50 protein-coding genes and 1 pseudogene (2 of these 51 running past the window's edge) are annotated in these 57,671 nt (G+C 67.3%); 27 read left to right on the top strand and 24 right to left on the bottom strand.

From position 1 onward, the window contains the following. The 5 genes from AAFP35_RS06405 to AAFP35_RS06385 form a co-directional block, all read left to right on the top strand. A protein-coding gene (locus tag AAFP35_RS06405) for an SGNH/GDSL hydrolase family protein (RefSeq protein WP_419220711.1) crosses the window boundary here: on the top strand, positions 1 to 165 show its 3' portion. Its footprint begins 603 nt before the window's first position; 165 of the gene's 768 nt are visible here — the last part of the coding sequence; the start codon falls outside the window, past its left edge; its stop codon occupies positions 163 to 165. A gap of 68 nt (positions 166 to 233) precedes the next feature. Further along, positions 234 to 734: a PH domain-containing protein gene (locus tag AAFP35_RS06400; RefSeq protein WP_419220710.1), complete on the top strand. Its 501-nt coding sequence runs from the start codon at positions 234 to 236 to the stop codon at positions 732 to 734. Further along, positions 721 to 2,241, top strand: a complete 1,521-nt coding sequence (locus AAFP35_RS06395; protein WP_419220709.1) for a PH domain-containing protein — start codon at positions 721 to 723, stop codon at positions 2,239 to 2,241. The genes AAFP35_RS06400 and AAFP35_RS06395 overlap by 14 nt, the downstream gene beginning before the upstream one ends. Before the next feature lie 88 nt (positions 2,242 to 2,329). Continuing rightward, the gene (locus AAFP35_RS06390; protein WP_419220708.1) at positions 2,330 to 4,141 is read left to right on the top strand and encodes a hydroxysqualene dehydroxylase; all 1,812 of its coding nucleotides are present in this window, start codon (positions 2,330 to 2,332) and stop codon (positions 4,139 to 4,141) included. A 73-nt stretch (positions 4,142 to 4,214) separates the two neighbouring features. Further along, on the top strand, positions 4,215 to 4,817 hold the full coding sequence (locus AAFP35_RS06385) for a TetR/AcrR family transcriptional regulator (protein ID WP_419220707.1): 603 nt from the start codon (positions 4,215 to 4,217) through the stop codon (positions 4,815 to 4,817). Here AAFP35_RS06385 and AAFP35_RS06380 read toward each other — a convergent pair. After that, a complete protein-coding gene (locus AAFP35_RS06380; RefSeq protein ID WP_419220789.1) occupies positions 4,805 to 5,308 on the bottom strand; it encodes an NUDIX domain-containing protein in 504 nt (167 codons plus the stop codon). The two genes, AAFP35_RS06385 and AAFP35_RS06380, sit on opposite strands and share 13 nt — an antisense overlap. A gap of 111 nt (positions 5,309 to 5,419) precedes the next feature. On the opposite strand from AAFP35_RS06380, the gene AAFP35_RS06375 reads away from it, so the two are divergent. The 4 genes from AAFP35_RS06375 to rsgA all read left to right on the top strand — a co-directional run bounded on the left by AAFP35_RS06375 (position 5,420) and on the right by rsgA (position 8,424). Next, a complete protein-coding gene (locus tag AAFP35_RS06375; protein ID WP_419220706.1) occupies positions 5,420 to 5,656 on the top strand; it encodes a hypothetical protein in 237 nt (78 codons plus the stop codon). Positions 5,657 to 5,659: 3 nt separating this feature from the next. After that, a complete protein-coding gene (locus tag AAFP35_RS06370) occupies positions 5,660 to 6,046 on the top strand; it encodes a VOC family protein (protein WP_419220705.1) in 387 nt (128 codons plus the stop codon). 85 nt (positions 6,047 to 6,131) lie between these two features. Next, a complete protein-coding gene (gene aroA / locus AAFP35_RS06365; protein WP_419220704.1) occupies positions 6,132 to 7,400 on the top strand; it encodes a 3-phosphoshikimate 1-carboxyvinyltransferase in 1,269 nt (422 codons plus the stop codon). Between the two features lies 1 nt (position 7,401). Next, positions 7,402 to 8,424, top strand: coding sequence for a ribosome small subunit-dependent GTPase A (rsgA, locus tag AAFP35_RS06360; protein ID WP_419220703.1), 1,023 nt, complete (start codon positions 7,402 to 7,404; stop codon positions 8,422 to 8,424). A 30-nt stretch (positions 8,425 to 8,454) separates the two neighbouring features. Here rsgA and AAFP35_RS06355 read toward each other — a convergent pair whose 3' ends face one another. Both AAFP35_RS06355 and AAFP35_RS06350 read right to left on the bottom strand, forming a co-directional pair. Next, the gene (locus tag AAFP35_RS06355; protein ID WP_419220702.1) at positions 8,455 to 9,192 is read right to left on the bottom strand and encodes a GntR family transcriptional regulator; all 738 of its coding nucleotides are present in this window, start codon (positions 9,190 to 9,192) and stop codon (positions 8,455 to 8,457) included. Between the two features lie 58 nt (positions 9,193 to 9,250). Next, entirely contained in the window at positions 9,251 to 10,270 is a 1,020-nt protein-coding gene (locus AAFP35_RS06350) for a LacI family DNA-binding transcriptional regulator (protein WP_419220701.1), read from the bottom strand. A gap of 136 nt (positions 10,271 to 10,406) precedes the next feature. On the opposite strand from AAFP35_RS06350, the gene AAFP35_RS06345 reads away from it, so the two are divergent. The 5 genes and pseudogenes from AAFP35_RS06345 to AAFP35_RS06325 all read left to right on the top strand — a co-directional run. Then, positions 10,407 to 11,594, top strand: a complete 1,188-nt coding sequence (locus tag AAFP35_RS06345) for a phytanoyl-CoA dioxygenase family protein (protein WP_419220700.1) — start codon at positions 10,407 to 10,409, stop codon at positions 11,592 to 11,594. A 16-nt stretch (positions 11,595 to 11,610) separates the two neighbouring features. Then, positions 11,611 to 12,426, top strand: a complete 816-nt coding sequence (locus AAFP35_RS06340; RefSeq protein ID WP_419220699.1) for an SDR family oxidoreductase — start codon at positions 11,611 to 11,613, stop codon at positions 12,424 to 12,426. After that, a complete protein-coding gene (locus AAFP35_RS06335) occupies positions 12,426 to 13,460 on the top strand; it encodes a Gfo/Idh/MocA family protein (protein WP_419220698.1) in 1,035 nt (344 codons plus the stop codon). Before AAFP35_RS06340 ends, AAFP35_RS06335 begins: the two co-directional genes overlap by 1 nt. Positions 13,461 to 13,471: 11 nt before the next feature. Next, complete coding sequence (locus tag AAFP35_RS06330; RefSeq protein ID WP_419220697.1) at positions 13,472 to 14,359, top strand: TIM barrel protein; 888 nt, start codon at positions 13,472 to 13,474, stop codon at positions 14,357 to 14,359. Beyond that, positions 14,356 to 15,060: pseudogene (locus AAFP35_RS06325) on the top strand (Gfo/Idh/MocA family protein); the annotation flags it as partial. The gene AAFP35_RS06330 and the pseudogene AAFP35_RS06325, both read left to right, overlap by 4 nt. Before the next feature lie 645 nt (positions 15,061 to 15,705). Here the strand turns inward: AAFP35_RS06325 and AAFP35_RS06320 are convergent. From AAFP35_RS06320 to AAFP35_RS06295, 6 genes are all read right to left on the bottom strand, one after another. Beyond that, positions 15,706 to 16,857: a substrate-binding domain-containing protein gene (locus tag AAFP35_RS06320; protein ID WP_419220696.1), complete on the bottom strand. Its 1,152-nt coding sequence runs from the start codon at positions 16,855 to 16,857 to the stop codon at positions 15,706 to 15,708. A 350-nt stretch (positions 16,858 to 17,207) separates the two neighbouring features. Beyond that, entirely contained in the window at positions 17,208 to 18,020 is an 813-nt protein-coding gene (locus tag AAFP35_RS06315; RefSeq protein ID WP_419220695.1) for an ATP-binding cassette domain-containing protein, read from the bottom strand. A 7-nt stretch (positions 18,021 to 18,027) separates the two neighbouring features. Then, positions 18,028 to 19,086 carry an ABC transporter permease gene (locus tag AAFP35_RS06310; protein WP_419220694.1) on the bottom strand — a complete coding sequence of 353 codons (1,059 nt, stop codon included), beginning with the start codon at positions 19,084 to 19,086 and terminating at the stop codon, positions 18,028 to 18,030. A gap of 25 nt (positions 19,087 to 19,111) precedes the next feature. Next, on the bottom strand, positions 19,112 to 20,104 hold the full coding sequence (locus tag AAFP35_RS06305) for a substrate-binding domain-containing protein (RefSeq protein WP_419220788.1): 993 nt from the start codon (positions 20,102 to 20,104) through the stop codon (positions 19,112 to 19,114). A gap of 157 nt (positions 20,105 to 20,261) precedes the next feature. After that, positions 20,262 to 21,656: an MFS transporter gene (locus tag AAFP35_RS06300; RefSeq protein ID WP_419220787.1), complete on the bottom strand. Its 1,395-nt coding sequence runs from the start codon at positions 21,654 to 21,656 to the stop codon at positions 20,262 to 20,264. 17 nt (positions 21,657 to 21,673) lie between these two features. After that, positions 21,674 to 22,900 (bottom strand): Gfo/Idh/MocA family protein, encoded by a 1,227-nt coding sequence (locus tag AAFP35_RS06295; RefSeq protein ID WP_419220693.1) that lies wholly within the window; start codon positions 22,898 to 22,900, stop codon positions 21,674 to 21,676. Between the two features lie 183 nt (positions 22,901 to 23,083). On the opposite strand from AAFP35_RS06295, the gene iolC reads away from it, so the two are divergent. The 7 genes from iolC to AAFP35_RS06260 all read left to right on the top strand — a co-directional run bounded on the left by iolC (position 23,084) and on the right by AAFP35_RS06260 (position 32,707). After that, positions 23,084 to 24,100: a 5-dehydro-2-deoxygluconokinase gene (gene iolC / locus AAFP35_RS06290; protein ID WP_419220786.1), complete on the top strand. Its 1,017-nt coding sequence runs from the start codon at positions 23,084 to 23,086 to the stop codon at positions 24,098 to 24,100. Then, on the top strand, positions 24,093 to 25,028 hold the full coding sequence (locus AAFP35_RS06285; protein WP_419220692.1) for a Cgl0159 family (beta/alpha)8-fold protein: 936 nt from the start codon (positions 24,093 to 24,095) through the stop codon (positions 25,026 to 25,028). Before iolC ends, AAFP35_RS06285 begins: the two co-directional genes overlap by 8 nt. Before the next feature lie 11 nt (positions 25,029 to 25,039). Beyond that, entirely contained in the window at positions 25,040 to 26,002 is a 963-nt protein-coding gene (gene iolB, locus AAFP35_RS06280; protein ID WP_419220691.1) for a 5-deoxy-glucuronate isomerase, read from the top strand. A gap of 153 nt (positions 26,003 to 26,155) precedes the next feature. Then, positions 26,156 to 28,162, top strand: a complete 2,007-nt coding sequence (gene iolD / locus AAFP35_RS06275) for a 3D-(3,5/4)-trihydroxycyclohexane-1,2-dione acylhydrolase (decyclizing) (protein ID WP_419220690.1) — start codon at positions 26,156 to 26,158, stop codon at positions 28,160 to 28,162. Then, positions 28,159 to 29,247: a Gfo/Idh/MocA family protein gene (locus AAFP35_RS06270; RefSeq protein ID WP_419220689.1), complete on the top strand. Its 1,089-nt coding sequence runs from the start codon at positions 28,159 to 28,161 to the stop codon at positions 29,245 to 29,247. Before iolD ends, AAFP35_RS06270 begins: the two co-directional genes overlap by 4 nt. Positions 29,248 to 29,364: 117 nt before the next feature. Further along, positions 29,365 to 30,891 (top strand): CoA-acylating methylmalonate-semialdehyde dehydrogenase, encoded by a 1,527-nt coding sequence (locus AAFP35_RS06265; protein WP_419220688.1) that lies wholly within the window; start codon positions 29,365 to 29,367, stop codon positions 30,889 to 30,891. A gap of 349 nt (positions 30,892 to 31,240) precedes the next feature. After that, entirely contained in the window at positions 31,241 to 32,707 is a 1,467-nt protein-coding gene (locus AAFP35_RS06260; RefSeq protein WP_419220687.1) for a sugar porter family MFS transporter, read from the top strand. 18 nt (positions 32,708 to 32,725) lie between these two features. Here the strand turns inward: AAFP35_RS06260 and AAFP35_RS06255 are convergent, their stop codons facing one another. After that, positions 32,726 to 33,742, bottom strand: coding sequence for a LacI family DNA-binding transcriptional regulator (locus tag AAFP35_RS06255; protein ID WP_419220686.1), 1,017 nt, complete (start codon positions 33,740 to 33,742; stop codon positions 32,726 to 32,728). A gap of 95 nt (positions 33,743 to 33,837) precedes the next feature. On the opposite strand from AAFP35_RS06255, the gene AAFP35_RS06250 reads away from it, so the two are divergent. Continuing rightward, positions 33,838 to 34,935, top strand: a complete 1,098-nt coding sequence (locus AAFP35_RS06250; RefSeq protein ID WP_419220685.1) for a Gfo/Idh/MocA family oxidoreductase — start codon at positions 33,838 to 33,840, stop codon at positions 34,933 to 34,935. Further along, the gene (locus AAFP35_RS06245) at positions 34,935 to 35,711 is read left to right on the top strand and encodes a TIM barrel protein (protein ID WP_419220684.1); all 777 of its coding nucleotides are present in this window, start codon (positions 34,935 to 34,937) and stop codon (positions 35,709 to 35,711) included. The genes AAFP35_RS06250 and AAFP35_RS06245 overlap by 1 nt, the downstream gene beginning before the upstream one ends. A gap of 28 nt (positions 35,712 to 35,739) precedes the next feature. Here the strand turns inward: AAFP35_RS06245 and AAFP35_RS06240 are convergent, their stop codons facing one another. Then, positions 35,740 to 36,618, bottom strand: a complete 879-nt coding sequence (locus AAFP35_RS06240; RefSeq protein ID WP_419220683.1) for a LysR family transcriptional regulator — start codon at positions 36,616 to 36,618, stop codon at positions 35,740 to 35,742. Positions 36,619 to 36,731: 113 nt separating this feature from the next. On the opposite strand from AAFP35_RS06240, the gene AAFP35_RS06235 reads away from it, so the two are divergent. Continuing rightward, positions 36,732 to 37,997 (top strand): MFS transporter, encoded by a 1,266-nt coding sequence (locus AAFP35_RS06235; RefSeq protein ID WP_419220682.1) that lies wholly within the window; start codon positions 36,732 to 36,734, stop codon positions 37,995 to 37,997. A 174-nt stretch (positions 37,998 to 38,171) separates the two neighbouring features. On the opposite strand, the gene AAFP35_RS06230 is transcribed toward AAFP35_RS06235, so the two are convergent. The 9 genes from AAFP35_RS06230 to hpf all read right to left on the bottom strand — a co-directional run bounded on the left by AAFP35_RS06230 (position 38,172) and on the right by hpf (position 50,300). Beyond that, the gene (locus tag AAFP35_RS06230; RefSeq protein ID WP_419220681.1) at positions 38,172 to 39,416 is read right to left on the bottom strand and encodes a fatty acid desaturase family protein; all 1,245 of its coding nucleotides are present in this window, start codon (positions 39,414 to 39,416) and stop codon (positions 38,172 to 38,174) included. Between the two features lie 170 nt (positions 39,417 to 39,586). Beyond that, positions 39,587 to 40,879 carry a fatty acid desaturase family protein gene (locus AAFP35_RS06225; RefSeq protein WP_419220680.1) on the bottom strand — a complete coding sequence of 431 codons (1,293 nt, stop codon included), beginning with the start codon at positions 40,877 to 40,879 and terminating at the stop codon, positions 39,587 to 39,589. Positions 40,880 to 41,102: 223 nt separating this feature from the next. After that, on the bottom strand, positions 41,103 to 42,194 hold the full coding sequence (locus tag AAFP35_RS06220; protein ID WP_419220679.1) for a GNAT family N-acetyltransferase: 1,092 nt from the start codon (positions 42,192 to 42,194) through the stop codon (positions 41,103 to 41,105). 121 nt (positions 42,195 to 42,315) lie between these two features. Next, positions 42,316 to 43,521, bottom strand: coding sequence for a ferredoxin reductase (locus AAFP35_RS06215; RefSeq protein WP_419220678.1), 1,206 nt, complete (start codon positions 43,519 to 43,521; stop codon positions 42,316 to 42,318). A 90-nt stretch (positions 43,522 to 43,611) separates the two neighbouring features. Beyond that, entirely contained in the window at positions 43,612 to 44,178 is a 567-nt protein-coding gene (locus AAFP35_RS06210; RefSeq protein WP_419220677.1) for a DUF6912 family protein, read from the bottom strand. A gap of 66 nt (positions 44,179 to 44,244) precedes the next feature. Continuing rightward, positions 44,245 to 45,768, bottom strand: coding sequence for a wax ester/triacylglycerol synthase family O-acyltransferase (locus tag AAFP35_RS06205; RefSeq protein WP_419220676.1), 1,524 nt, complete (start codon positions 45,766 to 45,768; stop codon positions 44,245 to 44,247). 111 nt (positions 45,769 to 45,879) lie between these two features. Then, on the bottom strand, positions 45,880 to 46,509 hold the full coding sequence (locus AAFP35_RS06200; protein ID WP_419220675.1) for an Rv3235 family protein: 630 nt from the start codon (positions 46,507 to 46,509) through the stop codon (positions 45,880 to 45,882). A gap of 40 nt (positions 46,510 to 46,549) precedes the next feature. Continuing rightward, on the bottom strand, positions 46,550 to 49,378 hold the full coding sequence (gene secA / locus AAFP35_RS06195) for a preprotein translocase subunit SecA (protein ID WP_419220674.1): 2,829 nt from the start codon (positions 49,376 to 49,378) through the stop codon (positions 46,550 to 46,552). A 109-nt stretch (positions 49,379 to 49,487) separates the two neighbouring features. After that, positions 49,488 to 50,300 carry a ribosome hibernation-promoting factor, HPF/YfiA family gene (hpf, locus tag AAFP35_RS06190; protein ID WP_419220673.1) on the bottom strand — a complete coding sequence of 271 codons (813 nt, stop codon included), beginning with the start codon at positions 50,298 to 50,300 and terminating at the stop codon, positions 49,488 to 49,490. A 474-nt stretch (positions 50,301 to 50,774) separates the two neighbouring features. Between hpf and AAFP35_RS06185 the strand changes: the two genes are divergently transcribed. Beyond that, positions 50,775 to 51,539: a ComF family protein gene (locus AAFP35_RS06185; protein WP_419220672.1), complete on the top strand. Its 765-nt coding sequence runs from the start codon at positions 50,775 to 50,777 to the stop codon at positions 51,537 to 51,539. Between the two features lie 43 nt (positions 51,540 to 51,582). Here the strand turns inward: AAFP35_RS06185 and lpqB are convergent, their stop codons facing one another. From lpqB to mtrA, 3 genes are read right to left on the bottom strand one after another with little or no spacing between them, the layout of a single operon-like run. Continuing rightward, positions 51,583 to 53,367: an MtrAB system accessory lipoprotein LpqB gene (gene lpqB, locus AAFP35_RS06180; protein ID WP_419220671.1), complete on the bottom strand. Its 1,785-nt coding sequence runs from the start codon at positions 53,365 to 53,367 to the stop codon at positions 51,583 to 51,585. After that, entirely contained in the window at positions 53,327 to 55,093 is a 1,767-nt protein-coding gene (gene mtrB / locus AAFP35_RS06175; RefSeq protein WP_419220670.1) for an MtrAB system histidine kinase MtrB, read from the bottom strand. Before mtrB ends, lpqB begins: the two co-directional genes overlap by 41 nt. Next, positions 55,090 to 55,767: an MtrAB system response regulator MtrA gene (gene mtrA, locus AAFP35_RS06170; protein WP_004023513.1), complete on the bottom strand. Its 678-nt coding sequence runs from the start codon at positions 55,765 to 55,767 to the stop codon at positions 55,090 to 55,092. The genes mtrB and mtrA overlap by 4 nt, the downstream gene beginning before the upstream one ends. Positions 55,768 to 55,883: 116 nt before the next feature. Between mtrA and AAFP35_RS06165 the strand changes: the two genes are divergently transcribed. Further along, the gene (locus tag AAFP35_RS06165; RefSeq protein WP_419220669.1) at positions 55,884 to 56,519 is read left to right on the top strand and encodes a dTMP kinase; all 636 of its coding nucleotides are present in this window, start codon (positions 55,884 to 55,886) and stop codon (positions 56,517 to 56,519) included. Positions 56,520 to 56,601: 82 nt separating this feature from the next. Next, positions 56,602 to 57,279 (top strand): hypothetical protein, encoded by a 678-nt coding sequence (locus AAFP35_RS06160; RefSeq protein ID WP_419220668.1) that lies wholly within the window; start codon positions 56,602 to 56,604, stop codon positions 57,277 to 57,279. Positions 57,280 to 57,546: 267 nt separating this feature from the next. Here the strand turns inward: AAFP35_RS06160 and ahcY are convergent, their stop codons facing one another. Further along, a protein-coding gene (gene ahcY / locus AAFP35_RS06155; RefSeq protein ID WP_419220667.1) for an adenosylhomocysteinase crosses the window boundary here: on the bottom strand, positions 57,547 to 57,671 show its 3' end. 1,348 nt of this gene lie beyond the right edge of the window; only the last 125 of its 1,473 coding nucleotides appear in the window; its start codon lies off the right edge, out of view; it ends in the stop codon at positions 57,547 to 57,549.

Below are 57,671 nucleotides of genomic sequence, written 5' to 3'. Positions count from 1 at the left end.
GCACCGCACCCCGGCTACGGCCTCACCGACGACCTGCGCTTCTATCGTGGCCATCTGGCCCCGTGGGTGATGCGACGGCTGCGCAGGCAGTCCTCGGGTGACCTGCGCGCGGCGAAGTACTCGACCTGGACGGCCGTCGCGCCGAACGCCGCGGATCGCCTCTGAGTGAGGCGAGGTCGTCGTGCTCGCGTCCGCACCCGGACGAACACACGATGGCCATAGACTGGGCGCCGATGGACTCCACACCGCATGCCCTGCTTCGCGAGCCGGTCCACCAGGTCGACCAGCGCGCGAAGACGATGTGGCGCACCGCACCGCTGATCCCGGGCATCGTGCTCCTCGCCATCTGCGTGGTGGTCGCCGCCCTTGCCGAACCGGTGCGCCTGCCCGCCATCATCGTCGGTGTTCTCACCATTGCCGTGACCGCCTTTTACGCGATCGTTGTCCCGTTGTGGCGCTACCGTTTTCATCGCTGGGAGATCAGCGACGACGCGGTCTACACCCAGTCCGGCTGGTTCGTCCGCAGCCGCGTGATCATCCCGATCGCACGCATCCAGATCGTCGACACCGCGGCCGGGCCCATCGAACAACTGCTGAATCTCGCGACATTGACGGTGACGACGGCGTCGTCGGCGGGCACGATCCGCATCGTCGGGCTCGACGCAGAGGTGGCCCGCCGCACCGCCGCCGACCTCACCGTCCGCACCCAGACCCACACCGATGACGCGACCTGAGCCCGCCGTACGCGCCGACGACCGACCGGACGAGTGGCACCGACTGTCCCCCTGGATGATCGCGGTGCGCCCGATCGAGCAGTTGCCCCAGCTGTTCCCGCTGATCCTGGCGATCGTGTTCGCCGGTCGTGGCGCCCCGGATGTGGGCGTCGTACTCACCATCGTCGCGGTCCCGTTGGTGACGGTGGTGCCGTGGCTCATGACGCGTTACCAGGTCACCGACGAACACGTGCGCCTGCGCACCGGCCTGATCACACGCAAGGTCGCGACGGCACGGCGCGACCGTATCCGCAGTGTCGATCTGACCGCGTCCCCGCCCCACCGCATCCTGCGCCTGACCAAGATCCGTATCGGCACCGGGACCGACAAGGGCGCGTCGACGGTGGAGCTCAACGCCATCGGGTCGACCGATGCCCAGGCCCTCTACGCGCGGCTCATGGACACCGCCAGAGCACCGAGCGACCAGACCCCCGCCGACGAGCCGTCGCCTCCGGAGGTGTTGTCGCGCCTGGACATGTCCTGGTTACGGTTCGCACCGTTCTCGTTGACCGGTTTCGCAACAGCCGCCGCGGCGGCCGGGCTGGCCGCACAGGCCGCCAACGAAGCCGGCCTCTTCGAGCGCGGTGCCACGGCCGCCGAACGTGTCGTCGACACCGTGCGCGACATCCCGGTCGCCGTGCTGGTGGTCGGCATAGTGGTCGCGGTTCTCGTCGTCGGCGTGGCGCTGTCGGTGGCGGGCTATCTGCTCGCGTACTGGAACTTCTCCCTCACCCGCCGCCGCGACGACCACACCCTGCACGTCCGGCGCGGATTGCTGACCACCAACGTCACCAGCCTCGACGAGAACCGCATCCGCGGCATCCACTTTCACGAACCGATCCTGATGCGCCCGGTCGGCGGTGCACGCCTGCAGGCGATCGCGACAGGCTCGGACAAGACCCCGCTCCTGTTACCACCGGCTCCCGCCGCCGAGGCGGTCCGGGTCGGCGAGCTGGTGGCACACGACGGCGACGAGCTGACCGGGCACCTACGACGACACGGTGCGGGTGCACTCGCCCGTCGCGTCACCCGCAGCATCTGGGGCGGGGCGGTGATCGCCGCGGCGGTGGTCGTCGGCGTGGTCGTCGGACCGTTGCCGTGGCCATGGGTCGTCGTCGGCGCGCTCGTGCTGCTCGGCTCGGTCGCGCCGGGACTGATCCGCTATCGCCACCTCGGTGTGCGGGTCAGCGAGCGGTCCGTGGTGATCGCTCCACCCCGCCTCGCCCGACACCGCTATGCGATCGACCGCGACGGAGTGGTCGGATGGACCACACGGGCCTCGTGGTTCCAGCGACGACGCGGCGTCGAGACAACGGTGCTCGCCACGGCGGCGGGCACCGAGGCCTACGCCGCGGTCGATCTCGAACCGACGGCATCGACCATGGTGATGACAACGGTGTCCCCCGATCTGCTCGCACCGTTTGTGGTCCGTTCGGACGAAACCGGGTCGATCGACCAGGTTTCTTGAGACGCTTTGACGAATCAGTCCCACACTCCATCTCGTACGTGATACACCTCACACCAGTCAGGGCTGACTGGTATGAGGAGGATGCGCGATGGACGACAACCCAGGGGATGTCACGCGGCGTTCGGTGCTGAAAGGTGCGGCCGCTGCGGCGGTCCTGGCGGGGACCGCGGTGGCCATGCCGAATGTGGCCGTCCCATCCGCCCAGGCCGTGCCGCGATCCGGGCGGGCACGCGGGCGTGACGTCGCGGTGTTCGGCGGCGGGATGTCCGGCCTGGCGACCGCCCACGAGCTGATCGAGCGAGGCTTCCGCGTCACCGTCTACGAGCCGGCGTACCTCGGCGGCAAGGCCCGCAGCCACGATGTGCCCGGCACCGCCCGCGGCGGCCGCAGGGCACTTCCCGGTGAGCACGGGTTCCGCTTCTTCCCCGGTTGCTATCAGCACGTGCCGGAATCCATGGAACGCATCCCCCTCGCAGGTGGCGGCAACGTCAAGGATCGACATCTGATCAATGTCGAGACGGCGGTGGTCGCGTTCGACGAATCCGGGTATGCGCCCACCACGGCGCCCGCGTCGATCATGGGTTTCGTCGAACACGCGCCGTCGATCGTCGCCCTGGACAACCTGCGCAACGCCTTCACGACCGGGCTCAAGTTCGTCGTCGACATCCCGCCGACCGAACTCGCCTATTTCGTCACGCGCGAACTCGTCATCGCGACCAGCTGCACCGAACGCCGGCTCGGCCAGTGGGAGAACCAGTCCTGGGTGCAGTTCGTCAAAGCGAAGGGCAAATCTCCTGCCTACCAGGCGTATTTGGCCGGCGCGCTGACCCGGGCCCTGGTGGCGGCCAAGTCGCACACGGCATCGGCGCGCACGATCGGACAGATCGGTCTGGCACTTGCCACCTCGGCGACCGGACTCGTCGGACAGTACGACGCCGGACTCGTCCAGGGTGGTGTGGACCGAATCCTCAACGCGCCCACCAATCATGCGTGGATCGATCCGTGGGTGGCCTACCTCCGCCGGCGCGGGGTGAGCTTCGTGATGGACGAGGGCGTCGCCGCCTTCGACGTCTCCGGCGGCCGCGTCACCGGTGCCCGACTACAGTCCGGCGGAAACGTCGATGCGGACTGGTACGTCTCGGCGATCCCCCTCGACCGCCTCAAGCCGCTGCTCACCCCGACACTGGTCGCCGCTGACCCATCACTCGCGGGAATCCGTCGGCTACAGGACGATTGGATGGTCGGCATCCAGTACTTCCTCTCGCGACCGTCGGACCTGCCCCCGGGCCACATCGCGGCGATGGGCACCCCCTGGGCGCTCACCGGCCTCTACCAGGCGAAGCCGTGGGGAGTCGACTTCGCCACGACCTACGGCGACGGCCAAACCCGGGATTGCCTGTCGATCGACATCTCCGATTGGGAGAAGCCCGGCATCCTCTACGGCAAGCCCGCCCGCCAGTGCACCAAACAGCAGATCGCCCGCGAGGTGTGGGCACAGATGGGCCGCGCGATGAATGCCGGAGGCAAGCGAATCCTGCGCAGCGAGGACATCGTGACCTGGTCCCTCGATCCCGGGATCACCTGGAATCCCACGATCGCCAACGCCACACCGTTGATGGTCAACACCGCGGGCTCCTACCGGCATCGGCCGACAGCTCATACCCGCATCCCCAACTTCTTCATCGCCGGTGACCACGTGCGCACCAACATCGACCTCGCAACGATGGAGGGCGCCAACGAATCCGGCCGACGCGTGGCCAACGCCGTGCTCGCCGCGGCCGACAGCCCCGCCCGCCCCGCCACCGTTCATCCCCTCTGGGAGTTGCCGTTACTCGATCCGTTCAAGGCCGAGGACCGCAAGCGATACCGAGCCGGGCTGCCCCACTTCCTCGACGTGTGAACCTGTTGACGTGTGAACCCGTTTCCCGCGCACGTCATAGGATCCCTGCCGTGAAGCGATCGGCGTACCAGACGTGACGCGGCCAACCGGACCGGCAACCCGAGGGCGCGGAGATCTGTCGCGGACCCGCATCCTGGATGCGGCCATCCGGGTCCTCGTCGAGCGTGGATATGCCAACACCAGCACGCTGGCCATCCAGGCCGAGGCCGGCGTCAGCCGCGGTCGGTTGCTGCATCACTATCCGTCCCGCGACAAACTGCTGATGGCCGCGGTCGATCATCTGGCCCGCACCCGCATCGAGGAGATGCCCGCCCAGGTGGAATGGCCCGACGACCCGGCCGAACGGATCGGACCCGCGGTGGACCTGGGCTGGTCGACCTTCCATCAGCCGTACTTCGTGGCGTCGATGGAGCTGTGGATCGCGGCGCGTACCAACGAGGCGTTGCGCAGCGCGTTGGTGCCCACCGAACGGCAACTCGGGCCGACCGTACGCCGAGCGGTCGCCGGCTTCCTCGGACCCGAATTGACCTCGCGGCCAAGATATCCCGAACTATTTCCACTGTTGTTGTCGAGTATGCGCGGGGTGGCGACGACGTATCTGATCGATCGTCGCGACCCCACGACGGACCCCCACCTGCAACTGTGGAAGGCGATGACCGCGCTCTACCTGCTCTGAGGTCCGCCCGCACGGAGAGCGGCCTCGAGGCGGTCGACGAATGCCGCCTGTGCCGGATTGAGTTTGGTCCGGGCCAGATCGGGGGTGCACCAGTCGGCACGATCGACTTCCGGGAAGCTCTGCATTCGACCGGACTTCGGTGGCCACTGCATCTCGAACGTGTTGCTCGCCACGGTCGACGGGTCGAGATCGCCTTCCAGCCCGAACGCGGTCACCACCTTGCCGCTGGCGAGGGTGACCTCGCCGAGCGGCACCGACGGACCGTCCGGGGCCGGCGAACCGACCTCCTCGGCGAACTCACGGCGTGCCGTGGTCGCGGCATCCTCTCCCTCTTCGTACAAGCCCTTGGGGATCGACCACGCCCCGTCGTCCTTGCGCGCCCACAGCGGACCCCCCGGATGCACGATCAGCACCTCGAGGCCCGCGAGACCGCGCCGATAGAGCAACAGCCCGGCACTTCGTCTCGTCACCTGTCTCGTCACGACGCCCATTGTGCACGCGATGCCCGCCGACCCGCTCGGGGCGCCCTCACGTCGACGGCGACTCGAAGTCAACGGCCCGGTCACCCGCGACAACGGTGCCTGTCGGCCTATCGTTGGTGCATGTCCGACAGCCCACGCCACGACATCGAGCCTGCCGACGCGCTCGCCGACGACGACCCCGACCAACCGCACCGATATCCGCACGACCCGGCGTTCGCGTTCGAGGACGCGACCCCGATCGGTGAGACCGACCGGATCGCGCGCGAGCGGGCCGCCTATGAAGCCGGTCGACATGGGAACGACAGCTACCGGGGCCACGCCCTCGGCGGCTCCGGTGGCACCACCGAGGGCCAGTAGTCGATGGAGGTGCTGGGCAGCCGGGTCCTGCTGCGTTCCCCCGATCCGGCCCGACTACAGGAGTTCTATCGCGACCGGCTGAAACTCGCCGTCGCACGCGAGTACCCGGGCGGTGTCGTCTTCCACGCAGGCAACGGTCTCATCGAGATCCCGACGCATCTGACCCGGGACGAGGTCACCGGCCAGGGGGCCGACGCAGCCCTGTGGTTGCAGGTCCGCGACATCGCCTCGACCGCGTCGGAGCTCGGCGACGCCGGGGTACCGATCGCTCGAGAGGCACGCACCGAGCCGTGGGGGCTGATCGAGATGCATGTCACCGACCCGGACGGGCGGACGCTCATCGTCGTCGAGGTCCCCGCGGATCATCCGCTACGGCGCGACACCCGGTGATGGCGCGACGACACGGTCGTCGACACACGCCGCTCGTGGCCTCGCGTGGTCCGACGGCTCGGTTCGACATGACAAACTGGAGCGCATGAGCACCTGGAGCGCGCCCACCGTCACCGCACCGGTGGCGGCCACCGTCGAGCTGCCCGGCTCCAAATCGATCACCAACCGCGCCTTCATCCTCGCGGCCCTCGCCGACGGTCCGTCGACGATCCGTGGCGCATTGCGCAGTCGGGACACCAACCTGATGCTGTCGGGTCTGTCGGCCATGGGTGTCGGCGTACGCACCGACCCCGCCGACGAGACGACGATCGGGATCGAACCACACCCGTTGCACGGCGGCGAGGTCGACTGTGGCCTGGCCGGCACCGTCATGCGGTTCCTGCCGCCGGTGGCCGCTTTCGCCGAGGGCGTCGTGGCGTTCGACGGCGACGAACAGGCGCGCGCCCGGCCCCTGGCCACCATCCTGGACGCACTGCGCAGCCTGGGCACCGAGATCTCCGGCGACCGTCTGCCCTTCACCGTCACCGGGAGGGGCTCCGCACGAGGCGGGACGGTGACCATCGACGCGTCGGCGTCGTCGCAGTTCGTGTCCGGCCTGCTGCTGTCGGCGGCACGTTTCGACGACGGACTCGTCGTCCATCACGACGGTCCCCCGGTCCCGTCGATGCCGCACATCGAGATGACGCTGGCCATGCTGGCCACGGCCGGGGTGGACGTCGAGCGGCCCGACCGCACCACCTGGCGCGTGGCTCCCGGCCCGATCCGGGCGATCGACTGGGTGATCGAACCGGACCTGTCCAACGCCGCCGCGTTCCTCGCCGCCGCCGCGGTCACCGGCGGTGCGATCACCGTGCCGCGCTGGCCGGTCACCACGACACAACCGGGCGCGCAGATCGTCGACATCGTCGCCGAGATGGGCTGTGCCGTCGAGCATGCCGACGACGGCGCGTTGACCGTGCGCGGACCAGAGAAACTCACCGGCATCACCATCGATCTCCGTGACGTCGGCGAGCTGACCCCGACGGTCGCCGCGATGTGCGCACTGGCCGACGGCGAGTCGGTGCTGTCGGGCATCGCGCACCTGCGTGGTCACGAAACCGACCGTCTGGCAGCACTTTCCACAGAGATCGAGCGCCTCGGCGGCACCTGCGCACAGACGCCGGACGGCCTGCGCATCACGCCGGCACCACTGCACGGCGGAGTCTGGATGTCCTACGCCGATCACCGAATGGCCACCGCGGGTGCGCTCATCGGATTGGTCGTCAAGGGCGTCAGCGTCGACGACATCGAGACGACAGGCAAGACACTGCCCGACTTCCCGGGCATGTGGCAGCGGATGATCGGGCACATCTGACGTGTCCCGGCGCCCGTCCTCCTACGACGAATCCGATGTCCGGGTACGTCCGGGGAAGGGCAGTCGTCCCCGCACCAAACAGCGTCCGAGTCACGACGACGCCCTCGAGGCGATGGTGGTGTCGGTCGACCGGGGACGGTGGGGCTGCGCGGTCGACGACGATCCGGATCGCGTGGTGGTGGCGATGCGCGCCCGGGAACTCGGCCGCACCCCGGTCGTGGTCGGTGATCGGGTGTCGGTGGTCGGCGACCTGACCGGGCGCCCGGACACGTTGGCGCGCATCGTGAAGGTGGCCGAACGAAGCACCGTGCTGCGTCGGACCGCCGACGACACCGACCCGTATGAACGAATCGTCGTCGCCAACGCCGACCAGTTGTTGATCGTGACCGCCCTCGCCGATCCGCCGCCTCGCACCGGTTTCGTCGAACGCGCGCTGGCCGCGGCATACGTCGGTGGACTGAGTCCTGTGCTCTGCCTGACGAAGTCCGACCTCGCCGATCCCCGCGAGTTCACCGCGGCATTCGCCGACCTGGACCTGCCCATCGTGCTCGCCGGCCGTGACGACCCCCTGGACGCGGTGTCGTCGATCCTCGCCGGTCATCTCACCGCACTGATCGGACATTCCGGTGTCGGCAAGTCGACGCTGGTGAATCGTCTGGTACCCGAAGCAGATCGGGCCACCGCAGAGGTGTCGGGAGTCGGCAAGGGCCGGCACACCTCCACGCAGTCGGTGGTCTTGCCGCTGCCCGGGACCACCGGAGCGCAGGGATGGGTGGTCGACACCCCCGGTATCCGATCCTTCGGGCTCGCCCACGTCACCCCCGACGACATCGTCGATGCCTTCGACGACCTGCGCGACGCCATCGAGGACTGTCCACGCGGCTGCACCCATCTCGGACCGCCCGCCGACCCGGAATGCGCGTTGGACCGACTCGAGGGGAACTCGCATCGGCGGGCGATGGCGGTGCGCCATCTGCTGGTGGCGGTGTCCGGGCACTCCCCCGATCAGGCCCCGGCCGAATGATCCTGTGACGCTCGGCGTCTCGGCGATCCGTCAGCGGTCGACGACGGTGGTCTCGAAGAAGTAGCGATCTGCGCGATATGCGTGCCGGCCGACCTCGACGACACGTCCCGCGTCGTCGAACGCGGTGCGCTGCATGGTGAGCAGCGGAGCCCCCGCCTGGTCACCGAGCAATGCGGCCTCCTCCTCGGAGGCGGCCTTCGCGCCGATGCGCTGCCGGGCGAGGCGGATGTGCACACCCCTGCTGCGCAGGCCCTTGTACAGACCGCCGTTCTCGAGTTCGCCTGCCGGCGGGCAGATCTCGGCGGGCAGGTGATTGACCATGAGCGCCAACGGCTCCCCGCCCGCGCAGCGCAGGCGCTTGACGGTGACCGCCTCGGCACCGACCGGCATCGCGAGTTCGGTGCGGAGTTCGTCGTCGGGCACGCTGATCCGGTACTCGAGCAGCTGGGTGGTGGGATGCATTCCGGCAGTGGACAGATCGTCGTAGAGGCTGGTCAGCTCCACCGACCGGTGGACCGGGCTCTGCACGACCTGTGTGCCGACACCACGTTTGCGGACCACCACGCCTTTGTCGACGAGCTCCTGGATCGCCTGCCGAATGGTCGGCCGGGACAACTTGAGCCGACCGGCCATGTCGAGTTCGTTCTCGAGTCGATCACCGGGCGTCAGGTCACCGCGGACGATGGCGGCCTCGATGGCCTGTGCGAGCTGGTGGTACAGCGGAATCGGCGTGGACCGATCGAGTTCCACCGCGATGGGCGTGGTCACCCGGCCACACTAACACCAGAAACCCGGACATTAATATGTCATGACAAGTTTTCGCGGCTCAATCCGGCACGTTGTGCGGCGTGATGATCTGGATACCCGAGGCGCGCGGCCGGTGTTCGCCCGGCAACGCCCCGTGAAAAGCCATCACCGCGTGGGCCACCTGACGCATGTCCGCACGCAGATCGTGATGCAGCACCGCGGTGAGGTGTCCGCTGCGCAGAAGCGTCCGGTTGGCGTCGCCGAGATCGTGGCCGATGAATGCCTCGCAGGTACGGTCGGCATCCGCGAAGGCAGCGACGATCCCCCGATTCCCGCCACCGATCGAGTAGACGGCCGCGATGTCCCGATTCTCGCTCAACGCCTGCGTGGTGAGCGCCGCGCAGGTCTCGTCGAGGCCGTCGGACTCGGAGACCTCGACGAGACATCGCGCCGGATCGTAGGTACGCATCGCGGTCCGGAACCCCATTTCCCGTTCCTCCTCGCCGCGGAACATGGTGCTGCTGGTCATCACCAGCACATCGGCCGACACGTGGCGAAGCCACTGACACATGAGATAGCCGGCGGTGGCGCCGGCCGCGCGATTGTCCATGCCGACATAGGCGATCCGCGTACTCATCGGGACGTCGGTGACCAGCGTGATGACCGGGATCCGCACGGCCGTCAGTCGCCCGATGGCAGCCGCGACCTCCGGGGTGTCGGGCGCCTTGAGCACCACGCCGTGACTGCCGTGCCGGGCGAGTTGATCGAGTTCGGCGATCAGTTCGTCGGTACCCCAGGTCTCGCGCAGGTGATACCTCGCACGGATCACCGCGGGACGCAGACCCGGCAACTCGAGTTCCAGCGCCTCGCGCACGAGGCCGGAGAACTGGCGGGGTGTCTCCATGACGACATCGATCATGAAGCGTCGACCGGACAGCCGCAGCTGGGTGTGTTGCCGATCCAGATCAGCGATCGCCTGCTCCACCTGCAACACCGTGCCGCCGCGGACACCGGGCCGTCGATGCAGGACCCGGTCCACGGTGGCCTCGCTGACCCCGGCCTGTCTGGCGATCTCGCGGATCGGATAGCGATGTGGCACGGAACACTCCTGAGGGATTCTTGATGGAAATATGCCCTTGTCCGGACAATAGGATCTTGCCATTCTGATCGGGTGAACCCGGCGGAAACGCCAGGACCTGTTTGCCGAGACCTTCATTCCCGAGAGGAACGCCCGCATGACACTGCGCAGCGCCAGCACCGACGGCACCGCCCTGGGCGCCGGCCGGATCACCGAAGCCAAGTGCGACCTGGCCGACTTCGTGGCTCTCATCGAACGCGGCACCGATCTCGCCGATTACCCGCATGCCTCCCACAGCGACCGCGGCGTGTTGTTCTACGACTCGGCCGCGGTGACCGCGACCACCGACGAAGCACGCGAGGTACTCGCCGACGAGCTGGCCGACGCCTTGTTGAACGGCCCCGGCATCGTCGTGTTCACGGGGGCCTTCGACGAACGGCACGGCCTGGCCGAGGCCACCGCACTGTTCGGCCGGATCATCGCGGACCAGCACGACGCAGGCATCGCCAACGGCGACCATTTCGCCAAGCCGGGCGCCAACGACCGGGTCTGGAATGCGCTGCAGAAGTTCGCCGAGCGCGATCCGGAGCTGTACAGCCGCTACTACGCCAACGACGTCCTGGCTCTCGTCTGCCAGGCCTGGCTCGGCCCCTGGTATCAGATGACCTCGTCGGTCAACGTCGTCAATCCCGGTGGGGAGGCACAGAATCCGCATCGCGATTACCACCTCGGATTCATGTCGACCGATACCGCCGAGATGTTCCGCGCGCATGTCCATCGCCTGTCACCTGCGCTCACCCTGCAGGGTGCGGTCGCGCACGTCGACATGCCGGTCGAGTCGGGACCCACGATGTATCTCCCCTACTCGCAGCGCTACGAGGCCGGATATCTCGCCTTCAACCTGCCCGAGTTCCGCCGCTACTTCGCCGACAACTACGTGCAACTGCCACTGGCGGCCGGTGACGCGGTGTTCTTCAATCCCGCGCTGTTCCACGCCGCGGGCCACAACACGTCGTCGGACATCAAACGCATGGCCAACCTGCTGCAGGTGTCGTCGGCGTTCGGCCGGGCCATGGACGCGGTGGACCGCTCGGCGATGCTGCGGTGGATCTATCCCGCCCTTCAGAAGCTCGCGGGTAGCGGTGACCAGCGCGCGGTGGCGAACGTGATCGCGGCCAGTGCCGAGGGATACGCGTTCCCCAGCAACCTCGACCTCGACCAGCCGATCACCGGGCTGACCGGCGAATCTCAGGCACAGTTGCTCACCCGCGCACTCGCCGACGGCTTCACCGCGGAACGTTTCGACGTCGAGTTGTCGGCGCTCGACGCACGGCACATCCCGTGATCGCGCGCCACACCGGATGCCAGAAAGGAATCCGACGGTGACCGTTGCATCATCGAGGCTGCTCGAGGACAAGGTGCTCCTCGTCAGCGGCGGCACGCAGGGACTCGGTGCCGCGATCGTCCGGACAGCCGTGGACGCCGGCGCCCACGTCGTGTTCAGCGGCCGAAACACCGAGAGGGGCGCCCGACTCGTCGACGAGTTCACCGATCACGAGACCGCCACGGTGCGGTTCGTCGCGACAGATCTCACCGATCCCGCGGCTGCGGCCGATTCAGTGGCCGCGACGGTCGCGGAGTTCGGGCGGATCGATTGTCTGGTGAACGCGGCGGGCACCACGAGCCGCGGCACCCTGATCGACACCTCACCCGAGTTGTTCGACGAGCACGTCGCGGTCAATCTGCGGGCTCCGTTCTTCACGATGCAGGCCGCGGTCACCGACATGGTCGGGCGCGGCGCGCCGGGTGCCATCGTCAACATCATCACGATGTCGTCGTACGGCGGCCAACCGTTCCTCGCACCGTATTCGGCCACCAAGGCCGGGCTTGTCGGTCTCACCAAGAACGCGGCTCACGCGCACCGCTGGGATCGCGTTCGTATCAATGGGATCAACATCGGCTGGACGGAGACCGAGGGCGAGGCCGACATCCAGAAGCGCTTTCACGGCGCCGACGACACGTGGATCGACGAGGCCAACGCATCGGTACCGATGGGCAAGCTCGGGCAGCCCGACGAGATCGCCGATTTCGTCGTGTTCCTGCTGTCCGATCGCAGTGGTGTGGTGACCGGTTCGGTCATCGACTGGGATCAGATCGTCATGGGAGGATTCGACTGATGGGACTCACGATCGGCATCATCGGTCTGGGACGGATCGGCGGTTTTCACGCCGACACGCTCAGTGGCCTGCCAGACGTCGACGGTCTGATCGTCGCCGATGCGAACCCGGCCGCGGTGGACGCGACCACCGGCCGGATCCCCACGGCCCGGGCAGTCCGCGACGCCGATGCCGTGCTGACGGCAGGCGTGGACGCCGTGGTGATCGCCAGCGCCACCCCGACCCATGCGGCACTCATCGAGAAGTCGGTGGGAGCAGGACTTCCCACGTTCTGCGAGAAACCCATCGCACTGTCGGTGGCGGACTCTGCAGAGCTGGTCCGTCGGATTCGCGACGTCGACGTCCCGGTCCAGATCGGCTACAACAGGCGCTTCGATCCGGCGATGGCGGCGGCCCGCGCCGCCGTCGCCGCCGGAGAGCTCGGTTTCGTCACCACGGTCCGGTCCACGACGCTCGATCCGGCACCACCCCCGGCCGCGTACGTTGCCGCTTCGGGCGGCATCTTCCGAGATTGCGCCGTACACGATTTCGACACCGTCCGTTGGGTTCTCGACGACGAGGTGGTCGAGGTCCATGCGGTGGGCGGCAATCAGGGTGACCCATCATTCGTCGATGCCGGCGATGTCGACTCGGCGTCGGTCCTGCTGACCTTTGCGTCCGGCACGATCGGGGTGGTGTCGGTGACCCGGTACAACGGCCGCGGCTACGACTGTCGACTCGAGGTACACGGCAGCGACGATTCGGTGGTCGCCGGCTGGGACGACCACACGCCGGTGCGCAACACGCAGCCCGGCAGCACCTTTCCCGTCGGTCCGGCGCATCGCTTCTTCATGGACCGATTCGCCGCGGCGTATCGGGCCGAGTTGTCGGCGTTCTGCGCGGTCGCCGCCGGACACGCGACGTCGCCGTGCTCGGTGCACGACGCGCTCGAGGTCGCGCTGATCGCCGAGGCCGCTACCCGATCCGTCGAGCACCATCGTCCGGTGCGCATCGACGAGATCCGTTCCGAATTCTTTGCACCACAACCACAGTGAGGACCCTCATGATGACCGACAACCTCCGTGTCGCCGCCGCACCCATTTCGTGGGGTGTCTGCGAGGTCCCCGGATGGGGACATCAACTCGCCCCTGAACGCGTCCTCGGCGAGATGGCCGCCCTGGGTGTGACGGCGGCCGAGACGGGGCCCGCGGGTTACCTGCCGTCGGCGCCGGAACAGTTGCGAGAGATGTTGTCTTCCTACGGATTGAGTTGCGTCGGCTCGTTTGTTCCGGTCGTACTCCATCGCGCTGATCAGGATCCGGCTCCCGAGGTCACCGAGGTGCTCGATCGACTCGAGACATCCGGTGGTGACGTCGTCGTGCTGGCGGCAGCCACCGGCGTCGACGGCTACGATGCCCGTCCGGATCTGTCCGAGACGGAATGGACGACGCTGCTGGCGAACCTGGACCGGCTCGGTGAACTGGCGGCCGCGCGCGGGGTGACCGCGGTCTTGCATCCACACGTCGGGACGATGGTGGAGCAGCACGCCGAAGTCCGACGGGTGCTGGAGGATTCGTCGATCGGGCTCTGTCTGGACACCGGCCACCTGTTGATCGGAGGCACCGACCCTCTCGAACTCACCCAGGCGTACACGAACCGTATCCGGCACGTCCATCTCAAGGATGTGCGCGTCGACCTCGCCGAACAGGTCCAACGCGGCGACATGACGTACACCGACGCGGTGCGGTCCGGTATGTATGTACCGCTCGGGGCGGGCGAGGCACGTATCGCACAGGTCGTCGCGACGTTGGTCGATGCCGGGTTCGACGGTTGGTATGTGCTCGAACAGGACACCATCCTGGCCGACGAGGCCGCGGGCGATGCCGCTGCCGGTGATGTCGCCGTGTCGATGTCGTTCCTGCGGACGACGGCACAGCGGGCGGTGCGGGTGTGACCGACCGTCCCTTGCGCATCGGCGTGCTGGGCGCATCCCGGATTGCCGAAGATGCCATCGTCGGCCCGGCCCGCACGCTCGGCCATCGCCTCGTGGCGGTGGCCGCCCGGGACCGTGGCCGTGCGGAGGCTTTTGCGGCGCGTTTCGGTGTGGAACGAGTGCTCGGCAGCTACCAGGACGTGATCGACGATCCCGAGGTCGACGTCGTCTACAACCCGCTCGCCAATGCGCTGCACGGGCCGTGGAATCTGGCTGCGGTCCGCGCCGGAAAACCGGTCCTCTCGGAGAAACCGTTCGCGCGCAACGTGATCGAGGCGCAGGAGGTGGCCGATGCCGCCCGCACCGCCGGTGTCGTGGTGCTCGAGGGGTTCCATCACCTCTTTCACCCGCTGATGGGGCGGATTCGTGATCTGCTCGACGCAGACACCGTCGGTGAGATCCGACAGATCGAGGTGGTGATGGCGATGCCGTCTCCGGGTGTCGACGACCCGCGCTGGTCTTACGACCTGGCGGGCGGCGCGTTGATGGATCTGGGCTGCTACGGCCTTCATATGTCACGCACGCTGGGCCGCTGGTGTGGCGGGCCGCCGGAGATCACGGGCGGCAGCGCGCGCCTGCGGGGCCCGCAGATCGACGAGTCCGCGGTGATCCACGTACGCTTCCCCAACGGTGCCACCGGTGTGCTGGCGAACTCGATGATCGGGACCGGATCAGGCGGTCCCGGCGCCGGGAGCGAAGCGAGCGGGCCGAATCCACACGGCGCCGGGAGCGAAGCGAGCGGGCCGAATCCACACGGCGCCGGGAGCGAAGCGAGCGGGCCGAATCCACACGGCGCCGGGAGCGAAGCGAGCGGGCCGAATCCACACGGCGCCGGGAGCGAAGCGAGCGGGCCGAATCCACACGGCGCCGGGAGCGAAGCGAGCGGGCCGAATCTTCACGGCGCCGGGAGCGAAGCGAGCGGGCCGGAACCTCATGGCGCCGAATATGTTTTCGGTCTGCGTGTGGTCGGCGACTCCGGCTCGCTCTTCGCTCACGATTTCCTCGGCCCCAATCGCGACGATCGGCTCACCATCGTCGATGCGGCGCGCGGCACCGTGTCCGTGGAGCATCTGGGCACCCGTTCGACATACACCTATCAACTAGAGGCGTTCGCGAATGCCGTCCTGCGCGGTGCGCCGTTGCCCATCGATCTCGATGACGCGGTCGAGAACATGCGTTACCTCGACACTGCGTACAAGGCGATCGGCCTGGATCCGCGCTGACCGCGGGAGCATCCGCAGGCCCGTCGCGACGGCGGCGGATGCTCCCGTCGCGCACCGATTGATCTGGATCGGTCCGGCGGCGGGTCAGGCGTCCATGCACTCCACGAGTTTGCCGGCCTCGCGCGCCTTGATCGTCCACACCTCTTGCTGGTCTGCGGGCAGCGCGATGACGATGGCGTCGATGTCCGGATCGTCGATGAGATCCTCGTAGAGGCCGTAGCTCACCATGATGCCGAGCCGGTCGGCGATCTCCCACGCGACCGCGGTCGACGCGCTGGCCACCACCTCGATCGGCCCGGAAATCCTTCCGGGGGTGCCGAGTTCGTGTACGAGCGCATCGTCGCAGGTATCGGCCAGGAGCCCCCAGCGGAGTCGACCGGCCGCACTGGCGGCGGCCTCCCACCCGGCGGGTGGCGCTGTGGTGGCGCGCACCATGAGTGCGGGGTCGAGAGCCCGGGCACCGTAGAAGCCGCACCCGCCGGTGTCGGCGACCCGGTCGGCGTCACCCGTCGATGCCACCGCGTCGATCGCGGCGCGCGCCAATCCGGCCACGTCCTGACGGATCGTGGTCAGGTTGAGATGGCCGAGCACGGCATGCGGACCGTCGTCGTAACCGATCACCGACATGTCCTCGGGTACCCGGACACCGCTGTGCCGCACCACATCGATGAATCCGACGGCCATGCGGTCGTTGGCGAGGAAGACAGCACTGGGCAGGTCTCCTTCGGCGAGGAGTCGCTCCGCGGCGAGAGCCCCGGCCTCCTCGGTGTAGTCGCCCACCAGGGTTCGACATTCGTCGCGCAGTCCGGCTGCGGCCATGGCACCGAGATAACCGCGAAGCCGCTCACTGGCGCAAGGGTGGTCGCCGCCCTCGACGTGAGCGATCGAGGTGTGCCCGAGGTCGATCAGGTGTTGGACCGCCAGCTGCGCGCCACGCCATTCATCTGTCCCGACGGTGACCGCGGTCAGGTTCGGCAGCCGCTCCCCGATGATCACCACCGGCACCGGGATGTCGAACCGATCGCCGTGTTCGGCCCCGACGACGATGATCGCCGCGCAGCCCTGACCGACCAGGTCGGCGACGGCCCGCTCACGGCTACGTCGCGGCGTGTGCACACCCAGCGAAAGGCGGTATCCGGCGTCGTCGGCAGCCGCATACAGTTCGTCGACGAGGTCCGCCTCGAACGGGCTCGACGCGCCGAAGATGACACCGACGATGGGTTGTTCACCGATCATGCCCCCACCCTTTCTGTTGGCTCACAATCTATCCCGCGGGTGTGCGCCGATCGGGCACTTCCGCCGATCGAGCAGCGACCGAGCCCCGGCCACCCACCGACAGAACACAAACCCAACCCAACCAACTCGCCGATCGAGTACAAATCGAGCCCAACCAACCCACCGACCGAACAGAAACCGAGCCCAACCAACCCACCGATCGAGTACAAATCGAGCCCAACCAACCCACCGATCAAGTAGGAACCGGGCCCAACCAACCCGCCGATCGAGTAGGGACCGAGGCGCCAGCCGAGGACCCGTATCGAGATCACACCTGCGTGCCGCGGGTGCGATCTCAATACGCATCGGCATCAGCGCCGCAACTCGTGTGACAACGTGTCGAGTTCGTCGCCGCCGGCCATCTGCTGGGTCAGTTCTTCGAGGGTGATCTCGTCGTAGCTGCAGTCCAGCTTCTGCCGACCACGGTTGAGCAGGACGAAGTGGTCGCCCACCATGTGCGCATGGTGCGGATTGTGTGTGATGAACACGACGCCGAAGCCCTGGTCGCGGGCTGCGGAGATGTAGCGCAACACGGTGCCGGACTGCTTCACGCCGAGCGCGGCGGTCGGCTCGTCGAGGATCAGGACCCGCGCACCGAAGTAGATGGCCCGCGAGATCGCCACGCACTGACGCTGTCCCCCGGACAGCGAGCCGATCGGCGCGTCCACGTCGGGCAGGTCGATGCCCATCTTGAACAGCTCTTCCTTCGTGGTCGCGCGCATCGACTGGATGTCCAGCGACCGGAACGGCCCCTTGCGGAGTTCTTGACCGAGGAAGAAGTTGCGCCACACCGGCATCAGTCCCACCACCGCGAGATCCTGGTACACGGTCGCGATACCCCGACCGAGTGCGTCCTTCGGTGATTCGAGTGTGGTCGGTTCACCGTCGACGAGCAGTTCCCCATCGGTCTGCTTGTGCAGGCCGGCCATGATCTTGATCAGGGTCGACTTGCCTGCGCCGTTGTCGCCGAGCACGCAGGTGACCTGGCCTGCGTGCACGCGCAGATTGATGTCGGCGAGTGCGATGATCGCACCGTAGGACTTGCCGATGCCACGGAACTCGATCAGTGGGACGTTGCCCCCGCTCGGCGCTTCTTCGGATGTCGATTCGACGACGGAACTCATTGCCCGATCACCTCTTTGCCGCGTAGTTACGGAAGCTGTTGTTGGCGATCACCGCGAAGAGCAGCATCGCCCCCATGAAGAACTTGAACCAGTCGGGATTCCATCCGGCATAGACGATGCCCTGATTGACCATGCCGAAGATGAAGGCACCGATCGCCGCGCCGACCGCGGTGCCGTAGCCGCCGGTGAGCAGGCAGCCACCCACCACCGCCGCGATGATGTAGAAGAACTCGTTGCCAACGCCCTGTCCGGACTGGACGGTGTCGAAGGCGAACAGCAGGTGCATGCCGACGAACCAGGCGCAGAATCCGACGAACATGAACATACCGATCTTGACCTTGGTGACCGGCACACCGACTGCTCGTGCCGAATCCTGGTTACCGCCGACGGCGAAGATCCAGTTACCCACCCGGGTCCGCATGAGCACCCAGGTCGCAACCAGCGTGAACAGGATCCACCAGACCACCGTGATCCGCACCGACACCCCGAACAGGGTGAATGACGACGCGAAGACCTTCTGCGCCGAGTCGAATCCCTGCATGTCCGAGATCGATGGGGTGGCGACCTGTCCGGTGACGAGTTTGGTGACCGCCAGGTTGATACCGGTGAGCATCAGGAACGTCGACAGGGTGATGAGGAACGATGGGATCTTGGTCTTCATGACCAGGTAGCCGTTGAAGAATCCGACGGCCAACGCCAGGACCAGCGCCAGAACCGCGCCCAGCCACACGTTGAGGTGCAGGTTGTAGGCCAACATCGACGCGGCCAGCGACGAGAAGGTCACCGCCACACCGGTCGACAGGTCGAACTCGCCGCCGATCATCAGCACCGCCACACCGCACGCCATGATGCCGATGGTGGAACTAGCGTAGAGGACGGTGGCCAACGCCTCCGGCGTCCGGAACGGCGCTGCGACGATGCAGAAGAAGACGAAGATCGCGATGGCGCCGAACAGCGCTCCGATCTCTGGCCGAACAAGCAGCCGCTGCAACGGCTTCTGGCGTTTCACTCGTTCATCGGTGACGACCTTGTGCGTGGACAGGTCGAGATCTGCTTGAGTACTCATCGGTGTTCCCTTCGTGGCCCCGCGGTCAGCGAGTGCCGCCCTTCGCGTACTCGGCGACCTGGTCGATGTTCGATTCGTCGATGAATGCCGGGCCGGTGAGCACGGCCTGCCCGCCGCCGATGGTGTTCCCGTTGGTCAGGTAGAGCCAGAGCGAATCGATCGCGAGATACCCCTGCAGGTACGGCTGCTGATCGACGGCCCACTTGACGTCGCCGTTCTGGATCAGCGGAACCAGAGCCGAGTTGGTGTCGAAGGTGACGATCTCCGCCTCAGAACCCGCGTTGCCCTTGGACTGCACCGCGGTCTGCGCGATCGGCGCACCCAGCGTGACGACCGTGTCGATCGACGGATCCTGTTGCAGCTTCGCGGTCATCGTCGCCTCGACGGACGGCATGTCCTTGCTGTTGACGTTCAGGATCTCGAAGCCACCTCCGGTGAAACCCTGTCGGACACCGGCGCATCGGGACTCCAGCGCCACCTGGCCCTGTTCCTGGATGACACACAGAACCTTCTTCCGCCCGTCCTTCGTGAGGCGTTCGCCCGCGGTCCGACCGGCCAGCGTCTCGTCCTGACCGAAGTACTGCTGGACGCCCATGCTCTTCCAGTTGTCGTACCCCGCGTTGAACGCGACCACCGGGATACCGGCGCCGAGAGCACGTTTGACCGCGGGCGCCATCGCATCCGGCTTTGCCAGGGTCAACGCGATCCCGTCGACCTTGCTGTCGATCGCGGTCTGCACGAGGTTCGCCTGGTTGGGCGCCTCGGGGTCCGACGAGTACTGCAGCTTGATGTTGTCCTTCTTGGCGGCCATCTCGGCACCCTTGCGGATGAGGTCCCAGAACGAATCGCCGGGCACCTCGTGGGTGATCATCGCGATGGTCTTGGTCGGGGTGCCCGCGTTGCCTGCGCCACCACCGTTGCCGCCGTTGTCGTCTGGCTTGCCCCCGGTGCTCGAACACGCCCCGACGATCAACACCGCCGACGACACCACGGCGGTGAACCCGACGAGCCGGCGCATCCGCCCCGCCCGGTGGCGCTGTGAGGAATCCATCGTTGTCTCATCCCTTCGATCTGACCGCGGGCTGTCCCGCGAGCCACTCTCCTTGAGATGATGTAATACCCGTCACACCAGTGCTGTCAAGACTTTGTAAGGACATTCGGAGTTGCCTCGGTGTTCACCCGCGGCCGACGGCCCGTTGACCTGCCGACGCGGGGAGCCGGATGGCCCCGACCACACACACCAGCGTCAGTACCGCGAGCAGCCCGAACGCCGCAGAGTACGCACCGGCCGGCAACGCGTCGATGCCCGCACAGAGCGCGATCGCAACCGCCCCGAACGCCACGCCGAAAGCCGAACCGAGTTCCTGGACGGCCGCGTGCACCGCGTTCGCGTCGCTGAGATGCTCGGCGTCCACGTCGGCGAACGCGAGGGTGTTGTAGGCGGAGAAACCGATCGACCGCAGCGCACCGGACACCACGAGCACGACGGCGACGACCACACCTGCCGTCGCCGGCCCCAGCGCCGCGAGCGCCACGAACGCGACCACCGACACGGCCAGATCGATCACCAGCACCCTGCGGATACCCCAGCGGCGCATCGCAGGGGTCGTCAAGGGTTTGATGCCGACGTTGCCGACGAACAGCGCTGCCACCATCGCGCCCGCCGCCACAGGCGACCAGCCGAACTGCAGTTGGAACATCAGCGGCAGCAGAAACGGCACCGCGCTGATCACCACCCGGTAGACGGTTCCGTACCCGATCACCGAGGCGAACGAATGCACCTGCACGACCTCGAGATTCAGCAACGGATCGGGGCACGACCGCATGCGGCGGATGGCGGCGGCGCCGAGCAAGGTCGCCGTCACCGACGTGACCACCACCATCGGCCACCGAGGCGTCTGCGCCGCGAGTTCCTGGGCCGTGGTCATCGCCGCAGCCACCGCAACGGTGGTCAGTGCGACACCGAGCACGTCGAGTCGCCGCCTGCGTCCACCAGGCTCGACCGGCCTGCACCAGACCACGGCGGCCACCAATCCCACCAGACCGATCGGGACGTTGATCGCAAAGATGATCCGCCAGTCGGTATGGGCCACGATGAGCCCGCCGAGCAACGGCGCCAGCACCGGCGCGACGAGCGCAGGCCACGTCAGAAATGCGATTGCCCGCACGATCTGGGCCCGCTCGACGGTTCGGAGCACGGCCAGACGGCCCAGCGGCACCATCATCGCACCACCGGCAGCCTGCACCACCCGCATCACCACCAGGATCGAAAGATCCGGCGCCAGAGCACAACCCGCGGACGCCGCGGTGAACACCGCCACCGCGATCACGAACACCCGACGGATACCGAAACGGTCCGCGATCCAGCCGGACAACGGGATCACCACCGCCAGCGTGGTGAGATACGCGGTGACGACCACCGTGACATCGAGCGGCCGAACACCGAGATCCGCAGCCATCGCGGGCAATGCTGTGGTGACGATGGTGGCGTCGAGGATCTCCATGAACATCGCACCGGCCCCCAGCAGTGCCAGGGCGTACGGGAAGTCCGCGGGCCGTGCCGCCCGCATCCGGCCGCGGAGGTCGATCACTCCTCGACGGCGACCGGCGTCGTCCAGGCCCCGTCGCGCACCGAACGGGTCATCGCGTCCACCACCTCGGCGGCACGCACCGCATCGACGATGGTCGCCCCGCTCGACCCGCTCGCCTCCCCGATCGAAGCACAGAAGCGGGCCGCCTCGATCACCTTGAGATCGTCATACCCCATCGCGGTAGCCGCACCCGGCTGGAAGGCCGCGTAGTCGCCGTCTCCCGGACCGACGAAGCGCGTCGACACCGCCAGATCCTGGACGTCGCCGCCACCTCTGCTGCGGCCGATCTCGAGTTCGCCCATACGACGGAAATCCCACCGCACCACCCCTGCGGTGCCGTGGATCTCGAACCCGTACGAGTTCTGCGCGCCCACCGACACCCGGCTGGCCTCGAGCACGCACCGTGCACCCGATGCCATCCGCATCTGCGCGGAGACGTAGTCGTCGTTCTCCACGGGTCCACGCTCCCCGCCGCCGGCCAGCTGATGACCCGACGTCGCGCCTGTCGGCCGTGGGCGCTCGGCGATGAAGACGGCAGTGTCGGCGACCAACGAATCGATGTCGCCGAGCAGATACCAGACCAGATCGGCGCCGTGCGAGGCCAGGTCACCGAGCACACCGTTGCCACCGCGCTCGGCCTGGAATCGCCAGCTCAGCGCCCCGTCCGGGTGGGCAGCGTAATCGCTGAACAACCGGAAGCGAGCATGGGTGATCTCACCGATCTCACCTGCTGCGATGGCCTCCCGGGCCGCGGCGACCGCAGGCGCGTTGCGGTAGTTGAATCCCACCGCCGTCTGCACTCCGGCATCCGCGGCCGCGGCCGCAACCGCCCGGGCGTCGGCGGCCGACAACCCCACCGGCTTCTCGATCCACAAATGCTTTCCCGCCGCCGCAACGGCGCATCCGATCTCGCGATGCAAGAAGTTGGGAGCGGTCACGCTCACGGCACCGATCGTCGGATCCTCGACGACCCTGCGCCAATCCGAGACCGTCGTGGGCACATCGAACTGCGCGGCGGCCTCGGCCGCCCGATCGACGACCTCGTCGGCGATGACCGCGAGTTCGGGCACCGGTGACAGGTGTGGGTAATGGTGGCGCACACGCGCATACGCCTGCGCGTGGGCTCGCCCCATCCACCCGAAGCCGACGATGGCCACGGGAAGGGTCGTCGTCTCCCGGCCGCGCGGAGTGGGCTGCGGATCGGCAACAGTGGTGACTGCCATGGTTGTTGTCCCTTCGAACGGGGCCTCACGGGGCCCTGTGATCTGCTTCACCCCACTATGCCAGGTAAGAATGTCAGGACAAAGTCTTGACTTTGCGATGTGAACTGACGCACAGTGGATGCCAAGGCCGATGGTCCCCGACCGCACGGCATCGAGCTGTCCAACCACGAGCAGGAGCAGTACGTGACCGCACAGCGTCCATCCCCGCCGGAGTCCCCCGCTGCAGGCGGGACACCCGTCTTCGACGTGCTGGCCATCGGCCGCAGCGGGGTCGACATCTACCCGCAGCAGGTCGGTGTCGGCCTCGACGAGGTCACCAGCTTCGGCAAGTTCCTCGGCGGCAGCGCGGCCAACGTCGCGGTCGCGGCCGCCCGCCTGGGCCATCGCAGCGCGCTGGTGTCGGGTGTCGGCGACGATCCGTTCGGCCGCTTCGTCCGCGACGAATTGGCTCGACTCGGCGTGGACAACCGTTTCGTCGGTGTCGACGACGTCTACGCCACCCCGGTGACCTTCTGCGAGATCTTTCCGCCGGACGACTTCCCGCTCTACTTCTATCGCAAGCCGAGCGCTCCCGATCTCCAGGTCGAGGCCGCCGACATCGATGCCGCCGCCGTCCACGACGCCCATCTGTTCTGGTCGACGGTGACCGGGCTCTCCGAAGAGCCCTCGCGCGGCGCTCATTTCGCCGCGTGGGAGGCCCGCGGCCGTCAGTCGCTGACCGTTCTCGACCTCGACTACCGGCCGATGTTCTGGGAGACCCCGGCGGCCGCCACCGAGCAGGTACGCAAGGCACTGACCCATGTCACCGTGGCGGTGGGCAACCGCGAGGAATGCGAGATCGCCGTCGGCGAGACGGACCCGCATGCCGCCGCCGATGCACTGCTCGATCTGGGGGTCGAACTCGCCATCGTCAAGCAGGGTCCGCGCGGCGTGCTGGGCAAGACCCGCACCGAAACCGTCGAGGTCGCACCGGTTCCGGTCGACGTCGTCAACGGTCTCGGCGCCGGGGACAGTTTCGGCGGCAGCCTCTGCCACGGATTGTTGTCGGGCTGGCCGTTGGAGAAGATCCTGCGCCACGCCAACGCCGCGGGTGCGATCGTCGCAGGCCGACTGGAATGTTCCACCGCCATGCCCACCGCCGACGAGGTCGCCGAGCTGGCCGAATCCGCCATCACCGCCGAGGAGAAACTCAATGTCTGACGTCGCGACGACGCCGGGGCCCGCGCAGACGCGTATCGGCCGTAACGGCGGTCCGGTGTGCTCCACCTACGCAGATGTCACTGCCGTCCGCGCCCAGAATCCACAGGTCATCGCCGAGTCGTGGGCGCGCCGGCAGCGCCGGGCGACCGTGACCGGCACGGACCGGCTGATGATCGTGGCCGCCGATCACCCGGCCCGCGGCGCATTGTCGGTGGGCGCCAACCCGACCGCGATGAACAGTCGCTCCGATCTGCTCGACCGGTTGCGGACGGCGTTGGCCAATCCCGGCGTCGACGGGGTGCTCGCGACATCGGACATCCTCGAAGACCTCTTGCTGCTCGGTGCGCTCGAGGACAAGGTGGTCTTCTCGTCGATGAACCGCGGCGGGTTGGCAGGCGCATCGTTCGAACTCGATGACCGGATGACCGCGGCCACCGCCGCGTGGACCATCGACTCGGGCTTGAACGGCGCCAAGATGCTGTGCCGCGTCGACCTTTCCGACCCCGGCACGTTGAACATGATGACGGCGTGCGCGGGCGCAGTCGACGATCTGGCCGCCGGCCGGTCCATCGCGATGCTCGAACCCTTCCTGTCGTCGCGCATCGACGGCAAGGTGCGCAACGACCTCACCGCGGACGCGGTGATCAAGTCGATGCACATCGTCCAGGGGCTGGGGTCGACGTCGGCGTACACCTGGCTCAAGCTGCCGGTGGTCGACGAGATGGAGCGCGTCATGGACGCCACCACCTTGCCGACCCTGCTGCTGGGCGGTGACCCGCAAACCGCACCCGACGAGACCTTCGCGAGTTGGGAACGCGCCCTGCGCATCCCGTCGGTCCGCGGACTCATCGTGGGCCGAACCCTGCTCTATCCCGCCGACGACGACGTGGCCACCGCGGTCGACACCGCGGTGAACCTGGTCAGCTGAGAGGACGGTTCATGAACAGCAAGTGGTACATCCCAGCCGGCGCCGGCGCCGGGAGCGTAGCGAGCGGGCCGAATCCACACGGCGCCGGGAGCGTAGCGAGCGGGCCGAATCGACACGGCGCCGGGAGCGTAGCGAGCGGGCCGTTGGCGGTGGACGTCACCCCTGAGTCGGCGGGCTGGTCGGAATCGTCGTTGTTCGTCGTCGAACTCGGCGCCGGCGAGTCGGTGACCCGAGCCAGTGGCGACGACGAGATCGTCGTGGTCCCGCTTGCCAGCTCCGCAGCCGTGTCGTGCGGTGGCGAAGAGTTCGAACTAACCGGTCGCGCAAGTGTTTTCGACGGGCCCAGCGATTTCGCCTATGTCGGGCGCGGCAGCTCGTTCACCGTGACGAGCACGGACGGCGGACGGTTCGCGCTCTGCGGTGCCCGGGCATCGACGACCCTGCCGTTCCGTTACGGACCGGTGGCAGGCGTTCCGGTGGAGTTGCGCGGTGCGGGCAACTGCAGCCGGCAGGTTCACAATTTCGCCACGGCCGACGTGTTCGAGGCCGACTCGATCATCGCCTGCGAGGTCATCACCCCCGGGGGTAACTGGTCGAGCTATCCGGCCCACAAGCACGACGAGGACACCGAGAACGAGTCGCAACTCGAGGAGATCTACTACTTCGAGATCGCCGACGGTCCCGACGGTTCGCCGGGGTTCGGTTATCACCGCGTCTACGGCACACCTGAGCGCCCGATCGAGGTGCTCGAGGAGGTCCGCAGCGGCGATGTCGTCTTGGTACCGCACGGCTATCACGGTCCGTCGATCGCCGCGCCCGGCTATCACATGTACTACCTCAACGTGATGGCCGGCTCCGGCCCGAATCGCGCGTGGCAGATCTGCGACGATCCGGCGCACACCTGGTTGCGCGACAGCTGGCAGCACCAGGATGTGGATCCCCGACTCCCCTTGCACGAAAACACCTCTCGATGACGGATCTCGATACGCCTCGGACTCGCTCCGCTCGCTCGCGGCTACTCGATCACCGGAACAGACCGCCGATCGAGTAGCCACCGAGCGCAGCGAGGCGGCGTATCGAGATCAGAGGCACCACCACCCCCAACCACCCATCAGAAGGAAGCAATCGTGGCACCGATCAACCAGGGACGAGCCGGCGGGGTAACCGGCGTTCGGACGCCCCACGGTGAACCGACCGTCCGGCTCACCGTCGCGCAGGCGACAGTACGGTTCCTCGCGAATCAGTACGTCGAACGGGACGGCGAGCGCAGCAAGTTCTTCGCCGGATGCTTCGGCATCTTCGGTCACGGCAATGTCGCCGGCCTCGGTCAGGCGTTGCTACAGAACGAGATCGACGATGTGGATGCCGGGCGGGAGTTGTCACTCAAGTACGTGTTGGGCCGCAACGAGCAGGCGATGGTGCACTCGGCCGTCGGATTTGCACGTATGCGCGATCGCCTGCAGACCTGGGCGGTCACCGCGTCGGTCGGTCCGGGCGCGACCAACATGCTGACCGGCGCCGCCCTGGCCACCATCAACCGGCTACCGGTGTTGCTGTTGCCCGCGGACACCTTCGCCACGCGCGCGTCGGCGCCCGTGCTGCAGGAACTCGAGTTGCCGTCGTCGGGCGACGTGACCGTCAACGACGCGTTCAAACCCGTCTCCCGATTCTTCGATCGGGTGTGGCGACCCGAGCAGCTACCGGCGGCGTTGCTCGGCGCGATGCGGGTGCTGACCGATCCGGTGGAGACCGGAGCGGCCACCGTCGCGATCCCACAGGATGTGCAGGCCGAGGCGTTCGATTGGCCTGCATCGTTGTTCGCCGAACGCACCTGGCACGTCGCCCGCCCGCTGCCCGAACGGCACGTCATCGCCGAGGCAGCCGAGATCATCCGCTCCGCGCAACGGCCGCTGATCGTCGCGGGTGGCGGCGTGATCTACAGCGGCGCAACCGCGGCGCTCGCGCGCCTGTGCGCTGCCACGGGTATTCCGGTGGGCCAGAGCCAGGCCGGCAAGGGCGCGCTGCCCTACGACCACCCGCAGTCGGTGGGGGCCATCGGTTCCACCGGCACCACCGCCGCCAACGCGCTGGCCGCCGAAGCCGATGTGGTGATCGGGATCGGCACGCGCTACAGCGATTTCACCACTGCGTCACGAACCGCGTTCACCGGCGACGGTGTCCGGTTCGTCAACATCAACGTGGCATCCCTGGATTCGGTCAAGCACAGCGGCTACAGCGTGGTCGCCGACGCACGCGAATCCATCGAGGCCCTCGACGAGTTGCTCTCCGGGTACACGGTCGACTCCGCTTACCGCGCAAGGGTTTCGGTGCTTGCCGAGGAGTGGGACGATATCGTCGAGCAGGCCTACTCCCCGACCTCGGTCGGCACCAATGTCGCCACCGGCGACGAGGCGCTGACCCAGGGTGCGGTCATCGGGCTGGTGAACGAAACCTCCGATCCACGCGATGTCGTCGTCTGCGCGGCCGGCTCCATGCCCGGTGACCTGCACAAGCTCTGGCGTACCCGGGATTCGAAGGGCTATCACGTCGAGTACGGCTATTCGTGTATGGGCTACGAGGTCGCCGGCGGGCTCGGCGTCAAGATGGCCTGCCCGGACCGGGACGTCTTCGTCATGGTCGGCGACGGTTCGTACCTGATGATGGCGACCGAACTGGTCACCGCGATCCAGGAGAACCTGAAGGTCATCGTGGTGCTCGTGCAGAATCACGGGTTCGCCTCGATCGGATCGTTGTCGGAATCGCTCGGTTCGCAACGATTCGGCACCAACTATCGTTACCGCGGCACCAACGGACGGCTCGAGGGCGCCACCCTGCCCGTCGATCTCGCCGCCAACGCGGCATCGCTCGGTGCCGACGTGATCCGGGCGAACACCGCCGCCGAGTTCGCCGACGCCATCAAGACCGCCAAGGCCGCCGACCGCACGACCGTCATCCACGTGGAGACCGATCCGCTGATCGGAGCACCCGACAGCGAATCGTGGTGGGACGTACCGGTGTCCGAGACATCGACGCTGGGATCGACCCAGCAGGCCTACGACGTTTACGCCCAGTGGAAAGCCGTTCAACGGCCGTACCTGAACCCGACCGACCCGACCAACGGAGAGAAGAAATGACCACTCCTTCGCACACCGGCGCCTCCGGGCACGACCTGCGCATCGCCGTCCTGGGTGTCGGCATGATGGGTGCCGACCATGTCGCCCGGATCACCGAGCGCACCAAGGGTGCAACGGTCACCGTGCTCAACGATTATCTGCCGGAGAAGGCCGATGAACTCGCCGCCACGATCCCCGGATGCCGGGTGGTCAACGATCCGCTGGACGCGATCGCCGATCCCGATGTCGACGCGGTGATCCTGGCCACGCCCGGTCCGACACATGAGAAGCAGTTGCTCGCCTGCCTGGAGGCAGGCAAGCCGGTGATGTGCGAGAAGCCGCTGACGACCGACGTCGCCACCTCGTTGGAGATCGTCAAGCGGGAGGCCGAGTCGGGCCGCAAGCTGATCCAGGTCGGCTTCATGCGCCGGTTCGATCACGAGTACGAGCAGCTCAAGGGACTGATCGACGGCGGCACCTTCGGTCAGGTCCTGCTGGCCCACTTCGTCCATCGCAATCCGGCGGTTCCACCGAGCTTCGACAGTTCGATGATCGTCAAGGACTCACTCGTCCACGAGGTGGACGCGACGAGGTTCTTCTTCGACGAGGAGATCACCTCGGTTCAGGTCATCGCGCCGGGGAGCAACCCGAATGCACCGGAGGGACTGAAAGATCCGCAGATCGCGATCTTCACCACCGAATCCGGCCGGCACGTCGACGTCGAATGTTTCGTCACCACCGGCGTCGCCTACGAGGTCCGGACCGAACTCGTCGGCGAACTCGGGTCGGCGTTCATCGGACTCGACCAGGGACTGATCCGCAAGCAGCGCAATCCCGTTCAGACCGACACGGGCGACGGCCGCAAGATCGCCGGCATCTCGACCGGCGACATCACACCGTCGTTCGTCGAACGATTCGGCGTCGCCTACGACGTCGAGATCCAACGGTGGGTCAATGCGGTGCGGCGCGGCGACAATGTCGACGGCCCCGGCGCCTGGGACGGCTATGCCGCGGCCGCGGTCTGCGCCGCCGGGGTCAAGGCCCTCGAGACCGGCGAGCCCCAGTCGGTCGAGATGGTCTCGCGCGCTTCGATTCCCGGAGCCTGAGCCCACCCGACCGACCCTCGCTCCCAGCGAAAACACACCACCACCCGGGCGCTGCCCGGGCAGACGAGCAGGCTCCACGCCGAGCAGAAGACCTGTCACCCATCCAGGAGAATCCCCATGACCACCATCACCCACTGGGTCAACAACAAGGCCTATCCCGGCACGTCCGCTGACACCGCCCCGGTGACCAACCCGGCGACCGGAGCGGTCACCGGCGAGGTCGCCCTGGCCAACATCGAGGACGCCCGCGCCGTGATCGATGCCGCCTCGGCAGCCTTCCCCACATGGCGCGACACCTCACTGGCCAAACGCACCGCGATCTTGTTCCGATTCCGCGAACTCCTCAACGAGCGCAAGGGCGAGTTGGCCCAGATCATCACCTCCGAGCACGGGAAGGTCGTGTCCGACGCGCTCGGCGAGGTGTCCCGGGGTCAAGAGGTCGTCGAATTCGCCTGCGGTATACCGCATCTGCTGAAGGGCGGATTCACCGAGAACGCTTCGACGAAGGTCGATGTCTTCTCGATCCGTCAGCCGCTCGGACCGGTCGGCATCATCTCGCCCTTCAACTTCCCCGCCATGGTCCCGATGTGGTTCTTCCCCATCGCCATCGCCGCGGGCAACACCGTGGTGCTCAAGCCGAGCGAGAAGGACCCGTCCGCCTCGTTGTGGCTGGCCGACCTGTGGCGCGAGGCAGGTCTGCCCGACGGCGTGTTCAACGTCCTGCAGGGTGACAAGCTCGCGGTCGACGAGTTGTTGACGAACAAGGCGATCAAGTCCATCAGCTTCGTCGGGTCCACACCGATCGCCGAATACGTCTATGCCACCGGAACCGCCGCGGGCAAGCGGGTCCAGGCACTCGGCGGGGCCAAGAATCATGCCATCGTGCTCCCCGACGCCGACCTCGATGTCACCGCGGACGCCATGGTCAACGCCGGATTCGGCTCCGCAGGTGAGCGGTGCATGGCGATCTCGGTGGCGGTCGCCGTCGGGGACGTCGCCGACGAACTCGTGGACAAGATCGCCGAACGGGCCAAGACCATCAAGACCGGCGACGGCACTCTCGACAGTGACATGGGCCCGCTGGTCACCGCCGCCCACCGTGACAAGGTGCGCTCCTACGTCGATGCCGGCGAAAAGGACGGCGCCACCATCGTTCTCGACGGACGTCAGGTCGACGTCGACGGTGGCGGAAACTCCGGGGCGAGCGACGCGCCGGGAGAGTACACCGACGGGTTCTGGCTCGGGCCGACCCTACTCGACAACGTCACCCCGGACATGTCGGTCTACACCGACGAGATCTTCGGTCCGGTCCTGTCGGTGGTGCGGGTCGAGAGCTTCGAGGAGGCACTCGAGTTGATCAATTCGAACCCGTACGGCAACGGCACCGCCATCTTCACCAACGACGGCGGCGCCGCCCGTCGATTCCAGAACGAGGTCGAGGTCGGCATGGTCGGTATCAATGTGCCGATCCCGGTGCCGATGGCCTACTACAGCTTCGGCGGCTGGAAGGCGTCGCTGTTCGGCGACACCCATGCCCACGGCACGGAGGGCGTCCATTTCTTCACCCGGGCCAAAGCCATCACCAGCCGTTGGCTCGACCCCTCCCACGGCGGTATCAACCTCGGGTTCCCGCAGAACGCCTGATCCGGCGACGCCGGTCGCCTCCACACGACATCGGTGTGGAGGCGACCGGCGTGTCCGGAGGTCTCAGAGGTGGACGGTGACACGTTCGCGTGCCGACCGCCGCGCAAGAGAACCCCCTGCCCCATATCCCACCAGTCCCCAACGCATCAGATCCTTGTCAGGACATATATGTCGGTCAAACGGAGGTGCCGTCGAGGATCTCGGCTCGATTCTTGCATATGCCCAGTTCCAGATGTTTTCGCGAAATTAGTTTGACAGATTGTTAGGACATTTGCCGCCTATCGCTTATGCTGGCTTGTGACCACCATCACCACCGCAGGGTCGATGTAACGCAAGACGAGGAGTTCCCATGTCCACAGCCGAGACCTCCGACCTCGCCCGAGAACGCACCGCGCTACCGCCACTCGGCAGCGGCCCCTTCCGGCGTCGCCTGCATGCGGTAGCGCTGATCGCCACACTGGGCGGTCTTCTCTTCGGTTACGACACCGGGGTCATCAACGGCGCCCTGGAGCCGATGAAAACCGATCTCGGGCTGACCGCGTTCACCGAAGGCGTCGTCACGAGTTCGCTGCTCTTCGCCGCCGCGGTCGGCGCCATGATCGGAGGCCGACTCGCGGATCGGATCGGACGCCGTCGGACGATCGTCATGTTGGCGGTGCTCTTCCTCATCGGCGCTCTCACGTGTGTGGTCGCCCCCGGTTTCGGAATCATGGTTCTCGGTCGCGTGGTGCTCGGGCTCGCCGTCGGCAGCGCATCCACGGTCGTCCCGGTCTACCTCGCAGAGCTCGCCCCCTACGAGATCCGCGGTTCACTGGCCGGGCGCAACGAGCTGATGATCGTCATCGGCCAGCTCGCCGCCTTCGTGATCAACGCGATCATCGGCAACGTGTGGGGCGAACACGACGGCGTCTGGCGCATCATGCTCGCGGTCGCCGCGCTGCCCGCGATCTGCCTGCTGGTCGGCATGACCCGCGTCCCGGAATCACCCCGATGGCTGATCTCCCAGGGCCGTCCGGACGAAGCGTACGAGGTCCTCGCGACCATTCGTTCACAGCAACGTGCCCGCGCAGAGGTCGACATGGTCACCGAACTCGCCGAGATGGAAAAGAACCGCGTCCACGGCTCATGGTCGGCTCTGCGCGACAGCCGCTGGGTGCGTCGCATCATCCTCGTGGGCATCGGACTCGGTGTCGCACAACAACTCACCGGGATCAACTCGATCATGTACTACGGGCAGTCGGTGCTCAAGGATGCCGGCTTCGCCTCGAATGCCGCCCTGATCGCCAACATCGCGCCCGGCATCATCGCCGTCGTCGGCTCGGCCACCGCACTCTGGTTGGCGCAGCGGATGAATCGCCGCACCACACTGCTCATCGGGTACAGCCTGACCACCGTGTGCCACTTCCTCATCGGCTTCGCGTCGATCCTCCTGCCGCCCGGCAACCCTGCGCGTCCCTACGTGATCCTGACACTGGTCGTGCTGTTCGTCGGGTCGATGCAGACCTTCCTCAACGTGGCCACCTGGGTACTGCTCTCGGAGATCTTCCCGCTGCAGATCCGCGGCCTCGCCATCGGCATCTCGGTCTTCTGCCTGTGGATGACCAATGCGTTCCTCGGCCTGTTCTTCCCGACGCTGGTCAACGCGATGGGCATCACCGGGACGTTCTTCATGTTCGGCGTGGTCGGGATCTTCGCGTTGGTCTTCGTCTACACACAGGCGCCGGAGACCCGCGGCCGAACGCTCGAGGAGGTGGAGGACGACGTGACCACCGGAGCGATCTACACCCATCACCTGCGCGCGAAGTCGGACGCCTGACCTGACGGACGACGCGATTCACCTCGTCGAGCGGACCGATGAGGTCAATCGCGTCGTGGTGCTCCGCACCACGAGGTGGGGCCGCCGCACGATTGCGGGTGGCGGATCACCGGCGAGCATCGCGATCGCACCACGCACTGCATCGGTCGCGAGTTCGGCCGCATCCTGCGAGACCGTCGTCAACGGCACCGGCGCCGACGACGCCAGGCGGGCGTCGTCGTATCCGATCACCGAGACATCTTCGGGCACATGCAATCCCGCACGCAGCAGGGTGTCGACGACACCAGTGGCGCATTCGTCGTTGAAGGCGATCACCGCCGACGGCCGATCCGACTCGGCGAGGATCTCACGCATCGCCCGGGCACCGTCGATCTGTGCGAGACCACCGGGGACGATCTGTGCCGTCTCCCCGTGCTCGGCCATGGCCTGCCGGAATCCCACACGGCGTTCGTCCGCACTCGGGGCATCACCTCCGTCGATGTGCACGATGTCGCGATGGCCGAGGTCCACCAGATGCTCCACGGCGGCCGCGATCCCCGTCGTGTCGTCGGTACGGACGTAGCCGACGCCCGGGGCCGCGGTGCCGCGCGCGACCACGACGACCGGCATCTTGGCCGCCAACACCGCCAGGGCGTCGTCGTCGAGCCGTGACCCCAACAGGATCACCGAGTCGCAGCGTTCGCGGACCACCGTGTCGAGGGCCGCGGTCTCCGATCTACTCGGCGCGACAGCGCTGATCACCACGTCGTAGTCGAGTTCTCCGGCCGCTCGGTACACCTCCTCGACGAGATCGCCGTGGAACGGCTCACGCAGTTCGAAGATCACCCCGAGCAGGCGCGAGGACAGCTGACGCAACTTGCGCGCTCGCTGATCGGGGACATATCCCAACTCGTCGGCGATCCGCAGCACCCGTTCGCGCGTCTCGTCGCTGGCCCCCGGGGCGTTGCGCATCACGATCGAGACCAGGGCGACGCTCACCCCGGCCGCGCGCGCGACGTCGGTGAGTGTCGTCCGGCCTTCTCGTCCGCCGACCATGCTGACTCCCTTGACCCGATGTGACCTGCACCATTACTCTAACCTAGAACGTTCTACTAGAACGTTCTAGAACCTTCAGCATTCGGAGAATCCCCATGACGAGCCCGTTCCTCGCGGCCGATCGCCCGGTCGAGCCGACCCCACCAGTACGCGTCGCCACCGTGGGCGCCGGTCGGATCGGCACCAATCACACCGAATTGATAGCGCACCACGTGCACGGCGCCGTCGTCACCGCCGTCGCCGATCCCGTCGACGGGGCCGCCGACCGTCTCGCCGCCGCGGTGGGCGCGCCGACGGCCACCACCGACCTCGACGAGGTACTCGCCTCACCCGACGTCGATGCCGTCCTGATCACCGCACCGGCTCGCAGTCACAGCGAATTGGTCTGTCGGGCAGCCCGAGCCGGCAAACACGTGTTCTGCGAGAAGCCGATGGCGGTGAGTCTCGAGGAGGCCGACCGCGCCATCACCGCCGCACGCGACGCCTGCGTGGTCCTCCAGGTCGGATTCAACCGACGGTTCGCACCCGGATTCGCCGCTGCACGCCGCGCCGTCGATGACGGACGCGTCGGGACGCCGCAACTGCTGCGCTCGCTGACCCGCGATCCCGGTCCGTGGCATGGCGATCCCTCCCGGGTACCGCAGTGGACGATCTTTCTCGAGACGTTGATCCACGACTTCGACACCCTGTGCTTCCTGAACCCCGGGTCGGCACCCGTCGCGGTACATGCGTTCGCCGATGCGCTGATCCGCCCCGACGCCCGGGATGCCGGACATCTCGACACCGCGGTCGTCACGATCACCTTCGACAACGGGGCCATGGCGACGGCCGAGGCCAGCTTCTCAGCGCTGTATGGGTATGACGTACGCGGCGAGGTCTTCGGATCGGCCGGGATGGCGACTGCGGGCGACGGCCGCTCGACGGACATGACCTTCCACGGCCCGCGCGGCGTCGAGATCGACACCGCACGACGTGACACCGATCTGCTGCACACCGCCTACGTCGGCGAGCTGACCGCGTTCGTCGACGCGATCCGTCACGGCGACAGCGGTGTTCGATCCGCCACACCTGCCGTTCCCGACGGCTCGGATGCGCGCAAGGCCCTGCAGATCGCGCTGGCCGCGATCGAGAGCGTGCGGACCGGCGGTGCCGCGGTCGAGATCTCCGCGACGTCGACGGCCGGGGTGCGGTGATGGCAGGTCATCGCCTGGCGGCGAGTGCCGAGATGCTCTACCTCGACCGGCCGTTCGTCGACCGGGTGCGGGCGATCCACGAACGCGGACTGGCGGTGGAGATCTGGGACTGGTCGACCAAAGATGTCGACGCTCTCATCGGCACCGGCGCGTCGTTTGCGTCGATGACCGGATACCTCACCGGCAACCTGACGGAGGCGAGCGGCATCGCCGAACTCCTGGCGACCGCCGAACGCTCACTCGACGTGGCCGCCCGCCTGGACTGTCCGAGTCTCAACGTGCACGGGACCGGCCTGGGACCGGACGGGCTGCCGGTGCGGCCCGTCGAGGTGGTGACCCCGCAGATGTGGCTGACGGCGGCGGACACCCTGCGCAGGCTGGCCGATCTCGGTGAACGGCATGGGCGTGTGTTCACCCTCGAGAACCTCAACCTCGCGGTCGATCACCCGGGCACACCGTTCGCGGCCGCCGCAGACACCCTGGCCCTTGTCCAGGCCGTCGACTCCGAGCACCTGCGCATGAACCTCGACCTGTACCACGCGCAGATCGGCGAGGGCAATCTCATCGAACTGACCCGCACGGCAATGCCTTTCGTCGGCGAGATCCAGGTGGCCGACGTCCCGGGCCGATGCGAACCGGGCACCGGTGAGATCAACTATCCCGCAATCGCCGCCGCGCTGTCCGAACTCGACTACACGGGCGTCGTCGGATTGGAAAGTTGGGCTCGTTCGGATCCCGACACCGCACTCGATGCCTTCATCGCAGCCTTCTCCTGATCTCCCCGGCGAGCATCGTGTCGACCGATCACACCGGCCGAGCGAACTCGAGGACCGCGGACAGAACGGCACGGGCGGCGTTCGACGGCGTCCGCTCCGAACTGTGCGCGATCGCGATGTCCCACACGAGGGACTTGTCCGAGCAGGGCACGATCGCCGCGTCCGGTTCGGTCCGTGCCACCCCGAGCGGCACCAGGGTGACGCCGAAACCCTTGACCGCCAAGCTCATCCCGAAGGTCTGATCGGCCACCTCGATCGCGGTGCGGCGCATCGGGACCTCCCGGTCCACCAGGGCACGCGTACCCCAGCCGGGCGGATGGTCGATGGTCCGCTCATCGGCCAGGTCCGTCGTCCGAAATGACCCGGCCACCGCGAACCGATGATCGCGGGCGCACACCAGGACGAGTGGCTCCTGCGCGAGTCGGTGGACAACCAGACCCGGTGTCGGGTCGGGATGGGAACCGAGGAACGCGAGATCGAGAATCCCGGACCGGACCCCGACCACGTTGCCCGAACTGCCGCGCGGGTTCTGCCGCATGGCGATCGTGATCCCGGGATGGCGCCGATGCACCTCGGCGAAGGCCTCCGCCAGGGCTATCGACGTGACGTTGACCAGGGCTCCCACCACGACCTCGCCGTGGATGTCGCCGCGCACACCGTCGACCGCGTCGAAGATGTCCGCACGCGCGCGCACCGCCTCACGAGCGGGGCCGACGACGGCACGGCCGACGTCGGTGAGCACCAGCACGGTCGGCGTCCGGTCGAACAACCGCTCACCGATCTCGCGCTCCAGTTTCGCGACGCCCGTCGACACCGCCGACTGCACAACGTTGAGCGAGCGGGCGGCGGCCGTGAACGTGCTGTGGTCACAGCAGGCGAGAAAGTATTCGATCTGGCGCAGTTCCATCGTCACCCGTCCGACGCACGACCCGACGGCCGTCCATCTCGATTGTCGATGTACACATCGAAATCCATCGCTTTTCAGAATACGTACTGGCCTGGAATATGGTGTGCATGGTGATGACTTCCGTCGACAACTCCTCGAGCCGCACCCGGCTGAGCCGTGTCGTCGTGTTCCTCTTCGCGGTGACGGCAGGGTCGTCGGCCGGATGCCTCTACTACCTGCAGCCGTTGCTACACGAGATCAGCGTGGACTTCGGCGTCTCGACGACCACCGCCGGACTGCTCATCTCGACCACCCAGATCGGCTATCTGCTCGGGCTCGCGTTCGTGGTGCCCCTGGGCGATTTCGTGAATCGTAGGCGCCTGGTCACGGGACTGCTCGTGGTGTCCGGGATCGCGCTCGTCGCCGCGGGCGCGATGCCCACGTACGCGGGTCTGTTGATCATGATCTTCGCCGTCGGGGTCTCGGTGTCGGCCGCCCAGATCGTGGTGCCGTGGGCCGCATCGATCGCCGGCCCCGGCGAGCGCGGCGCCGTCGTCGGACATGTGATGAGCGGCCTGCTGGTGGGCATCCTGGCATCGCGCGTCGTCAGTGGTCTGGTCGCACAGGTCGGCGGCTGGCGTGTGGTCCTCGTCGTCGCCGCGGTGGTGCAGTTGGTGATGGCCGCACTGGTGTTCATGCGCGCCCCGGCCGCGCAATCGGGAACCGCCGGGTCCGGACAGAGTTATGGGCAGGTCCTCTCGTCGATCGTCACGCTGATCCGAACCCAGAATGTGTTGCGTCACCGCATGATCCTGGGCGGGCTCAACATGGCCGGCTTCTCCGCGATGTGGACGGCGATCGCCTTTCTCCTCGCGGGGTCGGGCGATTCCGACTACCAGTACTCCGAGGCAGCCATCGGGCTCTTCGGACTCGCCGGTATCGCCGGAGCACTCGGTGCCCCGTTGGTCGGCAGGTTCGCAGACCGTGGATTGGTGCGGCACATGCAGTACGGCGTGTGGGGCACGCAGATCCTCGGATGGCTGCTGCTCTGGGTCGGCGGCCATCATGTCGCGGTGCTGGTGATCGCGTTGCTGGTCTTTGACTTCGGCGTGCAGGGCGCGCAGCTGGCCAACCAGACGGGCGTGTATTCCCTTGACGATCAAGCGCGTTCACGCTTGACGACCGCCTACATGGTGGCCTATTTCGCGGGCGGTGTGGTCGGGTCGTCGATGGGCGGCTGGGCCTACCAGACCGGTGGTTGGACTCTCGTGTGCATCATCGGCGGTGCTTTCGGGGTGGCCGGTCTGGCGCTGTGGGCCGGTTTCGCAGTCGCCGAGCGCGATCATCCCATCCAGGGCAAGCACGCTCAGGCCAGACTGCGCGCCGGCACCACCGACTGAGCCCGGAGTCGGTGTCGCCGAGACGATCTGGGGCGCCACTCGGTAGCGGGGATCGCGCTCGGCGCGGACATCGATCATCGAGCTCGCGCCCGACGGCCCTGTTGTCTACAAGGCGCGACGGTGACTGTCTACGCGACGCGACGGTGACTGTCTACGCGACGCGACGGTGACTGTCTACGCGACGCGGCGGTGACCGAGTGCAGACTCGTCGGCACCGGCGGTCCGGCGCGCGGCCTTGCGGCGTCGCAGCTGGGCGATCGCCGTCTTGAGGCCTCGGGCACGCGGCAATCCGGCGAACCGCCGCTCGGATGCGGTCTCCGGTGCATCGTCGGCGCTGTCGCGGAGGAATCGGTCGGGCAGGGCCAGCTTGTTGATGGTCCGCAACGTCTGCAGGTACTGCACGAACAGCGAACCGGTCGTGTAGGGCAGGTCGTAGCGGTCGCAGATCTCCCGCACCCGCACACCGATCTCGGCGAGCCGGTTGCTCGGCAGGTCCGGGTACAGGTGATGCTCGATCTGGTAGCAGAGATTGCCGCTCAGGAACGCCATCGTGGGTCCCGCGTCGAAGTTGGCGGTCCCCAGCATCTGACGCAGATACCACTGCCCCTGGGTCTCGTCCTCGAGCGACTCGACGGTGAACTTCTCTGCGCCGTCGGGGAAATGCCCACAGAAGATGACCACATACGCCCACAGGTTGCGGATCACGTTGGCGGTGAGGTTGGCCGTCAACGTGTGCCGGAAGTTGGGACCGGTCAGCGCCGGGAAGAACACATAGTCTTTGGCGACCTGCTTGCCGATCTTGCGGACGAACTCCTTGATCTGCGGGATCGCGACGTCCTTCGGCTTGTCGCCGCTGATGACCTCTTTCAGCGCGAGATCGTGCAGGCCGATCCCCCATTCGAAGGTCGCGGCCAGCATGAGATTGAAGAACGGCTGGAACGCTCGGCGTGGTTCCCACGGTTCGTCGCGGGTCACCCGCAAGATCTTGTACCCGACGTCGTGGTCCATCCCGACGACGTTGGTGTACTTGTGATGGATGTAGTTGTGCGAGTGCTTCCAGTGGGGGGACGCGCACACCATGTCCCATTCCCAGGTCGTCGAATGGACCTCGGGATCGTTCATCCAATCCCACTGCCCGTGCATCACGTTGTGCCCGAGCTCCATGTTCTCGATGATCTTGGAGAGCGCCAGCGCCCCCGTGCCGAGCAGCCACAATGGGCGTCGGTGACTGCCGAGCAGTGCCAGGCGGCCGACGACCTCGAGGGCCCGGTGGGCCAGGATCGTGCGGTGCAGGTAGCGGACATCGCGCTCGCCGCGATCGGCCTCGATCTCCCGACGAAGTGCATCGAGTTCGGCACCCAATGCCTCGACGTCGGCGTCGGTCAGGTGGGCGTACTCATTGATATCGGTGATGGCCATCGGTCCCCATTATGCTCGCTCTGTCCGACCGCGCCGCATCTGCGCCCGTCAACGCCACAGCACCGCCCCCCGAGTGGGCACCGTCTCGCATCGAGCGGGCGCCCCGGCATCGGGTGTCGCAGCCCCCGGCGCCGAGCGGAGACGGTCCGGTTGGTCGCGCCACCCGATACTCAGGCGGCGCGGTCGGTGAGGGCATCGACGCGACGTCGGCCACGCAGACCACGGATCGCCGACCGCAGACCCCGGCGCCGGCCCGTCCGCGGGTCGATCGTCGAGCGCAGCTGCCCACCCGGGGCGAGTTCCTGCTTGAAGCGGCGTTCCGACGCCGTCTCCGGCGCATCGTCGGCCGTGGCGTTCAGATACTTGTTCGGCAGCGAGAGCTTGGCGATGGTGCGCCACGACTTGGCGTACTGGACCGGGAGCGAACCGGTCGTGTAGGGCAGGTCGTACTTCTCGCACAACGCCTGCACCCGCACCGCGATCTCCGGCAGGCGATTGCTCGGCAGGTCCGGGAAGATGTGGTGCTCGATCTGATACGACAGATTCCCGCTCATGAAACCCAGCACGGGCCCGGAACGGAAGTTCGCGCTGCCGAGCATCTGGCGCAGGTACCACTCCCCCCGGGTCTCACCGTCGACGTCCTGTTTGGTGAATTTCTCTGCGCCATCGGGGAAATGACCGCAGAAGATGACCGCGTTGGTCCACACGTTCCGGATCACGTTGGCCATCAGGTTCGCCGTGGCGGCCTTCCGGAACGCACGGCCGAATCCGACCCGACGGCCGTTGGCCGCACCCACCAGTGCCGGGTACACGACGTAGTCCTTGGCGACCTGCTTGCCGACCTTCTGGCCGACGTCGGCCAGGTCACGCTGGAACTGCTCCTTGGCCTCGGGCGTGCGCCGCTTCTTGCCCAGCTCGAGATGCTGTGCGGCGACACCGTATTCGAAGAGCAATGCCAGCAGGGTGTTGTATGCGATGTTGCCGAGATTGAAGGGGCGCCACCGCTGGTCCCTGGTGACCCGCAGAAGCCCGTAGCCCACGTCGTCGTCCATACCGAGCACGTTGGTGTACTTGTGGTGGATGTAGTTGTGGGTGTGCTTCCAGTGCGCCGACGGACCGGTGTTGTCCCACTCCCAGGTCGTCGAGTGGACCTCGGGATCGTTCATCCAATCCCACTGCCCGTGCATGACGTTGTGGCCGAGTTCCATGTTCTCGACGATCTTCGCCACGCCGAGCGCACCGGCCCCGGCCCACCACGCCGACCGCCGCGACGATCCGAAGATCAGCGCACGACCCGCGAGCTCGAGTCCGCGGTGGAAGCGGATCGTGTTGCGGATGTAGCGCGCATCGCGCTCCCCACGGTCGGCTTCGATGTCGGCTCGGATCGCATCGAGTTCCACACCGAGCACCTCGACGTCGGAAGCAGACAGGTGCGCGTACTCGGGGATGTCGGTGATGGCCATGGAGCTCCGTTCCCGTCGACCTACCATTCCGTAACTTACGCAAGCGTAGGTTGTCGGTCGCCGACTGTCCACCCCTCGCTCACGCACAGCCGGACACTGTGACCCACCCCACGTCGCGGCCACCGACGACGGTCCAGGGCACACCCGCGGAACCTGCGAGCAAAGATGTGTGCAGCTACCTCCGCGGGTGCACACAGGCTCCGCGTCGAGAGGCCCGCACCGATCAGCCGCGGAGCAGTTCGTAACCGATCAGATCCTCGACGTCGTCGCCGGACCGGGCCGCCGACGTCCGGTGCCCGATGCGGCGGAACCCCGCCGACCGCGCCACTGCGTTGCCACCGGCATTGCCCTGCGCGGTCCACAGGGCCAACGCGCCCACGTCGAGGACGTCGAAGGCGTGTCGCGCCACCGCAGGCAGGGCTTCGGTCAACACTCCACGACGCCGGGAGTCCGGGTGCGTGCAGAAACCCACATCGGCCGCGAGCACGTCATCGATGGCGAACAATGTGATGTCACCGAGGAAGCGGTCGTCGGCGCGATCGGCGATCGCCCACGAACACGCCTCGCCGCGGGCCGCGCGCCACCACTTGCGATGGCGCTCGCGTCGGGCATCGGCAAGAGTCAACGGCGACGGACGCTCGGACAGGTATCGACGGGTCGTCGGATCGTCGAGCATCTCCCGGATGCGCTCGTCGTCGGCCTCGACGGTGGGCCGCAGACGAAACCGATCGGTCTCGAAAGTGGTTGCGCGCCACACCGACTTCGGCGCGTAACGGTCACCGGCTCGAATGGACCCACTCCACGCATCGCAGATGTCGCCACGGATGTCGACTGCGTCGGGAAGGGTGGCGTGCAACGCGAAGCCGCAACGGTGCGCAACGCGCAGGCTGTCCTGATTGCCCGCCGCGCAGGTCCATGTCATCACCTGCCGTCCCGTGGCGAACGCATGGTCGAGGGCGAGAACGACCGCTCGTCGCATCACTCCCCGACCCCGCGCGTCGGGGTGCAGACCAAAACCGATGTCACCGATGGGCCCGGCGCCACGGACGTCGACGTTGCCCACGAACCGCCCCTCGAACTCGATGGCCCAACAACGGTTGGTGTCGGTGTCCCAGCCGTGCGGCAGGTCGTCGCGCAAGAAAGCCTCGGCGTCCGCGCGCCGGTACGGCGTGGGCACCGTGGTCCACCGGGTCATCTGCGCGTCCGACACGAACTCGAGCATGCGGTCGACGTCGTCGCGCCCGTGGGCGCGCAAGGTCACGACGCCGTCGGTGAGCACGGGAACGTTGGCGGGCCAGGCAAGTTCGGCATCCATCGGGCGCCACACTACCGGCCGACACCCGCGGAACCTGCGTGCAGAGATGTGTGCAGCTACATCCGCGGGGACGTGGAGACTCCGCGTTCACCGACGATGGGGGCGCGACACCCCTGCCGGATCAGACGTCGAGACTGCAGTCGCCGGCAGCCACACTCACGCAGGTCTGGATGCGCTCGCCCTCGACGTGCTCGACACCCGAACGCAGGTCTCGCACACACCCCTTGTCGAGCATCACCACGCAACTCTGGCAGATCCCCATCCGACACCCGAACGGCATGATCACCCCGGCCGACTCGCCTGCCTCCAGAAGCGTTGTGGCGCCGTCGGTCTCGGCCGTCTTGGCCGACCGACCGAACGTAACCGTCCCACCTTCGGCGCCCACCGCCCCACGCTCGAGCGCGAAGCGCTCGATATGCAGACGTCCGGCGACCCCGGCGTCGTCGAACATCGCGTGCAGGACGTCCAGGAAACCGCTGGGCCCACACGCCCATGTGGCACGCTCGTGCCAATCGGGCACCAGCTCGGCAAGCCGCTCAGCGGTCAGCTTGCCGTCGGTGCGGGTGTACTGCACGTGCAGATCGATGATGCCGTCAGCGGCCATCGCAGCGAGCTCGTCACCGAAGATCAGAGCTTCGGGCGCAGGGGTCGAATGGACGAGTCGGATGTCGGCGTGTTGCCCACGGTGACGGATCATGCGCAGCATCGAGATGATCGGGGTGATCCCACTACCCGCCGTCGCGAACAGGATCTTCGACGGCAGCGGATCGGGCAACACGAACTCGCCGCGCGGCGCCGCCAACCGCACCACCGTGCCCGGCTGCAGACCGTTCACCAGATGCGACGAGAGAAACCCCTCCGGCATGGCCTTGACGGTGATCGAAATCGTTCGGTCGCGCTCCGGCGCCGCACCCGCTCGCTCCGCTCCCGGCGCCCCACCCGACCGGCCCGCTCGCTCCGCTCCCGGCGCCCCACCCGACCGGCCCGCTCGCTCCGCTCCCGGCGCCGAGGTGAGCGAATAGGACCGCCACGTCCACCGCCCCTCCACGAGCACCCCGATGCCGACGTACTGCCCGGGCGTGTAGTCGAGCGAGAAACCCCACCCGGGTCGGATGCGGATCGTCGCCGAATCCTCCGATTCCGGGGTCACCGACACGACCTTGCCGCGCAACTCCCGTGCCGACCACAGCGGATTGGCGAGGTGCAGATAGTCGTCGGGCAGCAGCGGTGTGGTGATCCGCGTCAGCGCCGCGCGCGCCCACTGGGCTCCGCGACTACGGGCGGCGACACCGGCCACCGGCTCCTCGAAGCGCTCGCGCCACCCCACCTGCACACCACCTCACCGCGGTCGACGGACCGCACATCAACAAACCTACGCTTCCGTAGGTTACGCGACCAACGCGTGGGCGCAAACGCGTCAGAGGAGCTCGAGCAGGAAAGGCAACTCCTGCGTGGCGTACCACGCCAGGTCGAAGTCCTCGATGTCGCCGACGGCGAGTTCGGCATCCTGATCGCCGAGGTCCGCGGCATCGATCACCACCACCGCCGATCGGACCTTGTCCTCGGCCTCGGCGACGTCGACGTGCACCGAGGCGATCGAGCGCAGCGGGATCGGGCCGCCGACCCGCACCACCGCGTCATCGAGTTCAGGATGCAGCGCGACGTCGTCGACGTCGGCGGCCACCACCACCCGGCGCGGCGGAAGTCGCGGTGTGTCACCGGGTTTCGTGGTGAGTTCGTCGGCTTCGAGATCGGCCTCGGCGCGCGGGTCCCCCGGCTCCGGCTCCTCCCCCGCGAGCAGACGCAGCGACGCACGAGCCGCCTCGCGCATGGCCACCTCGGAGAGCTCCTCGTCGTCGCCGGCGAGAAAGGACTCGCGCAATGCCGGGGTGAGGGCGAAACCGGTGCCGCCGATCGCCCGGAACTCACCCGACTCGTTGAGTTCCATCAGCATCGCCAACGTCGCCGGCAGGAAGACCCTCATCGCACCCGTTCTCCTCATCGCACCAGATGTATCCAACGCCAACCAACACTATCGGCTCGCCGACGATCAGTCGGTCATGGAGAGCTCCTCATAAGACTCGGTGACATAGTCGGTCATCGCCGGCAGGTCGCTGAGCACACCGCGGTCGGCGATGAACGCGAACTGCAGCTTGTCGCGGTACTCGATGATGCTGACGGACAGGGCGCGCTGGGCCATCAACGTGGGGATCGCATACAGCTCGACGACGGGGAACCCGGCCACGAAGCGCGGTGCCAACGGTGCCGTCCCCAACGACACCGGGACGTTGTAGGCGCGACGATTCAGACTCCGGAAGGCCCGCGAACTGAACTCCGGGAACGGCACCACCCCGAGTTCGGGCAGCAGGGGCCGCGGCCCCATCGACAGGCGACGCGACGAATGCGAGAACCGGTTGGCCAGACCGGCCACCTGGGCCAGACGGACCGCGGGATTGTCTTCTCCCACCGGAAGATCGGTGACAAAGCTGGGCTTTCCGACGGTCACCCAGCGAGCTTCGGCGTCCAACCGTCGTTCCACCGCGGGGTCGCGAGCCGACAACGGCAGCACCACCCGGACGGTGTCACCGGATTGCACCGACTCGTCGAACGACAACATCCATCGCCGCATCACACCGGTGAGCACGGCGAGCTCCACGTCGTTGACCGTGCACTCGTAGCGCTCCGCGATCTTCGCGCACCCGCGCCGCGGGATCGACGCCACCGCGAAAGCTCGCGTGGACGTCGTCGCATTGTTCAGCGGACTCTGCGGCGCAGAATCGGTGAGTTGCTGGACGACGCTGCCCGCCCGACGCAGAACCCCTTCCGCGGTCGACCGCAGATCCGACACGATCGCGTTGCCGTGCATCACCGAGTCGACGAGATCACCGGGACGCGACAGCGCATCGGCGAGCGCACCGAGTGCCAAGGTCGTGGCGCCCGGCGGCGCCCCGGGCATCCAGATCTCCTCCGCCAACGGTTCGCTGTGACGGGACTCGTCGGTGATGACCTCACTGATCTCCAACTGGGCCTCTCCGTCGACGAGGCAGCGATGGGTCTTGGTGAGGATCGCCAACTTGCCGTCGGGCAGCCCCTCGATCAGATACATCTCCCACAGCGGCCGGGTCCGATCCAGCGGACGCGACATCACCCGGGCGATCAGGTCTTGCAACTGCGCGGTGTCGCCCGGTCGGGGTAGCCCGGAACGCCGGATGTGGAAGTTGATGTCGAAGTCGGGATCGTCCACCCAGACCGGCCGGGCGAGTCCGAGCGTGACCTCACGGACGATCTGCCGGTACCGCGGCACCAGTTGCAGCCGGTTCTCCACCAGCGCCACCAGACGCTGGTAGTCCAGCCCCGACGATGCGGACCCGTTGTCGGCGGCGGACCCTCGAGACGGTGCCTCACGAGCCGGTGCCCCACGAGATGATGCCGACGCCGCCTTGGTGCTGCGCTTCCCGGCGTCTCGTCGCACGCCCTCCGGGTCGACGATGAGCACGGCACCGAGGTGCGTGGTGGCGCTCGAGTCGTCCAGGAAGTAGAACATCGCGTCACGCGGGGACAGTCGATTCACCACGTCAACGACTCTAATGGCAGCGACGCCATCTATCCGGACTGTCGACACCGCGACGGGTCCCTTGGCCGGGCTTCGGCGCCCGAACGGGCACGTGAGCACCGCGACGCCACCTCAGGCGACACTGAAAGCAACCAATTGCCAACGATATTCGACAGTCCGAGCCAACCCCGCTCGGCGCCCGCCCGGGACCGAGCGAACCCGACGCGGCAGCTGTTCGATCCGGCCGGCAAAAGCCCGGACGCGCTCACCTCGTCGGTAGGTACCGAAGACCTCGGCCGCACCCGGCCCCCACATCTGGATGTGTACCCGACGCAACGACGCAGAATTGTCGCGTCCCGTAGACGCCGACGACGGGCCCGACCGCGCCTGGCCGGAGGCGCGCGCCAGGACCGAGATCTGATCGAACAGCCCCGCGGCGAGGGCTGGCTCGAGCTGATTGACGTTGCGGCGGCGGTCGAGCACCTCGAGGAGCAGGGTGAGAGTGCCGATGGCGAACCGTCGCGCATCGACGGTCGCCCGTTCCAACGCCGCAGCGCGACGAGCACGGACCGCAACGTCCGCAGCCCGATCTGCCGACTCGGTGGCCCGGTCACGGCAGGCCGTCCTCGGATCGACGGCCACACCGGCCGGTCGTGACGTGTCCGCGACGAGCGCCCGCGGTTCATACGGTGGGGCCGGGCGGATCAGAACTCGAGGCGTCTCCATGAGTATCGGACGCAGCGCAACCGCATCTGGTTCCACCGATCCGACGATTCACCCCGCCTACGGGCCGTGGTCGGGCTCAGCGACGACGCTTCTTCGACTTCGGCGGCTTCGCGCGGTCACCCTTCGCGGTCTCACGGGCGGCCGCACGACGCTCCCGACGGGACGCCGACACGAGGCTCGGGTCGTCGTGTTCCTCTTCCTCGGAATGCGACTGGGTGCCACCGCCCTCGGCGGGTCCCGAGTAGGTCATCGGCACCTCGGGCTGCTCGACGCCCACCGCTCGCAGGGCGGCCGGGGCCTCCTGACGGGGTTCGGGTGTCGGTGCCGGGGCCGGCGCGTCGGCGACCGCGGAGGCGACCTGCGCCAGCGACGGGACCGGCGGCGGGGCGGGAGCCGCGGCCTCGGTCTGCACCTGCACGTTGTAGAGGAAACCGAGCGCCTCCTCCTTCAGGCCGTCGAGCATGCCGTGGAACATGTCGAAGCCCTCGCGCTGGTACTCCACCACCGGGTCACGCTGCGCCATCGACCGCAGGTGGATGCCCTCACGCAGGTAGTCCATCTCGTAGAGGTGGTCCTGCCACTTGCGGTCGAGGACGGTCAGCAGGATGGAGCGTTCGAGCTGGCGCATCGCGCCCTCGCCCGCGATGCCCTCGATCTCCGTCTCGCGGTTCTCGTAGGCCTGGTGGGCGTCGGCGATGAGGGTTTCCTTCAACTCCTCTGCCGTGATGTCGTCGCGTTCGCCGAACTCGTTCTCCCCGACGACCTGCTTGGCGTCGAGTTCGATCGGGTACAGACTGCGCAACGCAGTCCACAGCTCGTCGAGGTCCCAGTCCTCGGCATAGCCCTCGGCGGTCGCACCCTCCACGTAGGCGCCGACGACGTCGTCGATCATCGTCTGCACCTGCTGGCCGATGTCCTCGCCCTCGAGGATGGTGCGGCGCTCGGCGTAGATGACCTTGCGCTGCTCGTTCATCACCTCGTCGTACTTCAGGACGTTCTTGCGGACCTCGAAGTTCTGCTGCTCGACCTGCGTCTGCGCACTGCGGATGGCCTTGGTGACCATCTTCGCCTCGATCGGCACGTCGTCGGGCAGGTTGACGCGGTTCATGATCGTCTCGAGTGCGGCGCCGTTGAACCGTCGCATGAGTTCGTCGCCGAGTGAGAGGTAGAACCTCGACTCGCCCGGGTCGCCCTGGCGGCCCGAACGGCCGCGCAGCTGGTTGTCGATACGCCGTGACTCGTGACGCTCGGTGCCCAGCACATAGAGTCCGCCTGCCGCCTTGACCGCCTCGGCCTCCTCGGCGGCGGCATTGCGGGCGGTCTCGATGGCCTCCGGCCAGGCGGCCTCGTATTCGTCGGGGGTGTTCACCGGGTCAAGACCGGCCTTGCGCAGGCGGGTGTCGGCGATGATGTCCGGATTACCGCCCAGCACGACGTCGGTGCCACGACCGGCCATATTGGTGGCCACCGTGACCGCACCCGTCCGGCCCGCCTCGGCGATGATCTGGGCTTCCTGCTCGTGGAACTTCGCGTTCAGCACGCTGTGCGGGATGTTCCGCTTCGTGAGCTGGCGCGACAAGTACTCGGAGCGCTCCACGCTGGTGGTACCGATCAGGACCGGCTGGCCCTTCTCGTGCGACTCGGTGATGTCGTCGACGACGGCGTCGAACTTCGCCTCTTCGGTCTTGTAGATCAGGTCGACCTGGTCCTTACGGACCATAGGGCGGTTCGTCGGGATCGGCAGCACACCGAGCTTGTAGATCTGATCGAACTCCGCGGCCTCGGTCTCGGCCGTACCGGTCATACCCGCGAGCTTGTCGTACATACGGAAGTAGTTCTGCAGCGTGATCGTGGCCAGCGTCTGGTTCTCGGCCTTGATCTCGACATGCTCCTTGGCCTCGATCGCCTGGTGCAGGCCCTCGTTGAAGCGACGCCCGTCGAGCACACGACCGGTGAACTCGTCGACGATCAGGACCTCACCGTTGCGGACGATGTAGTCCTTGTCGCGGTGGAAGAGTTCTTTCACCTTGATCGAGTTGTTGAGGTAGCTGACCAGCGGCGAGTTCGCGGCCTCGTACAGATTGTCGATCCCGAGCTGGTCTTCGACGAACTCGACGCCCGCCTCGTGCACGCCGATCGTCTTCTTCTTGATGTCGACCTCGTAGTGCACGTCTCGCTCGAGCAGCGGCGCGATGCGCGCGAACTCCGTGTACCACTTGCTCGAGCCCTCGGCGGGGCCGGAGATGATCAGCGGTGTGCGCGCCTCGTCGATGAGGATGGAGTCGACCTCGTCGACGATGGCGAAGTGATGGCCGCGCTGCACCAGATCGTTGAGATCGTGCGCCATGTTGTCGCGCAGGTAGTCGAACCCGAACTCGTTGTTGGTGCCGTAGGTGACGTCGGCGGCATACGCCTGCCGACGCTGGTCGGAGTTCATCCCGGTGAGGATGACCGCGGTGTCGAGACCGAGGAAGCGGTGCACGCGGCCCATCCACTCGGAGTCACGTTTGGCCAGGTAGTCGTTGACGGTGACGACGTGCACACCCCCACCGGACAACGCGTTGAGGTACGCCGGCAGCACACAGGTGAGGGTCTTGCCCTCACCGGTCTTCATCTCGGCGATGTTGCCGTAGTGCAGTGCGGCACCGCCCATGATCTGGACGTGGAAGTGCTTCTGCTCGAGCACACGCCATGCGGCCTCGCGGGCGACGGCGAACGCCTCCGGAAGCAGTTCGTCGAGGGACGCACCGTCGGTGTAGCGCTCCTTGAACTCGTCGGTCTTGGCGCGCAGTTCGGCGTCGGTCAGGTCCTCTACGTCACCGGACAGTCCTTCGACATGCGATGCGATGGCATCGAGTCGTTTGACCATCCGGCCTTCACCAACGCGCAGCAGCTTGTTCAGCACCGTTGATCGAGTCCCTCACTCATGTCGGCAACACACGAAATCCGGCCTGCATCTGAAGTACAGGCCGGATCCCATGGTACTCAGGTCGCCTGGGTGGCACCTGAGCGCATCACGCCAGACGGATCAATCCGTAGTCGAAGGCGTGGCGCCGGTAGACCACCGAGGGCTTGTCGCTCTCCTTGTCGTGGAACAGGAAGAAGTCGTGTCCGACCAGTTCCATCTCGTAGAGCGCGTCGTCGACCGACATCGGCACCGCCTCGTGCTCCTTCACACGCGCGATCCGGCCCGGTTCGTGATCCTCCACACCGTCGTCCCAGGTGCGCTCGGTGGAGCCGGAGTTGTCGGCTTCGAGCGGGCCGCGTAATTGGTTGTCGCGCAACGGAGGTGCGCCGATCTCGGTGGCCTCGGCGACCGAGATGGGACGCCGGTTGCCGTACGACACCCGACGACGGTTCTTGACCCTGCGCAGGCGCGCCTCGAGCTTGTCGAGGGCGGCCTCGAGCGCCGCGTAGAAATTCTCCCCACACGCCTGGGCACGGACCTTGGGCCCCTTGCCTATCGCGGTGATCTCCACCTGTTGACACAACTTGGACTGCCGACGATTGCGTTCGTGATTCAGCTCGACGTCGAAACGGAAGATGGCGGGGTCGAACCGCTCGAGTCGGGCGAGCTTGTCGCCGACGTATATGCGGTAATGGTCGGGGATCTCGACGTTACGGCCGCTGAAATCGATCTTGGCATTCGGTTGCGCCGGTTCGGCAGTCTCGTCGGCGCCGGGGGGACGGACGAAGGCGAATTTCGGATCGAACGCCTCGTCGTCCGCGGAGTTGCGTGTGGTGTCGGAGTCTCGCGGCGCGTCTGGGACGCGCGGGTCGCCGACCTTGGATTCGCGGTGGCCTTTCCGATGGATGACTGTTGACATATACAACTACCTCCTCCTGATGGTTCCCGGTCCTCCACGCGCGCCGGTGGCCGCAGGATCTGCCCACCCGGAATGGCGACATGCTGTCGCTGTGGGGCGTCAACCGCGAGATGCATCCGCATCACATGCCCGTCGTGGTCGCCGCTGGACCCCGGTTGTGGGATGGGCATTGCAGTGACGTGTCAGATCTGTTGTCGCACCGACGAATTCGTCGTAGGCCCGGAAATCGTGGCCGTGCCAGCCGACGGCTGACACCCAAGGACAGGGGCCTCACCTCCTCACCAGAAGCCGGCGGCAACCTGTTATGCCTCCGACGGTAGCCGGAAGTTTCCGAACAGGCCACGTTTCCACGCAACGTGGTGTGGATCCGCATCGATCGAGGGCGCCGTCGGGCTCCCGGCATCGGAGACCGGAACGGATGAGCTGGGCGAACACTCGGTGTGCACAACCCGCGATCATCCCCAGATTCGTCCGATGTGGCCGAAAACACCGGAGTCGACCGACGCCGGTGGCACCCTCGGCGAGGTGAGTCCGCATCCGAGGACGACCCGCATCGTCAGCCGGGTACACGAGGTCGCCCGATCGGGGTCGGATCTCGTCGTCCCGATCGTGTGTGGTGGATGCGCGGCACCGGGTATCGCATGGTGCGGCGACTGTGCGCAGGCGCTCTGCGACGACCCGATCGCTGTGCGCCCGCGCGTGGACGTCGGCGCCGCGGTGTGGGCGCTCGGCCCCTACCGCGGACCCCGTCGGGCGGCACTGATCGAGGCCAAGGAGCACGGTCGACGAGATCTACACAGGCCACTCGGCCGCGCGCTGGCACGCGGCATCGCCACACTCGCGCGCTGGGGAGAACTACCCGACGCCGAGGCGCTGCGTCTCGTCCCGGCCCCCACCCGCCGTTCCTCGGCGCGGCGGCGGGGCGGCGATCCGGTCACCGCGATGGCGCGGGCCGCCGCCGGATGCCTCGGGCCGCAGGTCACCGTGTCGCCGACACTGGTCACGTCGGGTAGCGCACGCGACTCGTCCGGGCTCGATGCCCGACAGCGGGTACACAATCTGGCCGGTGCGGTTCGGATGTGCGTTCGCCCCGATCAGGCGCGCCGAGTACTGGCCGGATCCACCGTCGTGCTCGTCGACGACATCCTCACCACCGGTGCGACCGCATCCGAATCGATCCGCGTCCTCACCGCGCACGGCATCGTGGTGCACGCCGTCGTCGTGGTGGCCGCCGCGTGACACGACCCCACGGCGGATGGACGGCACATGTCGTCGGCGCAGGTCACGGAAGGATCGGGATGGTGCCGGGCGTCATCGCCGGTTCCACCTCGGTCCAGTACTGGTCGGGCTGACCGTTGTTGCTGCCGAGTCGCAGCACTCCGCGCGTGTCACCGACGTAGACGGTGGACTGATTCGCCACCACGGCGCGCACCGGCGGGGACAGGTTCCCGCTGAGCAGGCCGACCGCCGGGGTCCCGTTGATCGACAGCTGCACCACCGGCGACTCCACGGCGTCACGCGCCACCATCAGTGTCGTCGGCGACGCCCAGTCCAACGACAGGGCGCGGTTACCGATGTTGTAGGCGGCGACCCGCGGACTCGACAGCGCCACACCGCCTTCCGCGTTCGTCGTCACCACCGCGAGGACGACCTGACCGCCGACGATCAGCGCCACCCGTACACCGTCCGGTGACACCTGCAGCTCGCTGATCGGGCCACCGGCCACGGTGCCGATCGACGACGCGTCGACCGTGGTCAACCGGTCCGCGCCGGCCGCCTCGTCGTGCGCCCACTGCACGGGTTTGCCATCGACGACCGCCCACACCGAATCCGCGTCCGCGCCGAAGGAGGGTCGGGTGATCGACACACCGGACATGACGCTGCCCGCGATCGAGCCGTACGGCCCGATGGTGAGGTCGAAGCGTGGCCCCGCGCCTCGTCGGGCCAGCACCGCCGCCGCGCGTGAACCGTCGGCGGAGATGGCGGCCGACCGTACGTCGCGACCCGATCCCAGGGGCCCCTCGACGGGGACGGTGCCGGAGTCGGTGACCTTGAGCAGGGCACCGTCTTTGATGACGTTGAGGCCGACGTCCGTCGTCGGCGCGGCGTTGGGATCGAACGACTTGACGTCGGCGGTCTGCCAGCCGGACGAGCGTTCCTCGATGAGAGGCGCACCGTCGGCGTTGATCACATAGGGGCCCCCGATGTCGGCGGCGTCGAGGGTCCAGATGATCTGCGCCGCGATGGTCGTCCGATCGCGCACCGACACCGACCCGATCCCGGTGAGCTCGATGCGCACACCCCCACCGGCCAGCGGTGAGACCGGTCCGTGCAGTGCCGCGCCGTTCGGGAACCCGCTGTCGACCGAACCGTCGAGGTCGGAGGCCGGTCCGCCGATCATGTGATTGAGCAGGATCGTCGGCTCGGTCGCCTGACCCGAGTAGAGCCACCGCGGGTCGGGAACCAACCGCTGCCGGTTGCGGTCGGTGAAGTAGAGCGTGACCGCACGGTAGGCGGCGTCGAACTGGCTGCGGTCGATCATCGTGCCGTTGGGCAGCGGACCGTCGATCCGCCACTCGTCGCCGACCCGGACGAGCGAGAGCGTGGTCTCCACCCGTCCGGTGGCCGGCAACAGTTGTCCGTCGGACTTCAATGTCCCCACGTTGTCGCCGATGAGGCGCAACCGCACGGCGTCTTCGCTGCGTTGGTCGACGAAGACGTTGATCTCGTCGACGACGAGCATGTCGCCGCGATCATCCCACTGCTCCGAGGACGCACTTGTCAGGAAGCGTCGTGCGGCGCCGTGACCGGCGTCCGGATCGGCGGTCGCCTTGAGGAAGGCACGCACCAACGATTCCGGGTCCATGTCGGGCTGCGGTACCGGCACGGCGTTGGTCGGCGCCTGCCGGGCGAACGAGGTGATCGGCTGCGGAGACGAACTGTCCGGGATCGAACCGCAGGCCGCGGCCAGCAACGCCACCACGAGCAGCACGGCGCACACGGGCCATCGTCGGCGCCGAACGAGGTCAGCCGGTGACACCGCCACCTCCCCCGGTCGGATCGGCATCGGCCGATGGTGTCGCGCCGCCGTCGTCGGTCACGTCACTCTCGGGGTCGGTCTTGATGGCCGCCGCCTTCGCCGACGACGATCGCGTCGCGACGCTGGAGGTTCCGGTCCGGGCCACGGTCCCACCCACCGGCTTCAACGGCAGCGGACTGCCCAGCACCTTGTGCCCACGCACCAGAGGCAAGGTCAGCCGGAACGACGCACCCTTGCCCGGCTCTCCCCAGGCCTCGAGCCGCCCCTGGTGCAGACGGGCGTCCTCGATGCTGATCGCGAGGCCGAGTCCGGTGCCACCCGATCGACGGAAGCGCGACGGATCGGACCGCCAGAACCGGTTGAACACGAGTTTCTCTTCCCCCGGACGCAATCCGATGCCCTGATCACGGACGGTGATGGCCACGGCGTCGCCGTCGGATCGCATGGTCAGCGTGACCGGTCGGCGTTCGCCGTGGTCGATGGCGTTGGCCAGTAGGTTGCGCAGGATGCGCTCGACCCGTCGGGGGTCGATCTCGGCGATGACCGGCTCGGCGGGCAGATCGAGGACGAGCTCGGTTCCGGTCTCCTCGGCCAGATGGGTGACGGTGGCCAGCGCACCGTCGATCGGGATGGCCATGTCCATCCGTTCGGCGGCGAGTTCGGCCATACCGGCATCGTGACGGGAGATCTCGAGGAGTTCGTTGAGCAGGGTCTCGAAGCGGTCGAGCTCCTTGTCGAGCAGCTCGACGGACCGCTTGCGTACCGGGTCCAGCTCGTCGCGCCCCTCGTAGAGGACGTCGCTGGCCATCCGTACGGTCGTCAGCGGCGTACGCAGTTCGTGACTCACGTCCGAGGTGAACTGGCGTTGCAGACCGCCGAACTCCTCGAGGTGGGTGATCTGTTTGGACAGACTCTCGGCCATGTCGTTGAACGACATGGCCAGTCGGGCCATGTCGTCCTCGCCGCGTACCGGCATCCGTTCCTTGAGCCTGCCGTCGGCGAAGCGAACCGCGATACGTGAAGCCGAGCGCACCGGCAGCACGACCTGCCGCGACACCAGCCAGGCGATCGCGGCCAGCAATCCCAGCAGGACGACGCCGCCGGTGACCAGGGTGCCGCGCACCAGATCGACGGTGTTCTGCTCACTCGTCAGCGGGAACACCAGGTACACCTCGAGACCGGGCACCGAAGCGTTGGTGGGGCTGCCGACGATCAACGCGGGCTCCTGCCCGCCGTTCGACGTCGGGATCGACGAGTACTGGTAGGCGACCTGACCGCCCTCGACCATGTTGCGCAGCGTCGTCGGGATCTCGGTCACCGGGCCGACCCCGCTGTCGCTGCCGTCGTCACCGGTCCCCGGAACCAGCAGCACGGTGTCGAAGGTGCCGACGGTGCCGGACTCGCTGGAGTCGACATCGCGGTCGGTCAGCAGCGAACGCGTCTGACGCAACCGGTTCTGCACCGACATGTTGGAGTCGTTGCTGGACAGGTCGCGCTCGACGGAGACGCGCGCGCGTTCGACCTCCTCGGTGGCGGCCGCGAGCTTCACGTCGAGAAGACGATCGGTGATCTGGCTGATGAGCACGAACTCCAGGATCAAGATCACCACGAAGGACAACAGCAACGTCGAGACGACGACCCGCAGCTGCAGGGAACGACGCCACAGACGCCCGAAGGCGCGGCCGATCCCGGTTGCAGCGCGGCTGATCCGTCCGAAGGTGCTGTTGACGCGACGACGTGGCCTGCCGATCACGGCGGTCCGGCCTTGTAGCCGACCCCCCTCACTGTGAGCACCACTTCGGGATTCTCCGGGTCGGTCTCGACCTTGGCTCGCAGACGCTGGACGTGCACGTTGACGAGTCTAGTGTCCGCGGGATGCCGGTAGCCCCACACCTGTTCCAGGAGCACATCACGGGTGAAGACCTGACGGGGTTTGCGGGCCAGCGCGACCAGCAGGTCGAACTCCAGCGGCGTCAACGAGATGGGCACACCGTCGCGGGTGACCTTGTGGGCCGGGACGTCGATCTCGACCGGCCCGATGGACAACAGTTCGGCGGGTTCCTCGTCGGTGCGGCGCAGCCGGGCCCGTACGCGCGCGACGAGTTCCTTCGGTTTGAAGGGTTTGACCATGTAGTCGTCGGCGCCCGACTCCAGACCGAGGACCACGTCGACCGTGTCGGATTTGGCGGTCAGCATCACGATGGGGACGCCGGAGTCGGCGCGCAGTACGCGGCACACGTCGATCCCGTTCATCCCGGGCAGCATCAGGTCGAGCAGCACCAGATCAGGACGGATCTCGCGTACGGCGGTGAGCGCCTGCGTGCCGTCGCCCACCACGAACGGTTCGAATCCCTCGCCTCGCAGCACGATCGTCAGCATCTCGGCGAGTGCGGCGTCGTCGTCGACGACGAGAATGCGAGGCTTCATGTTCCAATGGTGACACTTTCGTGACCAAAGCGTGGAGACGACGCGCCGAACCCCGTGGCGACGCGCCCGGATCACCCGGTCGTCGCTCGTCGACGCAGGCCACTACCATCGCCCGCGTGGGCCAACTCATAGCGGTCGAGGGACTCGACGGTGCAGGCAAGAACACCCTGGTGACCGCTCTGGTCGACCGGTGGCGCGAACACGGGCTGACGGTGTGGACGATGACCTTTCCCCGGTATGGGCAGTCGGTGACGGCCGATCTCGCCGCCGAGGCCCTGCACGGACAGCATGGGGATCTGCGTGAGAGTGTGTACGCGATGGCCTTGTTGTTCGCGCTCGATCGATCCGACGCCGGCGACCAGATCCGTACTGCCGTCGGCGATCACGACATCGTGCTGCTCGACCGGTACGTCGCGTCGAATGCCGCCTACAACGCCGCCCGTCTGGGTCAGGACGCCGCAGGCGACGTGGTGGGCTGGGTGGCCGATCTCGAGTTCGGACGCTTCGGTCTGCCGGTCCCCGACCGTCACGTGCTCTTGGGTGTGCCCGCGCAGGTCGCCATGGACCGGGCTGCCCGACGGGCGGCGACCGACGCCGACCGGCCACAGGACCTCTACGAGCGCGACCACGATCTGCAGTACCGCGTGGACGATGTCTATCGTCAACTGGCCCAATCGAATTGGATGTCGCCGTGGACGCAGACCACGGATGGGGACGTGACCGAGCTGGCCGAGAGTCTGTCGAACGGATGATGCCGGTCGCGATGTTCGGCGCCGATCCACCTGCGGTTTCGCTAACCTGGAATTCAGGCCCCCGCGTGGGAAGGAACAGCGCATGAACCACCATGCACCGTCGGGAGGTGTTCCTCCGTATCCACCTGGGCCGCACGGCCCACAGCCACCGCAGCCCGGGCCCTATCCGTATCAGGTCGGACCGCCCGTCGGGCATCCCGGCGGCCCGGTGTTGCCCCCTTATCCGCCCCCGCGTCCGCCGAGTCGTCACCGCGGTTCGATCGCCGCCGTCGTCATCGGTGTCGTCGCCGTCCTCGCGGTGTCCGCGCTGTTGCTCACCGTGATGGTCAACGGCACGAGTTCGTCGGATGACCGTGTCGCCGACCCGGCACCCGGTGTGCCGACGATGCCTGCCGTGCCGCTGCCGCAGGCGCCCGGCGACGGCGATCCGGCTCCGAGCCCGGTGGAGATGACCGCGTTGCGGACTGCGATGCAGGCCTTCGTCGATGCGGTGAACTCACGTAACGTGCCCCGCATCCAGGCGGCCGTCTGTAGCGCGGTCCGCCCGCAGGTGACCGCCCCCCTCGACATCATCGGCAACGTCGTCCTCGAGGATCTCACCGAGGTGTCGGTGACCGGCGACTCGGCGGAATCGACGGTGAGCACGCACCTCGAACTCGGGAATCAGCGCTCGACGTCGAAGATGAACGAGGAGATCTTCACCCGCGAGAGCGGCACCTGGTTCGTCTGCCCCGGAGCCCAGCCCGACATGCCCGCCTGACAGTCCGCCCGCACCGCGGTGCTCCCCCGCCGCCGCACACGCGCCCAGCTCCCCTCGCTCCCCCAGCCTGGCGCCATACCTCCCCAGGCCCCAGCATGGCGGCCGAGAGCAACCGAAAAATCACCGACAGCACCCTCATCCCAAACAGCACCCAGAGTCCCTCACGGAACTCTGGGTGCTGTCGGTGATTTTTCGGTTGCTCTCGGCACGAAACGCCCCAAGCCGCGACCACCTCAACGCCGGGCCACCTCGAGGCCCGAGCCCCACTCAGTAGCGGTAGTGCTCCGGCTTGAACGGCCCTTCGACGTCGACGTTGATGTACTCGGCCTGGTCCTTGGTGAGCTTGGTCAGTGTGCCGCCGAGCGCTTCGACGTGGATGCGTGCGACCTTCT

Source organism: Gordonia sp. CPCC 206044, assembly GCF_048537895.1.
GTDB lineage: Bacteria > Actinomycetota > Actinomycetes > Mycobacteriales > Mycobacteriaceae > Gordonia.
This window is presented reverse-complemented; position numbering and strand designations above follow the sequence as displayed.

What these genes read in the sequence shown, in the direction of transcription:
- AAFP35_RS06400 (WP_419220710.1), top strand. Translation starts at nt 234, where the DNA reads ATGGACTCCACACCGCATGCCCTGCTTCGCGAGCCGGTCCACCAGGTC.
- AAFP35_RS06395 (WP_419220709.1), top strand. Translation starts at nt 721, where the DNA reads ATGACGCGACCTGAGCCCGCCGTACGCGCCGACGACCGACCGGACGAG.
- AAFP35_RS06390 (WP_419220708.1), top strand. Translation starts at nt 2,330, where the DNA reads ATGGACGACAACCCAGGGGATGTCACGCGGCGTTCGGTGCTGAAAGGT.
- AAFP35_RS06380 (WP_419220789.1), bottom strand. Translation starts at nt 5,308, where the DNA reads ATGGGCGTCGTGACGAGACAGGTGACGAGACGAAGTGCCGGGCTGTTG.
- AAFP35_RS06375 (WP_419220706.1), top strand. Translation starts at nt 5,420, where the DNA reads ATGTCCGACAGCCCACGCCACGACATCGAGCCTGCCGACGCGCTCGCC.
- AAFP35_RS06370 (WP_419220705.1), top strand. Translation starts at nt 5,660, where the DNA reads ATGGAGGTGCTGGGCAGCCGGGTCCTGCTGCGTTCCCCCGATCCGGCC.
- aroA (WP_419220704.1), top strand. Translation starts at nt 6,132, where the DNA reads ATGAGCACCTGGAGCGCGCCCACCGTCACCGCACCGGTGGCGGCCACC.
- AAFP35_RS06345 (WP_419220700.1), top strand. Translation starts at nt 10,407, where the DNA reads ATGACACTGCGCAGCGCCAGCACCGACGGCACCGCCCTGGGCGCCGGC.
- AAFP35_RS06340 (WP_419220699.1), top strand. Translation starts at nt 11,611, where the DNA reads ATGCCAGAAAGGAATCCGACGGTGACCGTTGCATCATCGAGGCTGCTC.
- AAFP35_RS06335 (WP_419220698.1), top strand. Translation starts at nt 12,426, where the DNA reads ATGGGACTCACGATCGGCATCATCGGTCTGGGACGGATCGGCGGTTTT.
- AAFP35_RS06330 (WP_419220697.1), top strand. Translation starts at nt 13,472, where the DNA reads ATGACCGACAACCTCCGTGTCGCCGCCGCACCCATTTCGTGGGGTGTC.
- AAFP35_RS06320 (WP_419220696.1), bottom strand. Translation starts at nt 16,857, where the DNA reads ATGATCGGTGAACAACCCATCGTCGGTGTCATCTTCGGCGCGTCGAGC.
- AAFP35_RS06315 (WP_419220695.1), bottom strand. Translation starts at nt 18,020, where the DNA reads ATGAGTTCCGTCGTCGAATCGACATCCGAAGAAGCGCCGAGCGGGGGC.
- AAFP35_RS06310 (WP_419220694.1), bottom strand. Translation starts at nt 19,086, where the DNA reads ATGAGTACTCAAGCAGATCTCGACCTGTCCACGCACAAGGTCGTCACC.
- AAFP35_RS06305 (WP_419220788.1), bottom strand. Translation starts at nt 20,104, where the DNA reads ATGCGCCGGCTCGTCGGGTTCACCGCCGTGGTGTCGTCGGCGGTGTTG.
- AAFP35_RS06300 (WP_419220787.1), bottom strand. Translation starts at nt 21,656, where the DNA reads ATGCGGGCGGCACGGCCCGCGGACTTCCCGTACGCCCTGGCACTGCTG.
- AAFP35_RS06295 (WP_419220693.1), bottom strand. Translation starts at nt 22,900, where the DNA reads ATGGCAGTCACCACTGTTGCCGATCCGCAGCCCACTCCGCGCGGCCGG.
- AAFP35_RS06285 (WP_419220692.1), top strand. Translation starts at nt 24,093, where the DNA reads ATGTCTGACGTCGCGACGACGCCGGGGCCCGCGCAGACGCGTATCGGC.
- iolB (WP_419220691.1), top strand. Translation starts at nt 25,040, where the DNA reads ATGAACAGCAAGTGGTACATCCCAGCCGGCGCCGGCGCCGGGAGCGTA.
- AAFP35_RS06270 (WP_419220689.1), top strand. Translation starts at nt 28,159, where the DNA reads ATGACCACTCCTTCGCACACCGGCGCCTCCGGGCACGACCTGCGCATC.
- AAFP35_RS06265 (WP_419220688.1), top strand. Translation starts at nt 29,365, where the DNA reads ATGACCACCATCACCCACTGGGTCAACAACAAGGCCTATCCCGGCACG.
- AAFP35_RS06260 (WP_419220687.1), top strand. Translation starts at nt 31,241, where the DNA reads ATGTCCACAGCCGAGACCTCCGACCTCGCCCGAGAACGCACCGCGCTA.
- AAFP35_RS06255 (WP_419220686.1), bottom strand. Translation starts at nt 33,742, where the DNA reads ATGGTCGGCGGACGAGAAGGCCGGACGACACTCACCGACGTCGCGCGC.
- AAFP35_RS06250 (WP_419220685.1), top strand. Translation starts at nt 33,838, where the DNA reads ATGACGAGCCCGTTCCTCGCGGCCGATCGCCCGGTCGAGCCGACCCCA.
- AAFP35_RS06245 (WP_419220684.1), top strand. Translation starts at nt 34,935, where the DNA reads ATGGCAGGTCATCGCCTGGCGGCGAGTGCCGAGATGCTCTACCTCGAC.
- AAFP35_RS06240 (WP_419220683.1), bottom strand. Translation starts at nt 36,618, where the DNA reads ATGGAACTGCGCCAGATCGAATACTTTCTCGCCTGCTGTGACCACAGC.
- AAFP35_RS06235 (WP_419220682.1), top strand. Translation starts at nt 36,732, where the DNA reads ATGACTTCCGTCGACAACTCCTCGAGCCGCACCCGGCTGAGCCGTGTC.
- AAFP35_RS06230 (WP_419220681.1), bottom strand. Translation starts at nt 39,416, where the DNA reads ATGGCCATCACCGATATCAATGAGTACGCCCACCTGACCGACGCCGAC.
- AAFP35_RS06225 (WP_419220680.1), bottom strand. Translation starts at nt 40,879, where the DNA reads ATGGCCATCACCGACATCCCCGAGTACGCGCACCTGTCTGCTTCCGAC.
- AAFP35_RS06220 (WP_419220679.1), bottom strand. Translation starts at nt 42,194, where the DNA reads ATGGATGCCGAACTTGCCTGGCCCGCCAACGTTCCCGTGCTCACCGAC.
- AAFP35_RS06210 (WP_419220677.1), bottom strand. Translation starts at nt 44,178, where the DNA reads ATGAGGGTCTTCCTGCCGGCGACGTTGGCGATGCTGATGGAACTCAAC.
- hpf (WP_419220673.1), bottom strand. Translation starts at nt 50,300, where the DNA reads ATGTCAACAGTCATCCATCGGAAAGGCCACCGCGAATCCAAGGTCGGC.
- AAFP35_RS06185 (WP_419220672.1), top strand. Translation starts at nt 50,775, where the DNA reads ATGTGGCCGAAAACACCGGAGTCGACCGACGCCGGTGGCACCCTCGGC.
- lpqB (WP_419220671.1), bottom strand. Translation starts at nt 53,367, where the DNA reads ATGCCGATCCGACCGGGGGAGGTGGCGGTGTCACCGGCTGACCTCGTT.
- mtrA (WP_004023513.1), bottom strand. Translation starts at nt 55,767, where the DNA reads ATGAAGCCTCGCATTCTCGTCGTCGACGACGACGCCGCACTCGCCGAG.
- AAFP35_RS06160 (WP_419220668.1), top strand. Translation starts at nt 56,602, where the DNA reads ATGAACCACCATGCACCGTCGGGAGGTGTTCCTCCGTATCCACCTGGG.